Origin of the sequence: Pseudoalteromonas sp. 78C3 (assembly GCF_002836695.1) — a bacterium.
Lineage (GTDB): Bacteria > Pseudomonadota > Gammaproteobacteria > Enterobacterales > Alteromonadaceae > Pseudoalteromonas > Pseudoalteromonas arctica.
The window spans coordinates 1-57,671 of the sequence record NZ_PJAV01000176.1; the positions used below are offsets into that span (position 1 = coordinate 1).

The window sequence follows — 57,671 nt, forward strand, 5'->3', positions numbered from 1 at the left end:
ATTTGATTGAAAAACATACTACTCACCGACATATAAAGTATGGCGGATACCGGAGGTGAGATAGAGGGTTGCAACTTTATTCTTGTGTTCGTTACGACTTTTTATTCAATATTTGAGGATTTAATTATGGCGAAAGGCAGTAGTATTAATGGAAATGGCGGCGGTAAAAATGGTGGCAATAAAAGCTACACAGTTACCGGCCGTGGCGACGTTTCACGAGCCAAGCTCGTAAAAGAAGTAAAGCAAGGTCAACATCCCGACACCCACGTTTATAAACGTGACGGCGTCGAGTATGCGCGAAATAACCCTAATCATGATAAGCCCGATAATATTAATGATTAAGAAAGTTGTAGCTGAAAAGGGATTCAGCTATTTTTATTATGCGTCATAAATTGATAAAAGTGCTTCTTTAATAATGATTTTGAAACACCGATTTTACTAGTCCCCAATTTTATTCCTGCAAAACTTTTGTAGTAAGTATCTTTAATTTTATCTGAAACGACTATACTTAAAGTTTGCGGCTCAATTGATATTAAAAACCTATCAAATAACCGATGGAGATCAACTCTGAGACATAAGCCATTCTGTAACACGTTAGATTGCGCCCCTTTGTAAGGCATAATGTGTGCAGCCTCAAGCAAGGCTTGCTCTTCACTGCCAGATATAGCACATTTTATATAGAAATTATCCAGAATAAGCGCCCGAAATCCCTGCTGACCAACCCTAGTAACCTGACTTCTAGTAACTCTACTCCTGTTATCCTCAGATAAGGCTTCTAAATCCAACTGCTCTTTCTGAATCGGCTTGGCAACTCTATCTTTCTCTTCAAATTCATCTCCCACCTCGTCGTAATCGTACTCTAAGTCTAAAATTTGTGGGTGTTCAAGAAAGGCTTTCCAGTGCTTCTTTTGGCTATCAATTTTATTCATATATCGAATAATAGCTAACGCTTCACATGCGGCAGCAACTGAATTAAAAGAATAATCTCGTTCTTCCCATAACTTTATAATTTGCTTTAAAGGCAGCTTAACAAGTTGCAAGCGGCTATATTTTTTTCTATCAAATGGATTATCAACTTTAATCGGTTTTTGACTTGCATAGTTGTCATACTGAAAGACAGCTTCACTTTTTACTTTATTTTCAAATTCAGTAATATAGTCATGATTTAAATAACTTTCCCAGCCTTGATAGCTATCAACATTTCCATCATTTACATCCTTAAGAGCAAGCACCTCTGCCGCAGCTTCCTTTGTTCCACATAACTCATACCTATGCAGCCAAACCTCTGAGATTTCATCAAGACTAAGTTCATTTACATCTTCTGGATCATAAACATATAGATGAAGTGGTAACTCATCACTTTGGCTATTTAAGTCAGGCTCTTTTTGCTGAAGCTCGTTTACCTCATAAGAATATGTTTGGGACGTTATGAGCGAAGCATCAGTGTCTATTTCGAATGAACTACTCAGATATGAATCAGAGCTCTCCTTAGCTAGTAGATACCGCTCAACATTAAACTTAGGGCCGTAGATTTTCTTTTCAAGCTTTCTGCAAGCTAACTTTCTCTTACTTTTTTTCTTACTTATTTCATAGTTGCTTTTCGCGTCATAAAAATTTAATGAGCTTATGAAGTTACTTAAATTTTCTTTGCTTGATTTATTTACATACTTCTCTCGAAACACTTCTTTCTCAGCTTTACTTAACTTCATCCGGTGTTTTGAAAAAAGCTGAAAAGCGTCCTCCACCCTATTTCCTTTTGAATAGAGCGTTAAAATTCCTTGCTTAACCTTTAAAGAATAATCATCCATAATTTACCTTCAATTTAGTCTAAACAATTCTATTTTAATTAAAATTTAGCATGATCAAAAGCTTATTCCTTAGATCACATTTACCACTATGGTGAAACAAAAACCTTCAACTCAACATCATTATCATGAGCTGTTGCTAACCAGCTATTTAATAATTGAAAAGCTTGTAAGGTTTCGCCATTTGCCTCTGAACCTAACTTTAATTGCCGCTCAAAATGTTTGGCAGAAAAACCATTAGCAACAACAATCCAAATTTCTTTTTTTACTGCTGTTGAGCGTCTTCTTGCAGCAACTGTGCCCCATAACTCATTTAATTTTTCTAACCTTTCCTGCTCATTTTGAGCACTAAACTCTTCACCTTGAAAAACTCTAATTCTTTCAACAATATTTTGTGCGGCTTCAGAAGCTGGCCAAGCTGTATGAAGCCTATTCCAATTAAAAGGCTTCAGTTCAATATCTCCACTAATAAGCATGTCAATGTTTTTTATGGCTTGGGAGCCAACTTCTGCTAGTGCACCAGCCGACGATTTTGGCTTTTTTGTAGCTTTGCCACATTTAACGTGAACAAAAGCCAATTTATTTTTTGACGAAACTATGAAGTCAGCAGGCTCAGTTCCCATATCCGTGTTAATTAACAAATCAGCTTCGGGTATATAAGGAGAAAATGGACCTAATTCGTTTTTAGTTGGGTTATCTAACCCGTTAGCTTTTAATTGATCCACTAAATAAAAAACAGAATGCGGACTAAAGCCATCATCCACTATTTGATGAAAACCCTTTTTATCCTTTCTTTCTTTTTGCCATCCCTTCTCATCTAAATCTTCACCAATAAGTGGTTTAAGCCCAATAACAACATTGGCAAGATTTGAAGCACCTAGTACGAAACTATCAGCCAGAGGAAGTGTTAATTGATAGAACTTACCGTTTGAAAAGCTTATCCCGTTAGCCAAAAGAGCTTTATGTAAGTGCTCGTTGAGAAAGTCAGTTATGTCTTGTTGTTCCCCACCTTCAAGTGAATATAGTATTTCCACTTCTGGTGTAATTTCTAGATAAGGTTCTTCTTTATTAAAGTTGACTAAGATTTTACTTTCCTCAACACCATCAACAAGTAAAGCACCGTTATCATAAATTAAATACAAAAACGAATTATCGAGTGTATATTGTTCCTCAGCTATAAAAATACTAATCGGAGACTCATACTCTGTTAAATCAAAAATCAAGCTGTGAGCTTCAAAGTTTTCATCAACAGATATTGGCTTTGCATATGAATGTATTAAGGCATTCTTTATATTAATATTTGCAGATATGACGCTATCAATATCTGTAAGCCAATCATTAAGATCACCCAAAGTAAACGATGACTCTTTTTGATCTGAGATTCTCCCAGAATCTGCGCCTACATAATAGCTACCTTTCTTTTTATTGAATTGGTCATAGGTATCACAACGCATTGTGGCTAACCGATATGAAGCATTAGCTTGCATGTCAGCCATTTGCTCTAAGTTTCGTCCTTTTACCGCGATGCTTTCAGGACGTTTTCTAGCAGAGCTAATCGATTTACTACTCGCTTCTTTCGTTGAGGCTGATTCACCTAATGACATTACCTTAAGCAGTTTATCTAGAGATACCGCAGAGCCGAGTTTTAAATCTTTCTCACCATTAAATCTGCGACCTCGGCTATCATAAATTGCAACAACGTTGTTCGAGAGCTGTTTATACAATGTTATTTCAAGTGAAGGCTCAAAGAAAAAATGGTCTGTTAAAAAGCGAGACTTATTGAATGCGATTGATATAACACCATGAATACCAGTTTCTGTAGCAAATATTCTCGCGAGTTCACCATCGTTATTACATCGCCAATATAGATGATCAGATAAAAGCTGAACGCTGAATCCCTGCGACTGATTCAAAAAACAAATTGATGCTGTTGGAATATTAAGAGAACTTTCCGGCTCGAAGGTATTGAGGTCAAACTTACTTACAAAACGGTTTCCGTAATAACTCACATCAGGGAACGCTTCTAGGTAACGCTCAATCAACTTATTACTGTCTAGTGATGCTATGAATTTTTTAACTGAATCAGCACTATCTAGTGAACGATCAAATTTTCTGTAGTTTTGCCACATTTGGCTATTTGCATCGCTTTCAATTTCCAAAATTTTAGGTTCAATATCACTATATAAGCGAACTACTCTTCCGATTGTTTGAACTAGTTCCCGACCACTATTAACTGCATAGGCCAAAACCAATAACTTCGCTTCCGGAATATCGACCCCTTCATCCAGTTTTCTCTGGTGAATAATGACTTGGTAATCAGAACCTTTAAGGTTCGCTGGCACGGAAACTTTTACATTATCTCGTTCATCTTTAGAAAATTGCTCGTGTATAGCTAACACCGAAAAGTCATCGTTTAACAAATCGTAAAAGCGATTAATATCTTCAAACTTTTCACACTTGATAATGCACTTTGTGCCCTCATTAGCCTCTAAGAACTGTGTGATTTTACCGCTTAATTCAGCTAAAAAGATTTGTTCAAAAGTTGGCTCTTTCAAAACACCGTCTGCAAGCGCTCTTTTAAAGGTATAAATATAACTAGCGTCTTCGGTAACATCGAATTGATACAAGTCATTCCTGTACGGAGTAGCTGTAATAACAACTTTATGAGCGTCAATACCACGCACCAATGTACTCCATACTGGAGAGGGTTCAGCGTGCCCTTCATCAATAATAATAAGGTCAATATCTTGCTTTAATCGCTCAAGTTGATTGCTATCAAAGGTTTGCAATTTTTGGAATGTAGAAACGTAAACACCATTTTTAGATGTATCGTTCACATCGCTGTAAACAGTCTTACGTTTTATTACCTCGCCTTCAACGCGGTCACTAAAGAACTTGCCATCTATTTCTTTAAAGAGTTGGTCGCAAACGGCACGTCGGTGACATAAAACCAACACCCGTTTTTGGGTTGCTTTGTGAGATACAATACTTATTACACCGGACTTACCCGCACCTGTTGGCAAACTAATCAGACAAGAGTTCGCATTTTCATTTACCGGCTTTTTTATGTAACTAAGCGCCGTTTGAATACTTTCTTTCTGGCAGTGTCTAAGACTTTGCCACAAATCTTGATTAACAGTGAAACCACTAACATTCATTTAAACACCCTTGTTATTGTTTTTATATTCCAATTATTTAAAATCTTAGCAGTGACACCTGTCCTGATTAATCAAGCTCTGCTCTCACAACATCCATAATGATTAAGAATATTTACCTTCACTAAGTGAAATACTCTGTGATGAATAAAAATTGAAAGTACAAATGTCAGTGTTTAGACAGAGGAAAAAATCCATACCGACCAATTTCCAAGTTTTTAGAAAAATGGTAGTAAGTCATTTTTGGTTTCAAATCTTCATCTGGCTCTTTGTTTCAAAAATTTATTATTTTTACTATTTAATAGCCGAATAGATACCTTATAGTTTGGACTTCACAATTGTCTGTGCTTATTTGTTGTAAACGCTTTAATGGCGATATAACTTCGCTAGCTAAAGCTGATACTGTTGACAAAAGAACATTGGCGCTTTTTGGGGAAGGGATCTCCTTTTCTAGTTCCATCTATATGAATCATCCAAATATAATACTATTATTATGTCTATTAAAAGAATATAGCATTAGGACAAATATTCAACTCTAAACCTTTTCTTACCTACTCTGAAGGTTAAAGTGGACTTTCCTAGTTTGTTAGAAACTGTCTAATAAAGCTAGGAAGCCCAAGGATTCAAAAAGCAACATTAGTCGCTAAACATAATTAGAGCAAGGAACGTACTATATGGCTCATGACATCAAACATACTCAACTAACGCGTTTAGGTTATAACTATCAAGATTTAGTCTGTTTAGAGATTCTAATTGATTGGTTCCACAACCCAGACTTTTACCAATGGGTGAGAGTAGAAAGTGACAGTCCAGAATTTTATAGTTTAGACGATGTAGTTGCTCTAACTACCGACAATAAATACGAATTGCTTCAAGTAAAGTTTACTATCGACGCCTCAAGAGAAGATTTGAGCTTAGACTTTGATTGGTTATTAGGTAAAAAAAAGAATGGAACATCTTTAATACAAAAATGGTCAAAAGACGTTGAGTCTCATATAAAACAGAATGATTTATCATTAGCGGCACTAAAAACAAATAGAATACCAGACGAAAGTTTCAAGTCATATTTAAATGGTTATTTGTTGAATAAAAACCTAGTTCCAGAAGAAATTCTTATACTTATAGATGAGCAGTTAGGTGCTCGACAAGTTACATTGCGATTCCTCGAGCACTTTGAGTTTCACCACAGTCTGCCTTGTATTGATAGGTTAGAAAACAAACTGCATGATAGTGTTGTTCCTGACCACACTAATGACGAGGGTTGGTATAGATTTCAAAAGTCAGTTAAGCATTGGGCTACAAGGAAGAACCAGCCAAATGAGAGAGGAAATATCTATATAGATAATGTCCGAGAAATGTTAGATGTAAAATCTTCTAGATCTATCTCTCAATACTTTGAGGTCCCTAAAGGATATATTCCACCATCAGAGCAGTTTCATAATAAAATAGTTACCAAAATATCTAACATTGAAAATTTTGTTATATCAGGTGCCCCAGGAATGGGAAAAAGCACTTATTTATCATTCTTAAACGATCATTTGCTGAAACAAAAATTTCCGACGATACGGCACCATTATTCGTTATCTAGCCAAGATACGATTGATAGAATTTCATTCCCTGTTGCTGCAAATTCACTTATATCACAACTAGATACCTTCTTTCCTAATATTGGAGATAAGCCAGAAGAGTTAGGCTCCTATATAAAATTAGCAAGCCAACAAGCAAAAACGACTGGTAAACCATTAATCATCATTTTAGATGGATTAGATCATGTATGGAGAGAAAGGAGTGATATTTCTCAATTAAATCATCTAGTAAATAAACTTTTACCTATGCCTGAAAATGCGTGTTTAATTTTAGGTACTCAGCCAATTAATGAGTCTCAACTTCCCATCAAAATTTCAACACTTATTGATAGAGACTCTAATTGGCATTCATTGCCACCAATGGGTTTAATGGCTATTAATTCTTGGCTTGTTGAACAGCGGGACTCAGGACAAGTAACTTTACCTAATTATAATAAATCTCAAAACGAAACTGCTTTAGCTGAAATCACACAGGCACTAAAAAACGTGAGTGATGGCTATCCTCTTCATATGCTTTATTCAATGAAGAATTTGATTCGCTCTGGTCAAGTAATTACTGAACATACGATAGAGCAATTACCTAGATGCCCAGACGGAAACATTCATCAATATTATAAAAATTTATGGGTGCAACTATCTCCTACAGCTAAAGAAGTACTATACCTTTTGAGTTGTGTTGATTTTCCTTGGCCTAATTCGCATAGTCTTGGTACCTGTTTCAATAATAGTAGTGACTTTTTAACTGCTTATGAAAGCATTGAACATCTTTTAGATAGTAAAAGAAGCGGTATTTACTCATTTCATAGCAGTATCAATGTATTTCTAAGGAATAGAAGTGAGTACCAAGAAGCTTCAAATAGATTGTTGCCAAGGGTTAAAAGCTGGTTAAGTAAAGAGGCCCCTGAATATTGGGTATGGGGGTGGTTATGGATAATCGAAGCTAAGCTAGGCGACTTCTCTAATCTAATGTCAGGTATATCTAGAGCTTGGCTAAAAGAGTCATTTAGTAAAGGTTATTTAAGTGAGCACATTGAGCATATTTTGGATTATGCCGAAAAGGTGGCACTGGAAAATGATTTATTTGCAAAGTTAGTTGACCTTAGATTAATAAAAATACGACTTTTAAATGGGGTTGAGTTTCAATTATATGAAAATTACTCCACATTTTTGAATTGTATTTTCGAATATACCCCTGATAGTTATGCATTGCTATGGCGTGCTGATCACTTACGACAACTAAAAGACCCTAAAGAAATTGTCGTTGTTACGTCTTCATTGCAAAACAGTGATGATTTAATTGTTGAGGAAGCCATTAATGAGCTAATTAGAAGGCTAATGTTCTATAGCGGAATAAAAGGCAGTCGATATGGAAATAAGTTTCATGAATTAGTAAATGCCGTTATTGATATTCTTATTAGCGTTATTGAACCTAATATGCTCCGAATAACAGGGTTTATTAAAAGGATAAAACCAATTGAAGCACCATTTCGATATATGGTAGACAGTTTAATCTCTAAAGGAAAAGGTTATTGTTTATTTGAACTATCAAAAGAAGCAATCCCTGAATCCTGTATAAAAATTGTTACCGACGCCCTTGTACGCGCCTCAAGCACTGAAGAAATAGAATTAGATGAGCATCACCCCATGTCTAAGATGACAAGGGCATTCACTCTTGGGCGATTGTATTACTACCTTAATCACCAATTAATAGACAAAACTAAAGTATCTAAAGAAGATATTGAACCAATTACATTAGAAAGTATTTCAGAATATTATTTACATGATTTCTTTTTTAAGAACTTGCTAAATTACTTGGTTGAACCATCTGAAGTAGTACTGCCGTTATCAATTGAAATTTCTGATAAGGAGCAACACTTTCAGCAAGCTTTACTAGCATTTAAATATATGGCGATAAGTTTAGGTAATAGTATTAATAGAAAGAAAAAATCTTCACCACTTTCCATTTATCATTTACTTGAAACTACTTTACCTAAACTCGAAGAATACAAATTTTTCGATGTAACAGGTTCAATTATCAGGTCGTTACCATTGATATCAACAGATCTTTACTTATTGCTAAAGAATATTGATTTAGTGTGCCCATTTAATGAAAATATATTTTTAGAAGTAAAAAAATGCAGTTGGTGGAACGGCCATTTATTTTTAAAGAAATCAGCTAAGTTAATTGATGTAGGAGTAATTAGGGAGTTTTCTAAAAATCATTTTAATGAAGCTATTTCTCATTTAGCAAATAGGAAAGATAATACTGCTGAACTATGCAGAGATGCTATAGAAGAAGCTGCGATAGCTTTGGAATTTGACCTTAAAGATCAAGTAATGGAACTTGTTAATCAAACAGCACAACATACCCTCGGTTATGGGCATCGTAAAGATACAACTTTAAGTGAGTTGTACGATGCCATCGAAACGTGCGGGGAAAGTGGTATTGGAGATATTAAAGGTTGGCTTGAACGATTGACTCCATTTACTAATGAGATATTTGAATTTACTGAGCGTGAAATACAGCATATCCCCTCTTGGAGGATTAATTTAATATCTCAACATTATCCTAAAAGACTTGTTGATGAATTTTCATATCATCTTTCAGAACAAAACTGGTTTGTGCTAGATGATATTATGCCAGCTTATTTTAATGTTACTGATTTTAAGGATGAAATTGATTTTTCCTTAATAAGGTGTACATCAAAAGTTGATAGTATTAATGCTTTAGAAGGGAGGGCTACAGTTATTAGTAGTGTAAGAGAAGTACTAAATGAACAAATGAATTTTCTAGGGAGGAAACATCCTTCCTCTAGAGAAACTAAATATAGTGATACAGATAAAGATAAAAACTTATTAGTATTTCCTGATACTTACCCTCCAGAAAAACTAGTATCATTTGCTAAAGCTGTTGATAAATTATCATATAAAGATCATTTCCATTGTTATCAAATGTGGGTTAAATGTTGGGTTCAGCAAGGTAAAGGTCTTGAAGTAATACATAACTTTGATGACATCATTACGAGTAATAGCAAATTACCTTACAGTTTAGATAAAGGACTTGAATTGATTTTCGATTTAAGTAAAAAATTGCAAGGAAAGTCTAAATCGTACAAGTGGGCTGTAAGGTGCTTGCAGATAAATAATTGCTGGGTTCGCTATATGGGAGGTAGCAGAGTTGAATTAATGATTAATAAGTTTGCAAAAATATATTCCAATAGATGGTCAGATCTACTAAAAGACTCACTTCAAGGTGAAAACTTAAAAATCCGCGGTAATGAATCGGTTGTTGTACCGACAGAACGCTTAGTTCAATACCTAATTGCAGCCGGAGAATATGATAAAGCTGTTGAAGTTACTGAAGTCATGGTCTCCAGTATAGAGCAAGAAACAATTCACCTTGCGCTTGAACCTTGTTATTGGACAGAAGAGCCTGTTAAGTTCGATGCTATAGCATATAATTTATTGCTTCAAAATTTCTTCCTTCCTGATAGGGTTATGAGATTGAAGACTGCTAAAGAAATAGCCAATACTCTTACATTTAAAAATGCCGAACACTATAAAAAACTATATTTAAAATATTTGAGTGAGCTACCTTTTGAAACTGAAATTTCAGATTTTTTATCTATTTTGCTATTGGTTGATACTGAAATATTCAAATTTGCTGACTTACAAAGGAATATAAATCACCCCTCATTAACTTCTAACTATATTCTCCAGAAATTAACAGGTAGAACTAGTCGTTTATCCAGTAGTTATTACGAAACTATAGAAAATATAGATAATTATAAAATCCCAGAAAAATTTATAAAGGCCAAGTATAGTTCTTCACCTATGTTTTATAACAATATGGAACGATTAGAGGAAGCCACAGGATACCCATTCACAAAGCATATCTCTCATGAGTGGGAAACCATATCAAAAAGGTGTGCAGTCCCACTTTTTAAAGCTCACAATTACTGTGGAGATCAATTTTCTAATGCCGAACCTATACTAGGTAGCTTTTCATCACAAACTGAGTCTGTAGTACTTTCTGCATATGTTAGAACTTTACTATTTGCTAAAGTTAATTTTCCTTATTTCCAGAAATACATTGAGCGCTTTAATCTCGAAGTTATACCATTGGGTAAGGAGTACTCAAAATTGCTTCATTCCCTCCCACCTGAAGGTTGGCCAAAGCTAGAGGAACTTAACAGAAGTTCAGGATTACCAACACAAGATGATTTAAGAAAAATACTCAAGGAGCTAAGTCATAGTTCAAAAATAATATTACAAGTAAGTGCCCCAGTTAGTAGAGATTATTTAAACGTATCTATTGATTTAGAGGTTCTCTGTGTTGAAATACCTAATAATATTACTTTAACCGCTCAAGAAATTATTGAAGGAAAAACAATAGACATTGACTCTGAAATTGAATGTAATTATTTAGCAGAGCAACTATTTCCGGAAGGATTAAACCGCTGGGAAATAGATTACTTTTTAAGAGGGGTGTTTAATCCTAGTTTCTTAATTGGCGCAGGCTACCCTGCTATGGAGTACAAGGAAAGTAGTATTAATTATTTAGAAGGTGATGTTTGTAATTCTTCATTTATATACTGGCTACATGAATGGTATCCAGCTTATAAACCTGAACTAGGTTCTTGTTTGGGCACTGCATTATTAGCGTCAGAAAAAGTAACTGATGTTTTAAAATCAGGAAGCAATGACGATTTATATTTAGTAGGTAAATTTACAATAATTGATAAAAGTAGGAACTATAGTAGTAATGCGAAAATAAGCAGTATTTATGAAATGTTAAAAATATAATCGAAATATCATTCGAGATGGCATTTCTAAATAAAAGAGCGAACCATTTGAAGTGCCCCAAAATAGTTGTAAATTCCAATTTCTGGTTCGCTTTTTTCTTATTTATGTGTTCACAATTTTAATTGTAGCGTTCACAAACTTAATTGTTGATCGCCAACTAAGTTTTTATACAAAAAAGGTGAGCCACTAGGGCTCACCTTTTTCAATAATTATAGTTTGGGAATAGCGATTGGATTCCCAATCTATAATGAAATTCCCAATCTATAACTTCATTCCCAAACTATAGTAACTTTGATCATCTGTGCTCTTAGTCGCGATAAGTCTCAACCGCTGGGCATGAACATACTAAGTTACGGTCGCCGTATACGTCATCAATACGTGTAACGGTTGGCCAGAACTTGTTTTTAGCCACTGCAGGCACTGGGAATGCAGCGTAAAAACGGTCGTATGCGCGGTCCCATTCGTTACCTAATACGTCGCCTTGTGTATGCGGTGCAAACACTAGCGGGTTGTTTTCGATTGACCATTCGCCAGAGATTACTTTTTCAATTTCGCCTTTAATTGACACCATTGCTTCGATAAAGCGGTCAATCTCACCTTTTGATTCAGACTCAGTTGGCTCAATCATTAATGTGCCAGCTACTGGGAACGACATAGTTGGTGAATGGAAGCCGTAGTCTTGCAAGCGCTTAGCTACGTCCATTTCAGTAATGCCTGATAGCTCTTTAAGCGGGCGTAAGTCAACAATACATTCGTGAGCAACACGGTTGTTACGACCACGGTATAAAATTGGGAAGTGCTTGCTTAGCTCATGCGTTAAGTAGTTAGCATTAACAATTGCCATTTCAGTGGCTTGTTTTAAGCCCTCGCTGCCCATCATGGTGATGTAAGCCCATGAAATAGGTAAAATAGCGGCTGAGCCGTAAGGCGCTGCCGATACCGCACCGTTACCGATGTTAGTACCTGGTACGTTAATTACGCTGTGGTTTGGCATAAACGGCGCAAGGTGTGACTTAACACCAATTGGACCAACACCTGGACCACCGCCACCGTGTGGAATACAAAATGTTTTATGTAAGTTTAAGTGCGATACGTCTGAGCCAATAAAGCCTGGGCTTGTTACGCCAACTTGCGCGTTCATGTTTGCGCCGTCCATGTAAACTTGGCCGCCGTGCTCATGAATAATGTCACAAATTTCGCGAATTGTTTCTTCGTATACGCCGTGCGTAGACGGATATGTAATCATAATACACGATAAGTTTTCAGACACTTCCTCAGCTTTCGCTTTAAGGTCAACCATGTCTACGTTACCGTTTTTGTCGCAGTTAACTACTACAATTTTCATGCTCGCCATTTGCGCTGATGCAGGGTTAGTACCGTGCGCAGAGCTTGGGATTAAACATACATTACGGTGTGCATCGCCGCGTGACTCGTGGTATTTACGAATCGCGATTAAGCCTGCGTATTCACCTTGTGCACCAGAGTTTGGCTGTAGTGATACTGCATCGTAACCGGTAATGTTTACTAGCCAGTCGTGTAGCTCGCCAATCATTATTTGGTAACCTTCTGCTTGATCTAGCGGGCAGAATGGGTGAAGGTTTGCAAACTCAGGCCACGTAATTGGGATCATCTCTGCGGTCGCGTTTAGTTTCATGGTACATGAGCCTAACGAGATCATTGAGTGATTAAGCGATAAGTCTTTGCTTTCTAGTCGCTTAATGTAGCGAAGCATGTCTGTTTCGCTGTGGTAGCTGTTAAAGTTTGGATGCGTTAGTACTTCGTCGTCACGTACTAAACTTGCAGGAATTGACTCGCTGCCATTTGCTTCAACGTCTGCTGCAATAGCGTCAACACTTAGGCCATGGCCTTCGCCTAAAATAACATCGAATAACTCAGCTACATCGGCACGTGTTGTTGTTTCTGATACCGAAATTGAGTACTCGCCTTCGTGGTTTGTTGCAAAGTTTACGCCTTTTGCAATTGCACGTGCTGTTACGTCGTCTTTGCTGTCGCTTACTACTGTTAGCGTATCAAACCAAGTACTGTGCTTAAGTGCAATGCCTTTAGCTTTAAGGCCACTTGCTAAAATATCAGCAAAGCGATGTATACGCTGCGCGATAGTTTTTAAGCCTTGTGGGCCGTGGTACACCGCGTAAAACGCTGCCATGTTGGCAAGTAATACTTGCGCTGTACAAATGTTTGAGTTGGCTTTGTCGCGGCGAATATGTTGTTCGCGCGTTTGCATTGCCATACGTAGTGCGTCGTTGCCTAAACGGTCTTTAGATACACCAATAATACGACCTGGTAATGAACGCTTGTATGCGTCACGTGTTGCAAAAAATGCAGCGTGTGGACCGCCGTAACCCATAGGTACGCCAAAACGTTGAGCCGAACCAAGTACTACGTCTGCGCCTAGTTTACCCGGTGCTTTTAATAGTAATAAACTCATTATGTCGGCAGCAACACAGGCAATGGCCTTTTTGCTTTGTACGCCAGCAATTAGGTCAGTTATGTCTACCACTTCGCCTGATGTAGTTGGGTATTGGAACAATGCGCCAAAAATGTCGTGGTTAACGGCATCTTCTGCTTTACCTACAATTATTTCAAAACCAAACTGCTCGGCACGCGTTGTTACTACGTCGATTGTTTGTGTGTGTACGTCGTCTGCAATAAAAAAGGCATTGGCTTTTTTTGCTTTTGATACGCGTTTTGCAAGGCCCATAGCCTCTGCAGCCGCTGTTGATTCGTCAAGTAGTGATGCACTTGCTAAATCAAGACCGGTTAAATCTAGGGTCATAGTTTGGAAGTTTAATAATGATTCTAAACGCCCTTGAGCAATCTCTGGCTGATACGGTGTGTACGCTGTATACCAACCTGGATTTTCTAGTACGTTACGTAAAATTACGTGCGGTACGTTAGTTGGGTGGTAGCCTTGGCCAATGTACGATTTGAAAACTTTATTTTTGCTGGCTACTGATTTTAGGTAGCTTAGTGTTTCAACTTCAGTACGGCTTTCGCCAACTGTTAGCGGTTGTTCTAGACGAATGCTAGCCGGTACAGTTTGGTCGATCAGCTCTTGCACACTCGATACTTCTAAAGCACTTAGCATATCGCTTACTTGTGCTGGGCTTGGCCCAATATGGCGGCGAATAAAATCTTGCTTTTGCTCTAGTTCTTCAAGAGATTTGGCGTTTGACATGAATCCAGATTCCTATGATCCTAAATGCTAATGGGTAACTAGCATTAATTAAAATATTTGACGATTTAACAGCTCACTCAGTATGGAGTTGTGCGCTGTAAAATCATAAAAGCCCCATTTTTATACATTAAACGGGGCTTTTAGTTATCTTCAAAAAATGATTATTCTTCGTCGATAGTGTGCGAGTAACCTTCAGCGTCTAATAAGTTGTCTAGCTCAGACTCGTCAGATGCTTTAATACGGAATAACCAACCGTCGCCGTAAGCGTCGTTGTTTACTGTTTCAGGTGAGTCTTCAAGTTCTTCGTTAATAGCAACAATTTCGCCACTGATAGGTGCGTAAATGTCTGATGCTGCTTTAACCGACTCTGCTACTGCACAGTCTTCGCCAGCGTCTACTTCGTCGCCAACTTCTGGTAATTCAACAAATACCATGTCGCCAAGAAGTTCTTGTGCATGCTCAGAAATACCAACAGTAAATGTACCGTCGCCTTCACTGCGAACCCACTCGTGTGAAGGTGCGTATTTTAACTCGCTAGGAATGTTGCTCATTTTATTTGTCCTTTGGTTTATATTGGGAGGATACCAATCACAATAATTATTGTGATTGGTATAACCAAATTATTTAAATTATTGATTTACCGTTACGTACAAAGCTAGGCTTTACTACTTTAACGTTTACTAATTTTTTACGCATTTCTACTTGAGCTGTATCGCCTGTTGAACGTGGTACACGTGCAAGGGCTACACTAAAACCAAGTGTTGGTGAAAAAGTACCAGAAGTAATAATACCTATCCCACCGTCAACAATTACTTTAGAACCGCTTCGCAAAACGCCTTTTTCTTCAAACACTAAGCCAACTAGTTTGTCAGTGCTTTTTTCTGCGCGTTGCTTAACAAGTACGTCACGGCCAATAAAGTCGCGATCTTCTGGTTCCCATGCAATGGTCCATGCCATGTTAGCTGCAAGTGGTGATACGCTTTCGTCCATATCTAGGCCGTAAAGGTTCATACCTGCTTCTAAACGTAGCGTGTCGCGTGCACCTAAACCAGCAGGCTTAACACCTGCGTCTAGCAGTTGTTGCCATAAATCGGCTGCTTGGTCGTTCGGTACTACTATTTCGTAACCGTCTTCGCCAGTATAACCCGTTGTGGCAATAAATAAATCACCTACTTGAACACCAAAAAACGGCTTCATGCCTTCAACAGCTGCTTGTTGCTCAGCATTTAAAAGAGTGGCTGTTTTTGCTTTAGCGTTAGGGCCTTGTACTGCAATCATTGCAAACTCAGGGCGCTCTGTAACAGTTACGTCAAAGTCGCTCGATACGTTAGCTAAATGCGCTAGGTCTTTTTCGCGCGTTGCTGAGTTAACAACTAGGCGGTAAAAGGTTTCGCTAAAGAAATAAATAATTAAGTCGTCTATTACACCGCCTTGCTCGTTAAGCATGCCTGTGTAAAGCGCTTTACCTGGTACAGTTAATTTTGCAACGTCGTTAGCTACTAGCTTACGTAAAAATGCTTGTGCTTGAGGCCCTTTAATATCAACAATAGTCATGTGTGATACGTCAAACATACCTGCGTCGGTACGCACGCTATTGTGTTCTTCTATTTGTGAGCCGTAGTTGATTGGCATTTCCCAGCCATGAAAATCAACCATTTTAGCGCCCGCTTCTAGGTGCTTAGCATGTAGTACAGTTTTAGAAGTCATAACATTCCTTCACGTTTAAATTAACCCTGTTTAGGGCGTGGCTTAAATAGACTTTAATTGCTTAATCGCAATTAAAAACAGGTAAACATTGTTATGTTCACCTGTTGTTTGTATTCGTTATGCGGCTTCACTATGCATAAGTGCAAAACCTTGCGCTTGCATGTAGCTTTGCCATTTTTGTAATTCTTGTTGTTTAGCGACTAATACAAAGTGTTGTTCGTCGTTTTTATCAATGGCGGTAATAAATACATCACCACTTTGCGCACCGTAGCATAGTTGCGCGTCAGAAAGGCGCAAACCTGGTGTTAATTTAAAAGCATTTACTAGAGTATCAAACGCGTTGTCGCCACTTAAAATAAAGCTTGCTAGATCGGTGCGTACTACATAATCAATATCAAAACGTAGCTGTTGCTCGTTTATAAGCGCTTGTAGTTGAAGGCTTGCGTTGTGTGGCAATACAAATCTAAAGGCGGTTTCGCTAAAGTAATAAACAGCAAAGCTGTAGTCAGAATTATAGTCGCCATCAAGCGTGCCTTTTAAGCCTAAACCGCTGGCGGTAAGCTTAGTTAAATCAAGGCCTAAAATAGTGCTTAAAAATACACTGGTTTCGGTGCCGCTAAAATCCATTACAACGTGATTGTTGTTAGTTTGCAAAGCGTTAGTAACCGCACTACTTGCGTTGCTGTGGCGGGCAAACATTATTGGGTTAAAAGTCATAACAAACACCTGTGTATTTTCGATTACAAAAGTATATTGCCCACGCCTACCAACAACAAATTGTAATTTTTTATCAATTGATAAATAATACTTATATATATAGCTATATAAATTGTAATTTTAAATATGAAAAACATATCAACAGACGGTTTACGTACTTTTGTAATGGTAGTTGAAATAGGCGGCTTTGCTAAAGCAGGCGATTTACTTGGCTTGTCGCAACCAGCTGTTAGTTTGCAAATAAAGCGCTTAGAAGACGTGCTTGGCTATAAACTATTTAAAAAACAAGGACAGCGCCAAGTATTAAACCAGTACGGCGAGCTATTATTGCCTATGGCAAAACAAATGATGCAACACAACGATGCTATTTTGCAGCAGTTCACTTCAGAAAACATTGCAGGTAAAGTGCGCTTGGGTATTCCGAGCGAGTTTGCTGCGCGTATTTTACCTTCTATTATTGGCGACTTTGTGGCGCTCTACCCTGAGGTGTCGTTAGAAGTTAAGTCGCGTTTAAGTAAACATTTACTTTCGGCTTCTCGCCAAGATCAGTTCGATTTAGTACTTGCGCTAAATGAGCGACTCAACTCTGATAAGTTCCCTATTTTTATGCAAGACGAGTTAGTGTGGGTGGGCGACCTGTCACTTGCGCAAAACGACGTGGTTACCCTAGTTACCGCACCAGAGGGGTGTATTTATCGTCGCCGTGCAATTGATGCATTAAAAAGTGCGGGCATAAAATACCGAATTGTATATAGCAACGCCGATTTAACCGGCCTTATTGCTGCATTAAAAGAAGGCTTAGGTATTACCGTACTTGCTAAAAGCACAGTACCGAGTGAGCTTAACTATCAAGTTCAAACCAAACATTTACCCACTCTTGGTAATATTGGTATTAGTTTAATTAAAAGTTCGGGTGAATCTGATCATGCAGTAGATAAGCTCGCGGAGTTTATAGCGCTACGTTTAGGTTATAGCTAATCAAAACTTTATAACTAGCTAGCTAATTATAGATAATACAAAAGAAACAATTTAGTTAAAAAAGTTGCATAAGTAGGTGCTTTTAGTTCTATTAAACTGAATAATTAAATACTTAATAACATTGATTCGTATTCGTTAACGTGTTCAAATTACGCCAATTAAGATAATTGACATGATTAGGAACACAATGAACCCTAAATTTTTAGTATCTACCCTGGCAACTGCGGTTGCTTTGTCTTTTAGTGCTACTGCAATAGCAAAAGACACCAGCAATAAAGAACAACGCTTTGAACAAATTACCGTTATTGGCTCAGAACAAGCAATTAACGATATTCCTGGTTCGGCTACGTTTATTTCTGATGAAGAACTTCAAAAATTCAAATTTACTGATATTTCTCGCGTTTTAGCGTCTGTTCCGGGCGTGTACGTGCAAGAAGAAGACGGCTACGGCCTTCGTCCTAATATTGGTATGCGCGGCACAGGTACTGGTCGTAACGATAAAATATCAGTAATGGAAGACGGTGTATTAGTTGCACCAGCACCATACTCAGCACCATCTGCTTACTACTTCCCTACTACAGGTCGTATGGAGTCTATTGAAGTATTAAAAGGCGCGGCATCAGTTAAGTATGGCCCGCGTACTACGGGCGGTGTTTTAAACTTACTTTCGCGCAGCTTACCTACTGAGCCAAATAGCTCAAAGGGTATGGTAGATGCAGCCCTTGGTGGTGATGGTTACTACAAAGGTCACGCTTACTTCGGTAAAGAAAAAAACAACACAGCAGGCTTAATTGAAGTATTTACTTACGGCGCAGACGGCTTTAAAGAGCTGCCAGTAGGTAATGACAACACCGGCTTTGAAAAAACAGATTTACTATTAAAGTTTGGCCATACGTTTGGTCAAAACGATGCGCATAATCTTGAGCTAAAAATTAAGTACTCTGACGAAACATCAGACGAAACATACATGGGCTTAACTGACGAAGACTATCAAGAAAGTCCTTACCGTCGTTATGCTGCATCGCAAAACGATCAAATGAATACTCGCCACAACGCATACCAACTTAACTACGCGTACCGTTTTGGTGATGGCTATGAGTTTTTAGCTACGGCTTACTTAAACGATTTTCATCGTAACTGGTATAAAGCCAGCAAAGTAAGCGAAAGCTACCTTGAGCAATACAGTGAATTTGAAGCAAACCCGACAAGCGAAGGTATTGAAGGTATTGGTATTAAAGCTAATAACCGCGATTACCAAGCTAAAGGTATTCAGTCTGAATTACATATTCCTGCAGGCGATCACTATGTAACTGTTGGCGTACGTTACCACGAAGACGAAATGGATCGTTTTCAATGGGAAGACAAATACACACTTAATCAAGACCTAAGCTTAACGCTTACAGAGCAAGGCGTTCCGGGCTCTGACAGCAACCGTGTAGATAGCGCAGAAGCAAGTACATTGTTTATTCAAGACGAGTGGACAATTGATGCATTAGTAGTAAGTGCAGGTCTTCGTTATGAAGACATTACTATTACGCGTGAAGAGTGGTCTAAATCAGTTCCAACACGCAGCAACGGTTTAACTAAAGATGTGTCGAACGACACTGAAATTTTAGTGCCGTCACTAGGTGCTACTTACACGCTTAACGAAAACGTAACGCTACTTGCGGGCATTCAAAAAGGTTATGCACCAGCAGCACCTGGTAATGCTGACCAAGAAGAAGAAGAAAGTGTAAACATTGAGTTTGGCTCTCGCTTTAATATGGATGGCTTTAGCGGTGAAGTAATTGCGTTTTACTCTGACTACAGCAACATGCACGGTAACTGTACTGCAGCGGTTGGTTGTAGCGACGACAACATTGGCGACCAATACAACTACGGTGAAGTAGAAGTAGCGGGCTTTGAATTTAGTGCAGCACGTACGTTTGCAACTGATACAGCTATGTTCCCAGTTAAATTAACGTATACCTACACAGACTCTGAGTTTAAAAACGATTTTGATTCAGAAATTTGGGGCACGGTAGAAAAAGGCGATGCAATGCCTTACGTACCAGAAAACCAAGTAGCGTTATCGTTAGGTGCTGAGTTTTCTGCGTTTGTAGTTAACAGCCAAATACGTTACGTATCTGATGCACACGCTAACTTAACGCAGTCGGGCTTAAACGCAATTGATAGCCGCGTAGTATGGGATTTAGCTGCTAAATACTTAATCGATGAAAATCAAAAAGTATACCTAAGCGTTGATAATTTGTTTGATAAAACATACGTTGCTAACCGTTCAAACGGTGGCATTCAGCCAGGTAAGCCACGTACTGTACAGATGGGCTACACTTATAGCTTTTAAGCTTAAAGCTGGTTAAACGGTTCACTAACAGCGTTAATAATTTTTTATGTAAAAGCACTACACATCTAAATTATTGCCTTGTTATTAAACCGTTTACCTGCGCTTTGTATGAGATAAACGGTTCACTAACAGCGTTAATAGTTTTTTATGTAAAAGCACTACACATCTAAATGATTGCCTTGTTATTAAACCGTTTACCTGCGCTTTGTATAGGAGAAATGGTTCACTAACAGCGTTAATAATTTTTTATGTAAGATCACTGCACACCTAAATTATTGCCTTGTCATTAAACCGTTTACCAAAGCTTACAAAGTTAAGCGTAAATTACAGATACAAAAAAGCCGAGATTGAATTTCAATCTCGGCTTTTTTAATACTTAATTTAAATTAGGTATTATTCATTAGGTATTAGTTATTTGCGTTACGTTGGCGTAATACTTCAAACAAACAAATACCCGTGGCTACCGATACGTTTAAGCTTGAAACAGTACCCGCCATTGGGATTTTAACAAGCATATCGCAATGCTCACGCGTTAAGCGTCGCATGCCCTCGCCTTCGGCGCCCATAACAATCGCCATTGGGCCCGTTAAGCTTGCATCAAATACGTGGTTATCAGTTTCGCCAGCAGTGCCTACAACCCATACGCCTGCATCTTTAATTTCGCGAAGCGTACGTGCAAGGTTAGTCACTTGAATTAGCGGTACTGTTTCGGCTGCGCCACAAGCTACTTTACGTGCTGTGCCGTTAAGCTTGGCAGAGCGATCTTTAGGTACAATTATAGCGTGGACACCTGCAGCGTCTGCACTACGTAGACATGCGCCTAAGTTATGCGGATCGGTAATACCATCAAGCACAAGTAAAAACGGTGTGTCTTCACGAGCGATTATTGCATCAAGATCTTTTTCGTTAAACGTTGGCGCTGCTTTTACGTTGGCAATAATACCTTGATGCTGCTCACCCTTTGATTTGCTATCAAGGGCTTTACGCTGCATAAACTGTACTGAAATACCAAATTTACGTGCTTCATCAATAATCGGAGTTGAGCGTTTGTCGTCACGACCTTTAAGGGCGTAAATTTCTACAAAGCGCTCTGGTTCGCTTTCTAAAATTGCTTCAACAGAGTGAAAGCCAAAAATTAATTCATTACTCACGTATTATCTGCTCCTGGGCTAGTACTTTTACGGGCATTTTTGCCAGCTCTTTTAGGCTTTTTAACTGCCTTCTTCTTCGGCTTTTTCTTTACGGCAGTGTCTGCTGCTTTTTTATCTGCGGGTTTAGTTGCAGACTTATTTGCAGGCTTGCCTTTATCTTTATTTGCTGGCTTTTTTTTACCTTTTGGTTTGTCATCGCTGTGCGACTTTTTACCTGGTACTTTGCCTGCTTTTAATTGCGAACGCACACTTGCTGGCGCATGCTCAGATTTACCTGAACCTTTTTTTGGCGCACGACGACGTGAGTATCTGTCTTGTGCAACATCGCCTTTAAGCGTTAAGTTGATACGGCGATCGTCTAAACTAACCGACGCAACTTTTACTGTTACTTTATCGCCAAGGCGATAAACTTTGTGAGAGTGCTCACCTATTAGGGTGTGTTTTGCAGCATCATGCGCAAAAAACTCGTCGCCTAAATTAGTAACATGAATAAGCCCATCAATTTGTAAATCGTCTAAACGAATAAACAAACCAAAGTTAGTGACCGATGAAATAACACCGTCAAACTCGTCACCTACGTGATCTTGCATAAACTCACATTTAAGCCAGTCGGCTACTTCGCGAGTTGCATCATCGGCGCGGCGCTCTGTGGTAGAACACTGCTCACCAAGTTGATCCACTTCATCATCAGTATAAGCATATTCGCCAGACGTTTGCTGACCTTGTGCTTTTATAACTGCTTTAATAGCACGATGTACTACTAAATCTGGGTAACGACGTATTGGCGATGTAAAGTGCGCGTAAGCCGATAACGCTAAACCAAAGTGACCAATGTTATCTGGCTGATATACAGCTTGTTTCATTGAACGCAGTAGCATAGTTTGAATAAGCTCGGCTTCTGGGCGGTCACCTAGTCGCGCTAATACTTGGGTTATTTCTTTTGGCGTTGGCTCGTCGCTTAATGTGCTTTCGATACCTAACTCGCCTAAAAACTTAGTAAAGTTACCTAGTTTTTCGCTGTCTGGTTCGTCATGCACACGATAAAGCGCGCTTGCTTCGTGCTTTTCAAGAATTTTAGCCGCCGATACGTTGGCTAAAATCATACATTCTTCAATCAGTTTGTGCGCATCGTTACGAATAACAGGCACTATTGATTCTATTTTACGCTGAGCGTTAAATACAAAACGTGTTTCTAGGGTTTCAAACTCAATGGCACCACGGTCTTGGCGTGCTGCTTTAAGTGCCATATACATTTGCTGTAAGTCAGTTAAATGTGGCACTACGGCTGAGTATTCTTCGCGTAGTTTTTCGTCGTTTTGTAAAATGGCATTTACTTTGGTGTAAGTTAAACGTGCATGCGAGTTCATTATCGCTTCGTAAAACTTATAGCCCGAAAGTTTACCCGAGCTCGATACGGTCATTTCGGCAACCATACATAAGCGATCTACTTTTGGATTAAGCGAACATAATCCGTTAGAAAGCACTTTTGGTAGCATCGGAATTACTTGCTCAGGAAAATACACTGAGTTACCACGCAAAATTGCTTCTTTGTTAAGCGGCGTGTTCATTCCTACGTAATGCGATACATCGGCAATGGCAACCCATAAGCGCCAGCCACCCGATTTTTTAGGTTCACAGTATACGGCGTCATCAAAATCGCGAGCGTCTTCGCCATCAATGGTTACAAGTGGTAAGTCACGTAAATCTACGCGGCCTTGTTTGTCAGCGTCTTCAACAAACTCACCTAGGTGAGCAACTTGTGCTTCAACTTCTTCTGGCCATACATGTGGAATATCGTGATTGCGAAGTGCGACTTCAATTTCCATACCTGGGGCTAAATGCTCACCAAGTACATCAATAATTTTACCTACCGCGTTCATGTTGCGGCTTGGATTTTGAGTGATTTTAACCTGCACCATTTGGTTATGGCGGGCACCGTTTTCGTTGCCTGGTAAAATCATTATATCTTGCGTTATGCGCGGGTCTTCAGCTACCACAACGGCAACACCATGCTCTACAAAGTAACGGCCAACAATTGGCGCGCGCTCGTTAGTAAGCACTTTTATAATACGTGCATCGCATTTTGAGCCAGAGCCACGTTTAGTGCCTTTAGCTAGTACAATGTCGCCATGTAACACCATATTCATTTGGTGCTTAGCAATAAACCAATCTTTACTCTCGCCTTCAACTTCTAAAAAGCCAAAACCGTCTCTGTGGCCTATTACTTTGCCTTTGGTTAAACCGGCTTCGTCAATTAGGGCATAGCATTTAAATTTATTAAAATACAGCTGTCCGTCACGCTCCATAGCGCGAAGGCGGCGTTTAAATGCTATTTGGCGTTCGTCATCATTTACTGCTAGTTCTTCACATAATTGCGCGTAGTTAGCAGGTTTTGAACGCTCTTGAAGGTGAGTAAGTATAAACTCACGACTAGGGACTGGGTTTTCGTACTTTTCTTGTTCTCGACTGAGATTTGGATCTTGGTTTGACATTCACTATCTTGTTAGTTGGTTATGTAGGTATTTTAACCCATATAGTTATAATGAGACAGGTAAAAGCGATTAAACTTTTAAGAAAGCACTTTTACCTTGCTGTTTATCTTGCTGTATAGTTTAAAAATCTAGCGCAATGGGGCTTAACGACCCCTTAACTGCAAAGTGTTTAGTCATATCGTAGTAATGCTAAAACCCTTTCGCGCTATTATAACCTGAGCTCTGGCTAATAAATCTATCTCGAGCAGCTATTTTCAGCGCTAACAGCGTTGAATATACTTGCAATAGGCCAGCTATTGACGCGTAAATTCGCCTTGTTTTCACTGAAAATCTCTGGCTAGAGAAAATAAATTTAAATATCAACATGATTCAATACGTTAGTAAATCTCTTAACCAGAGTTCAGGTTATTTATTTTTTTTGTAGGTTTTTCCACAGCAGTTTGCTTATATTATCAATAAAGCTTGGGTCTTCTTCTTTCATTGTAAGCAAAATTTGCTTATTCATTTGTGATTTATTTTGAGCGTAAATCCAGCGGTTTTTGTTAAACTGCTGGGCAAACTCAAGTACACCTGCTTGTAGTTCATCGTTATTTGCAAACACAGCTTCAACTACTTTGTTCTCTAGCAACTGCTGTGCACCAACACGCTCTCCTGACATAGCTAAACGATTAAAGAATGTTTGCGAAATAGTTTTATTAATTATAGGAAACATCGACGGTACAAACGGCACCATTACGTCCACTTCAGGAAAACAAAAGAAGCCTTTATCTGACTTCATAAATCTAAAATCGCACGCACACGCAAGCACCGAACCATTGCCATAGGTATGGCCGTTTAACGCAGCAATAATAGGCATAGGAAAAGTAACTATGCGCTTAAACAAGTCACTTATTTGAATCATAAAGTCAGAAATAGCTGCAGGTAAAATACTTGGATTAGACATCCATTGAAGGTCTATGCCTAATGACCAGTTTTTGTCACTCGAGGACGTTAAAATAACTGACTTAATATTTTGATCTGCTTCAATGTGGTCAAGGTGTAAATTAAACTCAGCCAAAAACGCTGGATTGTGACGGTTTTCAGCGGTATTCATGGTGAGTATAGCGGTGTTATTTTTAGTTGTTAGTTCTATTAGATTTGCCATTAAACCCTCTTTTAACGCTTTTTAAGCTAACTTTAAGCGCTGTTCGTTACTTTTAAATAACATAGTAATACTTTGCTTATAATTTATAAACCCACTATTTAAAGCCATCCTTTTTGTTTAGCTATACGCGCAGCATCTATACGGTTAGTGGCGTTTAGCTTAGCAATAGCGTCTGATAAATAATTACGTGTAGTACCTTCGCTTATAAATAACTGCTTGGCTATGTCGCTTGTTTTAAGGCCGTCGCTTGCAAGTTTAAGTGCTTTGCGTTCTTTATCGGTAAGTGGATCTGCGTCGTCCAATGCATTAATAGCAAGCTCTGGGTCTATCACTTTTTGCCCCTGCATTACTTTTTTAAGCGCATTTATTAGCTCTTCACTGGGTGCTTCTTTTAAAATAAAACCTTTAACACCTGCCGTAAGCGCTCGCCTAATATAACCCGCACGAGAAAATGTAGTCATAATAACCATTTTAATAGCGGGGAACTTAGCGGCTATTTTTTCGCTGAGCTCTATACCATTCATGGTTGGCATTTCTATATCGGTTAAAATTATATCGGGATGTAAATCACTATCAAGCGCCTCAATTGCATTAAGTGCATCTTGCCCGTTACTTGCTTGCCCAATAATCTCAATATTAAAATCGAGTCCTAACAATGCTGCTACTGCGTCGCGCACAAGCGCTTGATCTTCCACTAAATACACTCTGATCATTGTAAATCCTTAGCTGAAATTGGTAGTATTACATTTAAAGTAAAAATATCGCCACAGGTAAATGTTGCACTGCCATTGAGTTGCTCTGCTCGCTCTTTAATACCATTTAGGCCATTGCCCGAATTTAATGTAGAGCACGGTGCACGATCAATAACGGTAATGAGTAGCTGCTGCGCTGTTTGTTCTATATTTATTTCGCAATTTTTTGTGCTGCTATGGCGTAGCAAGTTGGTAACGGCTTCTTTAATTATAAGGCCTGCGATGCCCTCAACTTTAGCGGGTAGAGTATTTAAAACCACATTAAATGAAACGTTAAAGTCTTGTTCTATTAATCTTTGTTTTAACTGTGCTACTTGGCTAACAAGGTTAAGCTGTTTTAAATCACTAACGGCGCTTCTTACATCACTGAGTAACTGCCTTGCCAGATCGGCCACTTGTGCAATTTCGCTATTTGCTTGAGCGTAACGCTCACCTTGGTTTAATTTATTTGCAAGCTCAGCTTTTAAAGCAATAGATGACAGTGAATGGCCTAAAATATCATGCAAGTCGCGGGCTATCCGTTCACGCTCAGCAATTGCTGCTAATTGCTCTAATTGGTTAGCGCTTTCTTGCTCACGTTTTTTGTACAGGCTCTCTCTTTTAGCTGCAATACCGTAACTAAATAAGGCTGCACATAAAATCAAAGCAACGGCTAAAAAGTATTGAACCTTCCCTATATCACCAATATATGCGCTTAATAAAACCGTAGATATAATTGCGAGTGCAGCATAAATTCTTTGATGGTAGTTGTATGCATAGCCTGCTACGTAGGCTGCAAAGCCAAATAAAGTAGGAGTACCTGTGGTGTAAAAAGTAGCGCAAAAACAAATTAATAGCATGGCTACAAACAACTTGGTCACCCCTGCACTTTTGCAGTTTATTGCTTTTACATATAAAAGAATAAAAGCAACATAAAAGGCTAAAGACATCGTTATTTGGTTAGCAGTAAAGCTCGCAAAATTAATTATTAATGGGAGTAAATAAAAGCCTGTAAAAATTAAATGCCCATATTTCCAAAAACCTTTATCACTTTGTTGAGAAAAGGAGTTAAGCGAGCTCATACTAATACCTCAGGCATATTATTTTTACTTATAGGACTATTTTTATTAATAAATATAAATAACATAAAAATGCATGCCAGCATAAAGCAATCTGCGTACGTAATCGTAAAACTTAACGCCTCTAGCACTTCATTAATAGTTAAGCTGATTAAAATTAAAGAATTCATAATTATCCCCTGTTGAGTAAGGTAACTATGCCAGCGTACAAAAATAATAAGAGTGTGAAGTGTCATCAACTTTTATGACATTTGTCATGCGATAAAAAAATTCATCTTAAGAATTTTTAAGCAATGTTAATATGTTCAAAAAGTACAACAAGGAAACTAAATGCAATCTCAGCAGCAAAGTTTAATTTATTTGCACATAGCGGTATTACTTTTTGGCGGAACCGCTCTATTTGCCAAGCTTATTGGTTTAAATGCTTTAGATATTACCGTTTACAGAACTGCAATTGCAGGAATGGCTATTTTAGCCATGCTGTATTTTCAAAAAAAACAAATTAAACTCAACAAACCTAAAGACTACCTTATTGCGTTATTTTTAGGTATTGCGGTGGGTATTCACTGGGTTACCTATTTTGCTGGTATGCAAATGGCCGGTATAACTATTGGAATGCTGGCATTTTTTAGCTATCCCGTAATGACGGTGTTTTTAGAACCCTTATTTAATAAAAGCAGGCCAAAAGCAAAAGATATAATAAGTGCGGCGGTGGTTGTTTTAGGTATTTACCTGTTAGTACCAAGTGCAAATTTAGGCGACGATGTGACCTTAGGTGTAATAACAGGTGTTATATCGGCATTGTTTTTTTCAATCAGAAACATTACCCATAAGCGCTACTTTAGCCAATATGGTGGCCCGCAAACTATGTTTTATCAAACCTTAGTGGCAAGCATTATGCTGTGCGCATTTATAGAAGTGCCGGTATATGAGGTTAGTAATCACGACCTGATTTTAATTGCCATAGCGGGTGTTATTTTTACGGCTACACCGCACTCGTTATTTGCAGCAAGTTTAAAGCATTTATCAGCGGCAACTGCGGGGTTAATTTCTTGCTTACAACCACTTTATGGCACCATACTGGCTATAGTAATTATTCATGAACGTCCTACTGTTATGACGTTAGTTGGTGGAGCACTTATTGTTAGTGCCGCTTGTTTTGAAACGTGGTCAATCACTAAAAAGGCTCGACAATGAAAGTATTTGCACACCGTGGTGCCAGTGGGGATTTTCCTGAAAACACCAAAAGCGCTATTTTAGAAGCGTTAAAAGTAGGTGTTGATGGTATTGAAGTAGATATTCAAAGTTCCTTAGATGATTACATGGTAATACACGACTCATGGCTCGATAGAACCACCAGCGGTAAAGGTAGGGTGAGTAACTTTACGGCACATGAACTCTCTAAACTTGATGCTGGAAATGGTGAAAAAATTCCCACTCTTCAGCAGCTGTTTGATTGGAATAATAATAAATCTTTATTAAATATTGAGCTTAAACATACGTTTGAACTAGAAAGGTTTGTGTCTCAACTAGAACAAAACATTGAAGCTAACAAAATATCGAAAGCGAATATTTTAGTATCATCGTTTGATCATCATCAACTACAGTGGCTTAAAAGCAAGCTACCATGGCTTAAAATAGGCGCCCTTACTTCTTCTATTCCAATTAACTATGCAAAGTTTGCAAGTGATTTAAACGCTTATAGCGTACATGCAGATAAAACCTTTATAAATAAGGCTTTTGCCGATGATGCAAAAAAAAGAGGCTTAAAGATTTATGCTTATACGGTCGATAGAGAACAAGATATAGCGCTAATGCTTGAGTATGGCATAGACGGAATTTTTACAAATTACCCAGCGCGAACCAAAGCTTACTTGTTATCGTTACAAAAAAGCTAACTTACACCTCCCTAACTAAAATAAGAATCGTAGGGCTTAAGCATAATGAGTAGTTTTATGAAAATTTATAACTATATAGAGCAAACATTCTTTTTTACGTTAACCCGTAAAATAGTCGGTAACTTAAGTTTTGTATTATTGTTCCAAGCAATTACGTTATTTTGGCTGCATCAGAGTTTAAGCGAACAACAGCAAAGTACAGGGCTATTTTGGCTGCTTACGCTTGTGATTATATCTGGTTTTATTTTTACTCTTTTTTATATGCGTTTTTTAATTGTTCGCCCTGTTACTGCTATGCGCGATACTTTGATAAAAATAAACCAACAAGATGCAAATTTAGCAGCAAAACTTCCCCACTTTTCGTATGACGAATTTAAAGATTTAAGTTCACAATACAATATATTTACTGCCCATTTAAGTGAGTTACTCAGCACAACATATAACAGTGCTCAAGCTAGTGCACACAGTAATATACAAGTCACTGAATCGATGAAAAATACTGAGCAATCAAGTGAGCAACAAATACAGTTAAGCCACAGTATTATTAATGCCAGTATGCAAATAACCCAAAGCTTACAAAACATAGTAAATAATACAGATAGCGTGCATAACGTTAATAATGAACACCTTAACTTTGTAAAACTATCTGCATCAGAGCTCGCTGCTTTAGTAAAGCAGGTTAAACTTATTACTAATATGCTAGGTAGCTTTTCAAATACAATTGCGGGACTGAAAGAGAACAGTGAAAACATTCGTAGTATTTTAAAAATGGTTGAAGAGTTTTCTGATCAAACTAATTTGTTAGCCCTTAACGCCGCAATAGAAGCAGCTAGAGCGGGTGAAGCTGGCAGAGGATTTGCCGTAGTTGCAGACGAAGTACGCACACTTTCAATAAAGGTAAGTGGCGCAACTAGGCAAATAAGCGACTTTATAAATCAGATGAATGATTTGGTAAACGAGACAAATAAAGAGTCAGAGCAATTAATGATTCACTCCAATAATGCACAAAGCTCAATTAGTGCAACCTGTGAGGGTTTTACAAAAATGCTTAGTGAGTTTGAGCACAACCAACAACAACTACAACAAATAGCCAGTGCTGTACATATGCTTGAGGGCACTCAAACTAATACTCACCAATCGGTAGAGCAAATAGTAGCTTTAGGTGAGCAAGCTAAACAGCAAATAGATACGGCATTAGCCGATAGCGAGCAATCTCAACAGTTAAGCTTACAGACCCAACAACAGTTAAAGCGCTTCGTGCGCTAAGAAGCGTTTTCGGGCTCAGAGAAATATGATAAATTACGCAGCTATTAATTTAAGTGTGTGAAGTGTGTGAGCAACCCTACCCCAGACTATGAAAAATTAGCCCTACAAATAAAAACCTGGGGGCAAGAGCTTGGTTTTAGCGAAGTAGGTATTACTGATATTGACCTATCTAAGCACGAAGCCCAATTGCAACGCTGGCTTGATGCTGGCTACCACGGCTCGATGGATTATATGGCTGCTCACGGCATGAAACGCGCTCGCCCTGCTGAATTAGTACCAGGTACACAGCGTGTTATATCCGTAAAAATGAATTATCTCCCTCCCGATGCTGGCTTTGCAAAAACCTTAAAAAATAAAGAAAAAGCATACATAAGTCGTTATGCACTGGGTCGTGATTACCATAAATTAATGCGTAATCGTTTAAAAAAACTTGGCCAAAAAATAGAGCAAGAAATTGGCGAATATGGCTTTAGGCCCTTTGTAGATTCAGCCCCGGTACTTGAGCGTCAACTTGCAGAAAAAGCCGGTTTAGGGTGGCGTGGTAAGCATTCGTTATTGATTAATCAAGAAGCAGGATCGTGGTTTTTTTTAGGCGAGCTATTTATTGATTTACCTCTACCAATAGATGCAGAGAATACGTTTGAAGGCTGCGGAAAATGTGTTGCTTGTATCACTCTTTGCCCAACAGGTGCAATTGTAGAGCCTTACGTTGTTGATGCACGTAAATGCATATCGTACTTAACGATAGAACACCAAGGCCCCATACCCGAACAATACCGAACTTTATTAGGCAACCGTATCTATGGTTGTGATGATTGCCAGTTGGTATGCCCTTGGAATCGTTATGGACAAATAACGGATGAAAATGACTTTCATCCCCGTACTCAATTAAAAAATAAAGATTTACTTGAGCTATTTGCTTGGGATGAGCCTACATTTTTAAAAAATACCGAAGGCAGCCCTATTCGCCGCATAGGTCACGAACGTTGGTTACGTAATATAGCGGTCGGTTTAGGTAATGCAGAGTTTAGCCCGGCTATTATTCATGCCTTACAAGATAAAAGCCAAATATGCAGCGAGCTTGTTTTAGAACATATTGAATGGGCGCTTGCTCAACAAAACGATAAACAACGATTACAAATTCGTAAAACGGCTAGGTTAATCAGAATCGTAGAAAAAGGCTTACCCAGAGATGCATAATGCAGTTGGAGTAAGCCTTAAAGTAACATTATTTGATTAAGTATATTTAGCTCTTTAAAAGCAATGACAGGTCTTGCTCAATTTCAGCAAAAGCTGCTTTTACCTTTTTAACAGACTCCTCTCTGGCCACTGAGTTTTGGATAGTTTCATCTACTTTTTTATAAATAAACACCTCCTGATCTTCATCTAATCCCATTGATGGGATACGTTCTTCGAGCTCTTCTTGTAACTGTTTAAACACTTTTTCGTTGTTTTGACGGTTGTCATTCAATAAGCTAATTAAGCCATGAAACTTACTGTGAACTGTACTTGCTACGGCATTAAGTTTTGCTTGTTGTGATTCAAGCATTTTCTTAGTCATGATGGCGCGTAGCTGCTGCTCGGTAACACTGACAATAAAACATACGTGGTCGCGTATACGCCCGTGCTTATCTGGATCGTGATCAGGCATATTTAAAATAAGTAAGCTAATCAATTCATAGTTAACTAAAATTCGATGCGAAAATTCATGTAAACGCCCTTTATTTTTAAGCATTTCAAATAGCTCCACCACAATAGGTGAACACACGCCACTTAATGCAAAGTGACTAATTTCATCGTTCTCTCTAAACTCAATATTACTTTGCAAATCAAAAGATTGTAGGCAATCTATAAGCGCTTTACCTAGCTCTTGAGGGTCGTTAATAAAACCTATGTTTTCAACGTAGTTAACTATCTGCCCCATTTCACTGCTGTTAGCCATGGCATTAAATGCAGTTGATGTAGCATCTTCAACTTGCTTTTCAAGGCTTTGTTTTTCAACAAGTACTTGGTTTAAATTTTTAAGCTTTGACTTAAGTTCATCATGGCCAAAGGGTTTTACAATATAGTCTTCTGCACCAACCGAGTAGCCTTCCATGCGCTCTTCAACTGTGCCACGAGCAGACACAAACATAACAATAATGTGTGCTGTATTTGGGTTTGCTTTAAGTGCCTTACATACTTCATAGCCGTTCATTTGCGGCATACTTACGTCGAGCAATATAACCTGAGGCATATAGCCTTCAACCATGTTTAAACACTCAGGACCACTTGTTGCTACTTGTAATTCAAAATCAAGCTCCTCTAAAATTTCCTCAATAATTTCAAGGTTAAAGGGTTCGTCATCAACGGCAAGTATTTTAGTTAAGGCCATAATTTATCATCCATTCAAATTCTCAAAAAAGTTACTTGGTATGCTAACTAGCAATTAATTACTGTGTTGTATTAATTGATCTTCAGCCAAATGATCATCTAGATTTATTTCTAATGGCACCTGTATAGATATAGTTGCACCACCATTTTCGTTGTTACGTGCAGTGATCTCACCTTGATGTAAAGACACAAACTCTCTACACAATGCAAGGCCCAATCCGGTACCACCGGCACCGCTATTTGTTTTGCTGCTTTGTACAAACTTAGTAAAAATATGTTCCAGCTCATCTTCTGGTATACCGACCCCATTATCGGTAACCTCTATAGTAGCAAGCTTATTATCTGACTCTAAATTTACCCGTATTTTACTTTTGGGCTCGCTAAATTTAAGTGCATTACCTAATACGTTTCTAAGCAACTGATTTATTTGCTCTTCATCACATTGCGCAATTACAGGTAATGGCTGCGCGGTGAATACAACCTCAATTTCTTTTTCCATTGCCGTACCAGATACATCATCAATACTTGTTTTTATAATGTTCGATAAATTATATGGACGAGGATTAAATGGAAACTTACCCACATCTAGCTTAGATAGGTCGAGTAAATTATTTAGTAACGACAGTAAACGCTCACCACTACTCTCTATTCGCGATAGGTATTTAATGAGTTTCTCTTTTGCAAAATCTCCAGTTTCTAGTTTGCTTAAACCAAAACGTGAAAAGCTTAAAATAGAGTGCATAGGTGTTCGAAGTTCATGCGACATGTTTGCTAAAAATTCTGATTTACTTAAGTTTGCAGCCTCAGCGACGTTTTTAGCGTGCTCGAGTTGTGAAGTACGCGCTCTTACTTGCTCTTCAAGGATATCTTTTGCTTCAAGTAGTAAATCTTCTTTTTGCTTGAGGTGAGTTACATTTTTAAATATTACGGCAAGTGCTATTTCGCCATGGTGATCTATCTCATTAAAAGATCCCACTAACGGTATATAGCCCCCTGCAGTTTTAGATAAACGTAAGTCGCAGCTAAATTGGCGATTACTATTTAATGTCGAAATTTTATTTTTAATACCTAACGTTGAATCATCATCTAAAAAGCTAAATACTGATTTACCTTCTAGTTCGTTAAACGGTAAGTTAAATAGTTTTAAACAAGCATCATTAGCTTCTATCACTCTACCGCATTTCTCAAACAACATAATTGCATCGGGCGTATGCTTATAAATAACCTGAAGTAGGCTGTCTTTTTCAATCAGGGCATCAACTGTATCTTGTAGCCTTTCGACGAGTTCTGCGTTATGGCGTTTTAATAGCTCTGTTTGCCACAGTTTATGTATTGATTGTAATAATGAGCTGTCGTTCAATGGCTTAATAAGTACGTCTTCTACACCTTGACGAATAGCTTCAATCATTGAAACTTGATCGGGACGTGAGGTAAATAATAAGCAACGGCAATGTGGTTGCATTATTTTTAAGTTTGAAAAAATTTCTAAACCGGTTCCGTCATCTAAAACAAAATCACTTATCAGTATATCGATTTGCTTTTCTTTCGTAATTTCTAAAGCTTCTGCAGAGGTGGTTGCTGTATGGGTCTCGATATGAGCACCTATCAAGCTGTTTTTCATTTTTTCGAGGCGCTCAGGAACATGATCGACGAGTAAAATAGCGGGTAATTGCAAAATATGATTAGAGCCTAATTCTAGTAAGCTCTCTAAAAGAGAAGTAATTTCTTTATTAGAAAAAAACGGGTAGATCACGGTTGCGTCAGGCGCAACATGATTTAGCTCACTAAACGCAGTTAGTTGCTCACCACTTTGTGCTTTTGGAGCAAGCAGCATAAAACGCTCTTGCGCTACTTGGCTAACAAGCGGTTTTATAGAATCAACAGGCACACCATGGGCAACAACAACTAAGTCGTAGTCGCCTATATTGGTATACATGTCTAGCATGCTGAAATGAATTAATTCGACTTCACATCCTATTAATTCTAAAAGCACTTTCACACGCATTGCGATGACGCTGCTACTATCAACAATTAATATTTTTCGAATCATCAAGCTACACTTCAAATTAATAAACTTAATATGTTAATAGCGTAGACTATTTTTATTTAATTGGCATAAACCCTTCGTCTTATTTTGTAAAAAAATATTACAACATTATGAAAAATAATTTATTCCAGATGTTTTCCAAAAATAGTAAGGCTATACGCCTTATCATCCATTATGGCAACGCTTGGCAACTCACCCCATATTGCAAAATCAAAATGCTTAAACAATTTAACACTCGGTAAGTTATGACTAAAAATAAAGCCGAGTAATACTTTAATATTTAATTGCTTAGCTTGTGTTTGAGCAAATATCATTAGCTTTTTACCAAGCCCTTTACCTTGCGCTTTACTGGTAATGTAAATGCTCATTTCTACTGTGCCGTCGTAAGCTGGGCGCCCATAAAACGATTTATAACTTACCCAAGCAAGTACTTGGTTATTTTCGCAGTAAACGTAAATAGGCCTTTTATCGTTGTGGCTATTAAACCAGTCACGCTTTTCGTCAACGCTCACTTCTTGCGTATCTGCAGTTACCATTCGCCCTGCAATAGTTTCGTTGTAAATGGCTACAATTTCATTAAGATCATTAATAGTTGCTAAACGGATTGTCATAGGTCATTAGAGGGTTGATCAATTTGTTCCATATTAGCGTATGATTATCCAATCAAACAATCGTAAAGTTTAGGTAATGTAATGCTTAAAATAATTATAATAGGTTTAACGGCTTTACTTATTAATGCTCCCCTTCAAGCTCAAACACCATCAATCATAAATAAAACCTCTACACAGGACTGCCAAGATTTTACCAATGTAGATATACGAAAGCTTCGCTCAAAAGAATCTATTAACTTGTGCCAATTTAAAAATAAACCTTTGTTAATAGTAAACACGGCAAGTAATTGTGGTTTTACATATCAATTTAAAGGCCTTGAAGCCCTATATCAACAATACAAAGAGCAAGGTTTAGTCGTATTAGGGTTCCCCTCTGATGACTTTTTTCAAGAAGAAGACAATGAAAAAGAAACAGCGAAAGTATGCTTTGTAAATTATGGTGTAACTTTTCCCATGTTTGCCACCAGCAAAGTTCGTGGTAGCGAAGCAAATCCAATTTTTAAATATTTGAATGAGCAAACTAGCTCTCCAAATTGGAACTTTTATAAATACTTAGTGTCTGCTGATCGTAAAACAGTTTTACGGTTTAACAGCAAAGTGGCACCTAATTCAGAGCAAATGATTACTGCAATTGAAACTGCGTTTTCTGATAAATAAGTTTATACTGGTACAATTAGTTGAAACTAACTAGAATGATATTTCAATTCGGTTAAAAAAAACACCACACTATACTCGGGAGATTTTATGACAGTAGCAAGCGCACGACATATACTTGTAGACAGTGAAGCACAATGCTTAGACTTAAAAACAAAAATTGAGCAAGGCGAAGACTTTGCTGAACTAGCAAAAGCACATTCTAATTGTCCTTCAGGTCAGGATGGCGGTGCTCTTGGTGAGTTTGGCCCTGGTATGATGGTTCCAGAGTTTGATAAAGTTGTGTTTTCTGCGCCAATTAATCAAGTACAAGGCCCTGTGCAAACTCAATTTGGTTATCATTTACTTGAAGTTACTAGCCGTTCAGAATAAATTTAACAGTACTGTAAGTAACATTTGATAAAAGCCGCTTATGCGGCTTTTTTATGGAGTAATTATGCAATTAATTGGTTCTGTACCTTCACCTTACGTGCGCCGCATTAGAATTTGGGCACAACAAAACAGCTGCAAACTAGAGCTTGTAAGTCTCGATATATTTTCTGAGCAAGATCGCCCTACTATGGCCAGTAAAAATCCAGCTCGAAAAATCCCAATACTGGTAGATGGCGACTTAACTCTTAGTGACTCTAATTCTATATTGCGTTATTTACTTGAAAAAACAGGTCAGCCAAAACTAACTTGGCCTCAAGAGCACTTACTTACGACTATAAATGCTTGTAACGATTCGTTAGTAGAAATGGTGTTATGTAAACGTTCTGGATTTGACACCAAAAGCGATAAATTATTTTTTAATCTGCAAAACGAACGTATTGAACAAACATTAAGCTTTTTAAATACCCATTTAAGCGATGAAGAATTTAAAAGCTGTGAATACCTCAACATCAGTTTATACTGCCTGCTTGATTGGATTTGCTTTCGCGAATTAGCTGACTTTAGTCAGCATTCAGCGCTTGTTGCTTTTCATAAGCAATATGACGAGCGCCAAGCAGCAATAGACACCAATCCTCGTCACTAATTTAAAAGGGTAAACACATGAGCGATATCGAAATTGAATCACAACTAGTTAACTTCGTAGAAAAAGTACGTGTTAGCGAAGTAATTTGGGCACTTGGTGCAGAAGATAATGGCTTTGTAGTGTGCGATTCTAACCAATTTGACGAAACTGACGTACTACTGCTTTGGGAAAGTGAAGCAGCAGCTAAAGCACAGTGTAAAGAAGAGTGGAAAGATTACAGCCCAGTAGAAATCAATCTTGATGAGTTTTTAGATGCATGGGTTGAAGACTTAAACGAAGACAACGCACTTGTTGGCATTAACTGGAATGATGACCAAGTATGCACAGAAATTGAGCCTACAGGTTTAGCTCGTGCATTGAGTGAATAATACTTTATACGCTTTACGTTAAAAGCGAATAAAACCCGACTAGCATCTACTGCTAGTTGGGTATAAAATAAAACACATCATTATTTTCAAGGTATTACGTTGAAAACCCATCTTGGTCGCCGACCCTTTTCAGCCATGGAACTGCACACTCTTTATAATGGATATATATACGGTGATTTTAAAGTTGCACGAGAGCAACCAAAACACTGGCATTTTTGGCTCCCTTTAATTGCATATTATAGCGGTGCTTATAGCGATGAGATTGGTTACTTAACGCTTGATGATCTGTCCCTTGAAAAAAACGTCTTATGTTTTAATTTTCATACCCACGGTAAAATAAAACCTCGTCTAGTTCCTGTACATCAAGCACTTATAAATGCTGGATTTAATGAATATATAACGTTCATCAAATCGCAAAACCAACACCGATTAATGTTCGACTTACCGGCTAAAACTGGCAGGTACAGTGAAAAAGTCCGCATTTGGTTTTCAGGGGAAGGTGAGCGAGCCGGTTACCTGCAAAAATGTGATATACCAAACGTAGATCAACTCGGCATGAAAACAGCAATAAGCAGTCTTCGTCTTAACTTTGAGCAACAAATGCGTATATACGCCCTGCAAGCTAACTCTAAAGACACATTTAATTATTTAATGGGCTTTAACGAGTATCCACAGGATGTGTTTAGCGATACCCACTTATTAAATACCGTTGTCCAACAAATACGTATTATTAACTCACACCTGCATTGGCAGCGTTTTATAACACGCGAAAGCCACTGACAAACTTTGTTACTATTTCCCCTTAAAGTCACCGTTATAATCAATTACTCTATTTAAAAAAACTGTTAGGATATCTAACCCCCTAATTATATGAGCATAAAAAAGCCTATTTAGGGTAGTTTCTAACAACAACAATCTAGGGATCACTATGTTTCTTAAAAGCCTCTTAACAGTGAGCGTTGCTTTAGCAATGGGTGCTGCAAACGCTAACGAATTCGTTATTGAAAAACTCGCAAAACCAAGTTCACAACAGGTGTCGTTAACACTCGACCCTAGCCAAGATACATTCACAGGGATGACTGAGATTTCCCTAGAAGTACTAAAACCAACAAAATACATTGAGTTAAATGGCGTAGCTTACGCTGTTAAAATGGCGCAACTGCTTGGTGATGAAAACTGTGATTTAAACAATGAAATGCTTAAAACAGGTAAAGTAAAATTTAGCTGTGATGAGCAAATTCAACCAGGTAAATACACACTTAAAGTTGATTTTTCAGCGCCATATAACCGTCAAAGTGTTGGTTTATACAAAACATTAGACCAAGGCACTCCTTACTTATTTACTCAATTTGAAATGAGTGATGCACGCCGTGCATTTCCTGTTTTTGATGAGCCAAGTTACAAAATTCCATTTCAGTTAACGATTACTGCGCCTACATCACAAAAAGTATATTCAAATACGCCAGAGTTAAAAACAACAGTTAATGGCGATATGACCACACACTTTTTTGATAAAACACCGCCAATCCCTTCATACCTAGTAGCGATGGCTGTTGGCCCGTTTGAAGAATTAGAAATTAAAGGCATGCCAATTCCTGGTCGTGTAATTACCCCTCAAGGTAAAATTCACTTAGCCCAATACGCAAAAGAAAATATGCCAAAAGTACTGGGCGCACTTGAAGCATATTTTGGTATCCCTTACGTTTACAAAAAATTAGACTCAGTAGCGGTACCAGAGTTTCCATTTGGCGCAATGGAAAACTCAGGCTTAGTGACCTACAGAGAAGATATTTTATTGGTTGATTTAGCTGCCGCAACACGCAGTAAAAAACAACGTAATGTATCAATTATTGCTCACGAACTTGCTCACCAATGGTACGGTAACTTAGTAACCATGAAATGGTGGAACGACTTATGGTTAAACGAAGCGTTTGCTAGCTGGATGGCTGCAAAAATTACTAAGCAGCTTAACCCTGAGTTTGAATCGCACTTAGACCTGCCACAAAACAACGTAATGGCACTTGATGCACGCCTAAGCACCAAGCCTATTCGTAAGCCAATTAAAACCGAAGCCGACATTATGGACGGTTTAGGTCTTGCTTACAGTAAAGGCAGCTCAGTACTTGCTATGGTTGAAAACTGGATTGGCGAAGATGCATTCCAAAAAGGTATTCAAAGCTACTTAAAAGAGTTTTCATATAAAAACGCAGAAGCGGCCGACCTATGGGAAGCACTTGGTAAAGCATCAAATAAAGACGTAGCGAGTGTTTTAAAATCGTTTATTGAACAGTCTTCTTTCCCACTAGTTAAAGTAACTCAACAAGGTAGCAAAGTAACTATTTCACAAAGCCGCTTTGTAAATGCAGGCGTTGATGCGCCAGAGCAGTTATGGAATGTACCGGTTGCAATTAAATATGGTGCTGGCGATAAAGTAAAAACAGCAAATGTATTACTTAATAAACAAAGCCAAACGCTAGACTTAGACTTTGAGCCAGAATGGATTTATCCTGACCAAGGTGCACTAGGCTACTACCGCTGGGTAATGGATGACGCACAATTTAGCGCACTTGTTAAAAAGGCGCCAAGCGTACTGAGTGACCGTGAACGCCTAGCGTTGTTATCGGCTACTGATGCACTACTTGACGCTGGTGTTATATCTGCTGCTAAGTTAATGCAAACACTTGAAGTGTTCGTAAGCGATAGCCATCCTCGCGTAGCAAATACCGCACTAGGTTACTTAGTATCGCAACAACGTACTTTTAAAGACGATAGCAATAAAGACCTATGGCCTGAATTTATTCGCGGTGCAGTAACGCCTGCAGCTAAAAAATATGGTTTAGAAGCTAAAGCGGGAGAAGACGGAGCTATTGCACAACTTCGTGCGGCCGTTGTATCACGCTTAGGTTTTGATGGTGAAGATCAAAACGTAATCAGTAAAGCGAAAGAACAAACACAAGTTTATTTAAATGATCCACAAAAAGTAGACCCTTACTTAGCCGGTACGTACTTAACTCTTGCTGCTTTTCATGGTGACAAAGCGCTGCTTGATCAATTCATGACAACGTTTAAAACAACGAAAGATCCACAAGTACGCACTAACATGCTTGCTGCAATGGGCTTTTTTGGCAAACCTGAATTACAAAAAGCGGTATTAGCTTATAGCTTAACGGATGAAGTAACTGCATCTGACATGCGTACTATTTTGTCAGGTCAAAGTTATACAGATGAGCGCCAAGCGTTATTTATTGACTGGGTTTACAGTAACTACGATAAAGTAACAGCAAGCTTACCGCCTTTCTTTATTCCTAACTTACCGTACTTTACAACGGCGAGTTGTAATGCAGAAAGCTTAGCTAAAACAAAGACCTTTTTTAACGAAAAAGTAGCTGATGTAGCAGGCTACGCGCGTACATTAAGTAAGCTTGAAGAAAGCACAAACGATTGTATCGCGCTTAAAACACGTGAACTAGAATCGGTTAATAGCTTCTTAAAAAGTAAGTAACCCTTAGGTTTATTAAGCTATAAAAACACAAAAGCCGCTGAATATAAATTCAGCGGCTTTTTACGTTTATATTTACGTTTATATTTTTGCTTTATTTAATTACCAATAATCATCGTAAGTTTAGCTATAAAATCTTTGGCTGCTTGCTCAGAATTTATTTTAAACGCAACACCGTAGTGAATAGGCTGAGCACTTTTAAAAATACGCGTAGGAAAGCGTGTCATCTCGCTGCTATGAAAGTAGCCTTGCGCACGCGTTACGCCATCAATATCACTAAAATCATCGCTAAATACTTCAAATGCGGGCCGAATTACTATTTTACCCTTGCCGCTTTCGCTGTGGGTATAAAATGCTTCTTTAGAGTTTACTAACATGTACTCTGCAATATTTTTAATCTTAAAATTACTTCTGCACTGTAATTTAATGAGCTGTTCTGTCAGCTCGTCTGCACTATAAGCCACGTGTAATCCCTATTAGTTAATTTGCGTATTAGATTAACGCATACACACAATAAAATCTGAATTTATTTGTCTGCTTTACTGCGTTATATCACATACAAAAGCGAGTTTTTCATTGTTGTAACTCATTCTTGTTATATTTATTTCGCAGTAGGTGCTTAAATTAAGCCATTGCGATACTTCATTACTTCCATCAAGTTTACGCTGATAAACGCGGTTTTTAATAGCATAAGCGATAGTTGCATCATCTTTCAAAATAAAATCTTGAACTTGAGCAGGTAACCTTAGTAGGTCTTCAACTTGTTTATCTTGTGGATTAAAACTCGCTAAAATATGTTGCTCGTTTTTAGTGTAACTAAATAAAAATGCAGCCGTAGAGTTGTTATAAATAAGCGTTCGGCCAATATTACTGGCAGCTATTTTCCCCTTAGCTTGTGCAACAGAAGTATATTGAAGAGTATGAGGCTTTCCTAAAATAAACATCACTAAATCATTTTGAACACCCCATGCATGGTACCCAACAGGTTCAATCCAATCAAAAATACGACTTGGCGCATCTTCGCTTTTGAGTGGGTATTGCCACAGTTTTTGCTTACCATCTGCCTCTACAACAATCGCTGATACTGCATCACCACTTGGCATAACCGTTGGTGAATATTCGCTTACGGGAGAGTTACTGATATTAATAACTTTTTTTGATGTTAAATCGTAATAAGCAATATCGGTTTGGCTTTGCTCACCTGCAATCACCTCATGAGTAAAGTATAAACCTGTACTTGTTAAGTGCGGTTGGTTGTTATAACTGTTTTTATCACTCACTATACTAACTTGCACCCCATAAGGCGTATTTAAATCAGCAAGTAATACTTGGCTTTTTGGCATGCTAGCCTGCGCCATAATTGGGCTAATCGCTGCTATAGAAAATATCCCAAGTAATGGTTTAATAAGTTTCATGCTTTCTCTCGTTTTAATTTTAAGCACCTCATGATAACGTTATTTGCTGATGACGTCACTTGAGCTAAGTCAGTCAACTCTTAAGATACCCAAACGGCTTAAAATAATGTTAAGTTTAGTCTGGTTATAAAACCTGGTCCTAAAAAAGAGAATTAACATGTCAGCTAAAAATCCTATTATTGCGATTACGGGTTCGTCTGGTGCGGGTACAACCACCACAACCAATGCAATTAAACATATTTTCCGTAGCCTTAATATTGAAGCGGCTTTTATCGAAGGAGATAGCTTTCATCGTTACACTCGCCCTGAAATGGATAAAAAAGTACGTGAAGCACAACAAGAAAATAAACACATTAGTTACTTTGGCCGAGAAGCAAATGACTTTGGTGCTTTAGAAGCGTTGTTTGAAAACTATAGTGAAACAGGCCAAGGTAAGTTACGCCGATACTTACACACCTTTGATGAAGCCGTCCCATACAATCAATTACCGGGTACATTTACTCCTTGGCAAGACCTTGATAGTAATACTGATATATTGTTTTATGAAGGGTTACACGGCGGCGTAGTTGATCAAGATGTAGACGTTGCAAAGCATGTCGATTTATTAATAGGCATGGTTCCAATTATTAACCTTGAGTGGATTCAAAAATTAATACGCGACACATCCGAACGAGGCCATTCTCGCGAAGCGGTTATGGGCTCTATTGTGCGCAGTATGGATGACTATATAAATCATATTACCCCGCAGTTTTCTCGTACCCATATTAATTTTCAACGAGTGCCTACTGTTGATACCTCAAATCCATTTAGCGCCAAAGATATTCCATCACTCGATGAAAGCTTTGTAGTTATTCGCTTTAGGGGTATTGATGATGTTGATTTTCCTTATTATTTACGGATGATCGAAGGCAGTTTTATGTCTCGTATAAATACACTTGTAGTACCAGGCGGTAAAATGGGCTTGGCTATGGAGCTTGTACTTACCCCATTAATTAAAGATATTATTTTGAAAAAGCGTGCACTGGAAAACCTAGCACCACTCGATTTACCTATTTGATTACCGACTCTTTTTTGTTAAAGCTAACTCACGTACACTGCTGATTTTGCTCAAGGTGAGATCAGCATGTCACAACAATTAAAAATTATTGTCGGTTCTAAAAATCCTGTAAAAATAAATGCCGCTAAACATATTTTTACTATGTATTTTCCAGAATGTATCATTGACTGTGAAGGTGTGAATGCTCCCTCAGGCGTGCCCGATCAGCCTATTGGCGAAGACGAAACACGTATTGGCGCGCAAAACCGTGTTAATTATTGCAAAAAGCACCACCAAGCTCACTATTACGTTGCAATGGAAGGCGGTGCAGAGCAATTTAGCTATGGTGCAGCAACCTTTGCTTACGTTGTTATTGATAATGCCTTAAATCAAGTTGTAGGGCGTAGCAGCAACCTTCCTCTACCCCAAGAACTTTATAATGCATTACTTAAAGGTGAAGAACTTGGCGATGTAATGGACAAAGCATTTAATACCACCAACGTTAAACAAAAAGGTGGCGCTATTGGTCTACTTACCAACAATCATGCCACGCGCGAAAGTACCTATACACAAGCACTCACTTTAGCTATGGCGCCTTTTTTACACCCTGAGCTATACAGCCAAACAAATTAATTTAGGAAGTTTAATGAAGTACAACTATGTATTGTTTGATGCAGACGAAACCTTATTTAGGTTTGATATTTTAGCGGGCATGACTCGCATGTTTAAAGCTTACAACGTAGATTTTAGCCAAGACGATTATATTCATTATCAAAAAACCAATAAGCAGCTGTGGGTTGATTATCAAAATGGCACTATTAGCGCAGATTACTTACAAGTAACACGCTTTAATGAGTGGGCTTCAAAACTTAATGTGCCAGCAAAAGAGCTAAACGATGCTTTTTTAGATTCTATGGCGCAAATTTGCGAGCCATTACCTGGTGCTATTGAGCTTTTAAATAAACTTAAGCCAAATGCTAGATTAGGTATTATTACTAACGGATTTGCCCGCTTACAAATCGTACGCCTTGAGCATACTGGCTTAAAAGATATGTTTGAATGGTTAGTTATATCTGAACTTGTAGGTATAGCAAAACCGAATAAAGCGATTTTCGAGCACACATTTGAGCTAATGGGTAACCCAGATAAAAGCGAGATACTTATGGTGGGTGATACTGCTGCAAGTGACATACTTGGCGGCAACAATGTTGGTATTGATACTTGCTGGTTACAGCACCCTGGTGAGCAATTAGCCGACGGAATAAAGCCAACCTATACCGTAGCTAGTTTAAATCAGTTACAAGCTCTTTTGGAGCTATAATAAAGTATAGAGCTATTAAATTTCACACAAAAAAAATGACGCTAATTAGCGTCATTTTTTATAACTGTTTTTCGAGCTGCTCTTTTACTGCTTTTAGGCTGGAGCTAACTCAAGACCGGGTGCAGGCATCGTCACAGGCGTTTCAAATGTTGCCCACTCCCATGCTGACTCTGTAGCCATAATTTTACGAAGTAATTTATTATTTAAATCATGACCCGATTTAAATGCAGTTACTTTACCTAAAAGATTATGGCCTGTCATAAACATGTCACCAACACAGTCTAATATCTTGTGCTTAACAAACTCGTCGCTATAACGTAAACCGTTAGGATTTAAAACTTTGAACTCATCAAGTACCACAGCACTATCCATGCTACCACCTAGCGCTAGGTTGTTTGCATGCATGTATTCAATATCTTTCATAAATCCAAAAGTACGCGCACGGCTAATTTCTTCAATAAAGCTTTGCGTTGTTATATCCAACCCAATACGTTGGCGACTTTCATTGATAGCTGGGTGGTTAAATGCAATCTCAAAGTCGATATGAAAACCATCATATGGTTCAACTTCAGCCCACTTATCACCTTCTTCAATGCGTACTTTTTCTTTAATACGGATAAAGCGTTTAGCAACGTTTTGCTCTTCAATTCCGCCTTTTTGTAACAGATATATGAATGGTAATGCACTACCATCCATAATCGGTACTTCTGAGCTATCTAATTCTACAATTAGATTATCAATTCCCATTGCAGCAACGGCTGCAATAAGATGCTCAGTAGTCGATAAGCGAACACCATCTTTGTTAATTAAACAGGTACACAACTGCGTATCACCAACGGCTTCAGGTGTTGTTTCAAAATCAACAACCGGATCAAGGTCGACACGACGAAATACAATCCCAGTATTTGCGCTCGCAGGTCGGAGAGTTATTGTGACCTTCTCACCTTTATGAAGTCCAATTCCTATGGCTTTGACTACTTCTGCAATCGTACGCTGTTTAATCATAGGTATGCTCACTTTTAAATCAGTTACAGTTATATGGCGGATTTTAACATAAATCCTTTTGTCTTTCAATATTTGTACATATTTCAAACAAAAGTATTATTAAATGTTAATCAGCCTGCTTACGTAAAAAAGCGGGGATATCAAAATAATCACCACCTTCTGATTTATCCGCTTTTTTACTATTTTGTGCTGAAGAGCTTGATGCACTGCTTGAACTAGTTGTAGGCGCTTTTTCTTTGCTTTGCGTTTGCGCTTTAGCAGTGTTTTCTTCAGTGTTTGTATCTTGGCTTGCAAAGCTTGGTACGTACATACTGCTCATTTGGTTTGATGTGCTTGCAACATCAGAACCTGATGCTTTTTTAAAGCCGTTATCAACAATACCAAACTGTGGACGACGATCGCCGCCTAAGCCAGTTGCAACAACCGTTACACGTAGCTCATCAGTCATTTCTGGGTCGATTACCGCACCAACAACAACCGTTGCGTTTTCTGACGCAAGTGCTTTAACGTGATTACCAACAATTTCAAATTCTTCAATCGCAATGTCCATACCTGCGGTGATATTAACTAAGATACCTTTAGCACCTGTTAAATCAACGTCTTCTAGTAGTGGGCTTGAGATAGCCGCTTCTGCTGCTTCTTGTGCACGATCAGGACCTGACGCGGACGCCGTTCCCATCATTGCAGTACCCATTGCAGACATTACAGTTCTAACATCGGCGAAATCCACGTTAATTAAACCAGAACGTGTAATTAGCTCTGCTATACCTTGTACCGCACCAAATAATACGTCATTAGCTTTAGCGAAGGCATCTAGAAGTGTAGTCCCTTTTCCTAAAACTTTAAGCAATTTATTGTTCGGAATTGTAATAAGTGAATCTACAATTTCTGACAATTCGTTAATACCTTGTTCAGCGGCTGCTGCACGTTTTTTACCTTCAAAATCAAAAGGACGTGTTACAACTGCAACGGTTAAAATACCGAGTTCTTTAGCAATTTTAGCAACTACCGGTGCTGCACCAGTACCTGTACCGCCGCCCATACCGGCTGCAATAAATACCATATCGGCGCCTTCAAGGCTGGCACGAATTGTATCTGCATCTTCTTCAGCCGACTTACGGCCTACTTCAGGGTTTGCGCCCGCACCCAACCCAGAGGTTATTTGCGTGCCTAGCTGAACTGTAATATCGGCAGCAGAGTTACGTAATGCTTGCGCATCCGTATTAGCGGCTATAAAACGCACGCCTTCTATTTGTTGTTTAACCATGTGCTCAACAGCGTTACCGCCACCACCGCCCACGCCGATTACTTTTATTACAGCTTCTTCGCTGTGTTGTTCCATTATATCAAACATGTTTACTCTCCGACTTGAGTCTTAAAACTCGCCTTGGAACCATTTAGTAATGCGGTTCCACCAATTATTGTTATCCTCTGCTTTCGACTTTTGTGCATTCATCGATTGCATGGTACGCCCGTATTGTAACAAACCAACAGCGGTTGCGTACGAAGGATCATCTACATAGTCTGTCAAACCAACCATCCCGATTGGCTTGCCTATTCTTACTGGCATTTGGAAGATGTCTTCTGCCACCTCCATCGCGCCAGTCATTTTAGCAGTTCCGCCTGTAATAACGAGACCTGCCGCAATTTGGTCTTCTAAGCCTGAACGACGAATTTCTTCCATCGCAAGCTCAAATAATTCTCTAAAACGAGGCTCTACCACCTCAGATAATGTATGGCGCGACATTAACCTTGCTGGTCGTCCGCCTACACTTGGTACTTCAATTGTGTCTTCGCTACTTGCCATTTGGCTACTAGCACATGCGTATTGTACTTTGAGTGACTCGGCATGTGATATAGGTGTGCGAAATATTTTTGCAATATCACCAGTAACTTGGTTACCCGCCACTGGAATAACCGCAGAGTGACGAAGTGCGCCATTAATATAAATGGTGATATCCATAGTGCCGCCACCAATATCAAGTACTGCAACACCTAGCTCTTTTTCGTCATCTGTTAGTACAGAATAACATGACGCTAATGCAGTAAAGATAAGTTGATCGACTTCAAGACCACAGCGCTCTACGCATTTCTCGATATTTTTTGCCATATCGTTTGAGCACGTAATAATGTGTGCACGCGCTTCCATACGAACACCACTCATACCAAGTGGGTTTTTAATGCCCTCTTGCATGTCGATACTGTATTCTTGCGGCAATGCATGCAGCATTTTACGCTCTGCCGAAATAGGCACAGAACGCGCAATATGAATTACATTTTCAATGTCTTCGTCAGTGACTTCAGTGTTATTAATTGCCACCACGCCACTTTCATTTTGACACTGTATATGTTTGCCAGAAATACCCAAATACACAGAGCTAATACGACAATCAGCCATTAACTCGGCTTCGTCTATTGCTCGGCGAATAGACTCAGACACTAAGTTTAAATCGTTAACGCCGCCTTTATCCATACCATGAGATACTTGGCTGCCCACACCAACAATGCTGAGCTTGTTATCTGCGGTGATTTCACCTACCGTGGCAACCACTTTCGAGGTGCCAACGTCTAACCCTATTACTAGGTTTCTTTCTGCTGACTTAGTCATGCCTTACTCTTATTTTGTAATTGTTCTTCTTGCACTGGCTTAAAGCTGACTGCAAGGCCGGTATCATACCGTAAATCTATTGTATCTACTTGTGCATCTGCACGTTGTTCCATTCGTGGATAAACGTCTATAAAACGTTGTACACGCTTGGCTTTATCTTTACGCCCTAAATTTAAGCGTATTCCGTTATCTAGCCATAATTGCCACGAAAAACGCTCCGACAATGCCAAACTTGTTAACGTTAAGCCGTTAACTTTTAGCATTTCATCAAATTGCTTAAAAGCAATCCACGCTTCTTCTTCGCTGCCTTCTGGGCCGTATAACTGCGGTAAGTCATCATCTAACTTATCGCTGCTGGCTTGAAATGCTTGACCACTTTGGTTGAGCAATAAGTCGCTATTCCAATGTGCTACTACTTCATGTTCAACAACATATACTTGTATAGTATCAGGCCATTGTTTACGTACCGAAGCGGTAGCAACCCAGGGTAAGTCTTGAACTAGCTGCTGCACATGCTTAACATCGAGTTCAAAAAAACTACTTAAATCGGCTTTTTTAATCGCTTTTATAATTGCCGTTTCATCTGTGTATTTAGGCTGCCCTTGCACTGTAAGGTGCTTAATTTGAGCATCTTTGTTTTCAACTAACCAATCCGATACACCTGTTGTAATTTGCACTAAGCCAATTACAACTATCAGAAAAAAGCTCACACCAAAAATCAGAGACCAATTAAGTTTCAGTTTGATTTCTTGAGCTTTTTCTAAAAGGGGATGCATATTAAAGCGTTTGCTCTAAAATGCGAACAACTAATTGTTCAAAAGTTGCCCCATTCGCTTTTGCCGCCATTGGCACTAACGACTTTTCAGTCATGCCTGGTACTGTATTTACTTCAAGGAGATAAAAGTTACCTTGCTCGTCTTGCATCGCATCAACACGGCCCCAACCACTTGCGCCCACTAAATCAAATGCATCTAGCGATATAGCTTGTAAGTACTTAGTATCTTGCTCTGATAAATCTGCAGGGCAATGATACTGCGTTGTATTTGATTGATACTTAGCTTGGTAATCGTAAAAACCATTAGGTGTCGTCATCTCAATGACTGGTTGTACTTCATCGCCAAGCACTGTAACTGTGAATTCACGTCCCGTGATCCACTGCTCTACAAGCACTTGATTATCAAACTTAAATGCATTAGCTAGTGCGTCTTCAAGTTCTTGTGCTGTACTTGCTTGCGCCATACCTATGCTTGAGCCTTCGTGCGATGGCTTAACCATTACCTTTTTAAACTCACCCATAATAGCTGCAGCATCAAAGCCTTTTTTAGCGTCAACTACGGTATAAGGTGCAGTGCTTAAACCCGCTGATTTAAATAAGTGCTTACAACGTACTTTATCCATAGCAAGTGCTGAACCCAGTACATTACTGCCCGTGTAAGGCAGGTTCATAAATTCAAGCGCACCTTGTACAGTTCCGTCTTCGCCACCACGACCATGCAAAGCAATAAAAACGCGCTCTACATTTAATTCTTTTAACTCCCACAAAGAACGACTTTGCGGGTCAAATGCAATTGCATCAATGCCACTATTTTGCAGCGCATTTAAAACAGCCTGACCCGATCGTAAAGACACTTCACGTTCTGCTGAGTTACCACCTAGCAGTACCGCTACTTTACCAAATTGTGTGTTTACCTGAGTCATACTTCACCTTGCTTAAGTTTTTCTATCGACATACCCGTCGCAGCTAATGTTTTAACTAACTGACCTATATTACCAGCGCCTTGGGTTAATACTAAATCATTATTTTGTAAATTTGCGGCCAAAACGCCTGCAAGCTCTGCATTTGTTGCTACATGCAGCGGCTCTTTGCCACGTTGACGAAGGCTACGGCATAAGCTTTTGCTGTCTGCGCCAACAATAGGATCTTCACCAGCGCTATACACATCAAGCAGTAGCAACTGATCTACATCAGCAAGTACTTTTACAAAATCTTCGTATAAGTCGCGTGTACGAGAAAATCTATGAGGTTGATATACCATTACTAAACGCTTATCAGGCCAACCTTCACGTACTGCTGCAATTGTTGCTGCAACTTCTGAAGGATGATGCCCGTAATCATCAACTAACATCACATTGCCACGCTCGTTTTCAAATTCACCATAGTGTTGAAAACGACGACCAATACCTTCAAACTTCTGCAGCGCTTCTAAAATTGCATGATTCGCAATGTTTTGATCTTTTGCCACAGCAATTGCAGCGGTTGCATTAAGTGCGTTATGTCTACCTGGCATATTCAACGTGGCAGTTAAACACTCACCTTGCTTGTTAGTTACTGTAAATGTGCATGTATTAGCTGATTGGCTAAAATCGCTCATGCGGTAATCAGCATCCTTCGATTCACCATACGTGATAACTGGGCGACCAAAACGCGGAATAAGCTCAGCAGCAACTTCAGAGTCAATACATACAACGGCTAAACCATAAAACGGCAAGTTATGAATAAAATCCACATATGTGTCTTTCATCTTTTCAAGACTGCCACCGTAAGTATCCATGTGATCTTCTTCGATATTTGTGATCACCGAGACCATTGGCTGTAAGTGTAAAAACGACGCGTCGCTTTCATCAGCTTCTGCAATTAAGAAATCACTTTTGCCTACTTTTGCGTTACTACCTGCGCTATTTAACAAGCCACCAATAATAAAGGTTGGATCAAGCCCTGCTTGTCCATAAATACTCGCAATTAAGCTTGTTGTCGTTGTTTTACCATGCGTACCCGCAATTGCTATACCGTGGCGAAAACGCATTAATTCAGCCAACATTTCTGCGCGGCGAACAACAGGAACTCTTGCGGCTTTAGCTGCAATAATTTCAGGGTTTGTTTCATCAATCGCACTTGAAACAACGACTACATTGGCATCTTTCACGTTATTTTCATGATGGCCTATAAATACTTCTGCACCGGCTTTAATTAAACGATCTGTCATAGCGCTGTGGGCAATGTCAGAACCTGTAATACGGTAGCCTTCAAAAGCGAGTACTTCAGCAATACCGCCCATACCTGCTCCACCAATACCAATAAAGTGGATGGTTTCTATTCGGCGCATTGCAGGGCGTGTGTGTTTTTCTTGTACTGACGTTTCTTTCACTTATTTTCTCTTATTTGTTACTTGCTCACAGTGCGTTGCTACGCTTGCTGTGGCATCTAAAATGGCTTGTTTTTTTGCATTTGTAGCCATTTCAGTTATTAATGAAGGTTGGGCTAAATACGGGCTTAGTAGTTCAACAATTGATTGTTTATTAAACTGCCCTTGTGGCATTAATAATGCGCCATTAGCCATCACTAAATATTGTGCGTTAGCTGTTTGATGGTCGTCCACGGCATGTGGAAACGGAACAAAAACGGCCATTTTACCTGCCGCTGCAATTTCGCTTACAGTTAACGCACCAGCACGGCAAACAACAATGTCGGCCCAGCTATACGCTGCGTCCATATCATCAATAAATTCAGCTATTTTTGTATTACTGCCTGTAAAAGCATGCATTTTATAAGCGGCTTCTACGGTAGTTAAATGACCCTTACCTGTTTGATGCCATACACTTATTGGAGCTGTATTATTTAGTACTTTAAATGCTTCTGGTAATGTTTGATTAAGCACTTGCGCACCAAGCGAGCCGCCCACTACTAAAATATTAATAGGGCTTGATACGTCGCGTTTGGCTATATTCATAACGCTTTGGCGAACTGGGTTACCTACTAGCTCGGCTTGACCCTGTGCAAAAGCACTTGGAAATGCAGCTAATACTCGTGTAGCCACCTTAGCTAGCAGTTTATTGCTCATACCCGCTACAGCGTTTTGCTCGTGAATAACCAGCGGGATACCTAAACTTTTTGCGGCAATTCCCGTTGGACCCGTAACATAACCGCCCATTGCAAGTACTACATCAGGACGCTGTTCTTTCAATACCTTACGCGCCTGCAATACTGCATTAATTACCATGAATGGGGCTTTAATAAGACGCTTTAATCCGTTACCACGGACACCTTTAACGTTAATAAAATCAATATCTATATTGTGCTTAGGTACAACGCTCGCTTCCATTCGATCTGGTGTGCCGATCCAGCTAACTTGCCAGCCCTGCTGTTTTAAATAATCGGCCACTGCAATACCGGGAAAAATGTGTCCGCCAGTTCCACCAGCCACTACTACTAATTTTTTACTCATCGCTTACCTCCGCGTGAGGTGGCTTGTTTGGTTGCCATTTTGGTTTCAAAATCTACGCGTAATAAAATACCCGTGGCAATCGTCATAATTAATAAGCTTGAGCCGCCATAAGAAATAAACGGCAGGGTTAAACCCTTCGTCGGTAAAATACCCGCGCTCGCACCTACATTCACCATGGTTTGAAATGCAAACCAAATACCAATGGCAAATGAAAAGTAGCCTTCGTATTCCTTGCCGCACTTAAGGGCTTGTTGGCCTATTAATAAGGCTCTAAATACTAAAGTAGCTAATACCGTTAAAATACTTACAACGCCTATTAAGCCAAGTTCTTCACCTATAACGGCAAAAATAAAATCGTTATGTGCTTCAGGTAAATATTGTAGTTTTTGTACACTGTTACCTAAGCCTTGGCCAAACCAACCACCCTGGCTATATGCCATTAGCGATTGCACCAACTGATAACCCTTGCCAAAAGGATCATCCCAAGGGTCTAAAAAGCCAACAACACGTGCCATACGATATGGTTCAACAATAATAAGTAATACAACCAGACCAACGCCCGTTAAAATAAGTACAAAAAACTGCCATAACTTAGCACCAGCTAAAAACAATAAACCAACCGTTGTTACAAACATAACAACCACTGTGCCTAAATCTGGCTGCAGCAGAATAAGCAGTGCATACACTGCAAATACAGCAATTGGCTTTGCAAAGCCTTTAATATTTTCTTGTACTTCTTCGCGTTTTCTTACCAAATAACCCGCAATATAACTAAAAAAGTACAACTTAGCGGCCTCTGCCACCTGAAAACCAACAGGTCCAATAGGTATCCATCGTTTAGCGCCGTTTACTTCACGCCCAATAATCAACACCGCTATTAATAGCACCATGCCTAGTATTAATAGATAAGGGTTTGATCGTTTCCACCACTCCATTGGCACACAAACGCTTATCCAAAAAAGCACAAAAGCCATTGCCAAAAACATGCTGTGGCGAATGGTAATATGGTACGGGTCATCAAATAACCGCTCTGCGGTAGGCATTGATGCGCTGGTCACCATGATAAAACCAACACCAATGAGCATTATTACGCAGTACAATAGCGGTACATCGTATAACTGCGCCGAAGGCTTAGGTGTTAATGCGTCTCTTATATCGGCAAAAGCAATCATAACGCCTCTGCCATTACACACTGAACAAAGTCATCACCGCGTTGCATATAATTGTTATACATATCAATGCTGGCACATGCGGGTGCTAATAAAACAATATTGCCTGTACTACTAAGTACTTTGGCCAAAGTAACGGCTTCTTCCATATTGTTAGTTAAATAACTCTTATTGGTAATCGCAGCTAAGTCACTTGCATCTTTACCAAAACAAATTAATGCTTTTACATGCTGTTCTATGTAGGGTTTAAGCGCATTTAAATCAGCGCCTTTGGCATCGCCACCAGCAATAACAATCAAATTTTCACCGTCACTAGCTAAACTATCTATTGCAGCAATGGTCGCTCCAACATTAGTTGCCTTTGAATCGTTAAAATACTTTACACCGTTAAGCTCAGCTACAAATTGGCAACGATGAGCTAACCCATTAAATTGACCTAATGCATTTTTATATTGCTCTTTGCTTACTTCAAACGGACTTAAGAGCGCCATTACTGCAAGCGTATTTAAATAATTGTGCTTACCCACTACCGCAAGTGTATCAACAGGTAAAAAGGCATCGCCTTTAACCATAAAGTGAGTTTCGCCATTGTGCTGCGCTAAATGGTAATCACCTTGTTGAGCACCAAAGCTAATTAGAGGAGCCGTACCGCGCTCAACTGGATGTGTTTGACTATCGTCTGCGTTGACAACAATAAGCTCTGCGAAATTATAAATACTTAGCTTTGAGTCTATATAAGCTTGGTAACTGTCGTAGCGGTCAAGGTGATCTTCAGACACATTTAATACCGTTGCACTTACTGGTTTTAAACTCGTTGTGGTATCTAACTGAAAACTCGATAACTCAAGCACATACACATCAAAATCATCATTGAGTAAATCAAGTACCGCTGTGCCAATATTCCCACCCAAAGCAACTTTATAACCGGCTTCTTTTAACACTTCATAAGCGAGCGTAACCACGGTTGATTTACCGTTAGAGCCCGTTACTGCAACAACAGGTTTTGTATTAATGCGTGCAAATAACTCAACGTCGCCAATCACTTCAACACCTGCGTTAATTGCATCTGCAACAGCTGGTATTTTTAAGCTAAGCCCAGGGCTTATAATAATCATATCGCTTGAACAAAGCTCTGCGTCATCCAAATTACCAAAGTGGGTATCTAGAGTTGGCGCGTGCTCTTTTAACCAATCAATCCCCGGCGGGGTTACTCGGCTATCAACGACCTTTGGTGTGAGGCCATGAGATAATAGAAAACGCACAATGCCCAGACCGGTTACACCGAGTCCGAGCACTGTTATTTGTTTGTTTTTTATCTCGTTTAAATACTGCATTTATCGAATCTTTAAAGTAGCTAAGCCAGCAAGCACTAGCACAACAGAAATAATCCAAAAGCGCACAATAACGCGAGGCTCTGGCCAACCTTTTAATTCATAATGATGATGAATTGGCGCCATTCTAAAAATGCGTTGTCCGCGTAATTTATACGACCCCACTTGTAATATGACCGATAGTGCTTCCATTACAAATACACCGCCCATAATAATAAGCAGTAACTCTTGGCGTACTAAAACAGCAATAATACCTAATGCGCCACCAAGTGCTAATGAGCCAACATCGCCCATAAATACTTGTGCTGGGTAAGTGTTAAACCATAAAAAGCCAAGCCCTGCGCCCACAATGGCAGTACATACAACCACAAGCTCACTCGCCAGCGGTAAATGTGGAATATGTAAGTAAGCCGAAAAGTTAATATTACCTGTTAAGTAAGCAATAATTGCCAATGCCGAAGCCACTAAAATAATTGGCACAATCGCCAAGCCATCTAAACCATCGGTCAGGTTTACCGCGTTTGATGTACCTACTATGGCAAAATACGTAAGCACGATATAAAACAAACCTAATTGCGGTAACACGTCTTTAAAAAATGGAACAACAAGTGATGTTTCAGATGCTTGTGCACTGGTAAAATACAAAGCAGTAGCTACAACTAATGCAATGACCGACTGCCAAAAGTACTTCCACTTAGCAATTAAGCCTTTTGGATCTTTACGAATAACTTTACGGTAATCATCAACAAAGCCAACAATACCTAAAGAGCCAATTACAAACAGTGTTGCCCATACGTATTTATTTGATAAATCGGCCCAAAGTAGCGTGCTGGTAAAAATGGCCGCTAAAATAAGTAAGCCACCCATAGTCGGTGTACCCGACTTAGACAAATGCGATTGCGGACCGTCGTCTCGAACTGTTTGGCCTATTTGCATACGTTGCAAACCACGAATTAACTTAGGTCCTAAATAAAGAGACATAATTAGCGCAGTTAAAATACCTAAAATGGCACGTAGCGTTAAATACGAAAAAACATGAAAACCACTAAAATACTGTGTTAAATACTCTGCCAGCCAAACTAACATTATGATACTCCATTGATGGCTTGTTGCTGGCCATTAACTAAATCGGTTACTAATAATTCCATGCGAGAACTGCGCGATCCTTTCACTACTATTGTTGTTTTAGTATTCACTTTATTAATACTTTCTTGAATTTTTTGCTGCATCTGTTCGCGGCTCGAAAAGTGGCGATTAGGTAGTTCAAACACATCACTTGCGTATTTACTTAATACACCTAATGTAAATAACTCATCAATCCCTTGCTCAAGTGCATACTCGCCAACTTCTTGATGGTACTTACGTGCATCTTCACCTAGCTCACCCATATCTCCGAGTGCTAAAATGCGGTGACCTTGCATATCACTTAACAAGTCAATCGCAGCCTTTACAGACTTAACATTGGCATTATAGGTATCATCAACCACGGTGAGTAAATCAGACACTTCAATTAAATTAACGCGCCCTTTTACATCCCCCATTGTGGCAAGTGCATTGGCTATTTCTTCAAGGGTTACATTAAATTCACTGGTCAGTGCAGCAGCGATAAGTGCATTACTAATATTGTGCTTACCCGGAAGTGCCAAAGTAACAGGGACCTGCTTATCTTTAGTACAAAGTGTAAAGCTTGCGCGAGCGTTGGCATCAAGCGTGATGTTCTCTGCCCAAATATCTAGTTTTTCAGTTGTAGAAAAACGTTTAACATTACGCCCTTCAAGCTTATCTAACCAATATTGGCTAAATTCACTATCGCAGTTAACAATCGCAACGCCGTCATCTTTAAGGCCATCAAAAATCTCACCTTTAGCTTTTGCGACGCCCATTAAACTACCAAAACCTTCTAAGTGGGCTGCTGCAACATTACATACAACGGCTACATCTGGTTTTGTCATTGCAGTGGTGTAAGCAATTTCACCTAAGTGATTTGCACCCAGTTCAATAACCGCAAAACGATGTTGAGGCTCTAAGCGCAATAACGTAAGTGGGACGCCAATATCGTTATTAAAATTACCTTTAGTAGCTAATACATCACCGTGAACCGACAAAATTGCCGCACACATTTCCTTTACGGTGGTTTTGCCTACACTCCCTGTAATTGCTATTGTTTTAGGCGCCACTTGCGCCATAACAGCGGTGCCAATTGCACCTAGTGCAATACGTGTATCGCTTACTATAAATTGTGGAATATCTACATCAACTTTGTGCTGAACAATAACGCCAATAGCGCCTTTTTGTTTAGCCTCAGCTATAAATTTATGCCCATCAAAATTTGGCCCTTTCAGTGCTAAAAACACTTCGCCATCGCACACTGTGCGAGTATCAGTATTTATATTAAGCACGTGTTGATTATCACCTTGATAATCGGTTGTTAGCACATTAGCTAACCAATCAAAATCCATTGGGATCATTGTGTTATCCCTCTTACTGCTTTTTTTAGTTGTTCTTGTACATACCGGCGATCGCAAAAGTCGATTCGCTTATCGCCTATAATTTGATAATCTTCGTGGCCTTTACCTGCAATCAAAATAACGTCATCAGCTGTAGCATTTTCTATAGCAAAACTAATTGCAGTTGCTCTATCAGCCTCTAAATGTGCATTTTGAGGATGGGTTAAACCACCTGCTACATCTGCAATAATGTCATCAGGATTTTCTGAGCGAGGATTATCACTGGTAATAATAACTTTATTAGCGTTTTGCTCTGCAGCTTGCGCCATTAATGCGCGTTTACCTTTATCTCTGTCACCACCGCAACCAAATACACAACTTACACCACCTGGCACATGCAGCTGCAATGCTTGTAATGCAAGTGCAAGTGCATCGGGTGTATGTGCGTAATCAACAACACACGTCGGCATGCCTGCTTGGCTAAATGCTTG

At 39.0% G+C, this 57,671-nt stretch carries 45 protein-coding genes (1 of these 45 running past the window's edge); 17 read left to right on the forward strand and 28 right to left on the reverse strand.

What is annotated here, in order from left to right; translation table 11 throughout:
• Positions 1-126: 126 nt before the first annotated feature.
• Positions 127-342: a DUF3892 domain-containing protein gene (locus CXF76_RS19780; protein WP_101164439.1), complete on the forward strand. Its 216-nt coding sequence runs from the start codon at positions 127-129 to the stop codon at positions 340-342.
• Between the two features lie 23 nt (positions 343-365).
• Here the strand turns inward: CXF76_RS19780 and CXF76_RS19785 are convergent, their stop codons facing one another.
• Both CXF76_RS19785 and CXF76_RS19790 read right to left on the reverse strand, forming a co-directional pair.
• The gene (locus CXF76_RS19785) at positions 366-1,808 is read right to left on the reverse strand and encodes an HNH endonuclease (protein WP_101164440.1); all 1,443 of its coding nucleotides are present in this window, start codon (positions 1,806-1,808) and stop codon (positions 366-368) included.
• An 86-nt stretch (positions 1,809-1,894) separates the two neighbouring features.
• Complete coding sequence (locus CXF76_RS19790; protein ID WP_101164441.1) at positions 1,895-4,963, reverse strand: DEAD/DEAH box helicase; 3,069 nt, start codon at positions 4,961-4,963, stop codon at positions 1,895-1,897.
• 671 nt (positions 4,964-5,634) lie between these two features.
• Between CXF76_RS19790 and CXF76_RS19795 the strand changes: the two genes are divergently transcribed.
• Positions 5,635-11,352 carry an ATP-binding protein gene (locus tag CXF76_RS19795; protein WP_101164442.1) on the forward strand — a complete coding sequence of 1,906 codons (5,718 nt, stop codon included), beginning with the start codon at positions 5,635-5,637 and terminating at the stop codon, positions 11,350-11,352.
• 307 nt (positions 11,353-11,659) lie between these two features.
• On the opposite strand, the gene gcvP is transcribed toward CXF76_RS19795, so the two are convergent.
• The 4 genes from gcvP to CXF76_RS19815 all read right to left on the reverse strand — a co-directional run bounded on the left by gcvP (position 11,660) and on the right by CXF76_RS19815 (position 16,975).
• Entirely contained in the window at positions 11,660-14,551 is a 2,892-nt protein-coding gene (gene gcvP / locus CXF76_RS19800) for an aminomethyl-transferring glycine dehydrogenase (protein ID WP_101164443.1), read from the reverse strand.
• A 161-nt stretch (positions 14,552-14,712) separates the two neighbouring features.
• On the reverse strand, positions 14,713-15,102 hold the full coding sequence (gene gcvH, locus CXF76_RS19805) for a glycine cleavage system protein GcvH (RefSeq protein ID WP_024590231.1): 390 nt from the start codon (positions 15,100-15,102) through the stop codon (positions 14,713-14,715).
• A gap of 73 nt (positions 15,103-15,175) precedes the next feature.
• A complete protein-coding gene (gcvT, locus tag CXF76_RS19810; protein ID WP_007579945.1) occupies positions 15,176-16,258 on the reverse strand; it encodes a glycine cleavage system aminomethyltransferase GcvT in 1,083 nt (360 codons plus the stop codon).
• Between the two features lie 117 nt (positions 16,259-16,375).
• Positions 16,376-16,975, reverse strand: coding sequence for a hypothetical protein (locus CXF76_RS19815; protein WP_002958026.1), 600 nt, complete (start codon positions 16,973-16,975; stop codon positions 16,376-16,378).
• Between the two features lie 126 nt (positions 16,976-17,101).
• Here CXF76_RS19815 and CXF76_RS19820 point away from each other — a divergent pair, with 126 nt between their 5' ends.
• Positions 17,102-17,953: a LysR family transcriptional regulator gene (locus CXF76_RS19820; protein ID WP_007579940.1), complete on the forward strand. Its 852-nt coding sequence runs from the start codon at positions 17,102-17,104 to the stop codon at positions 17,951-17,953.
• Between the two features lie 187 nt (positions 17,954-18,140).
• On the forward strand, positions 18,141-20,297 hold the full coding sequence (locus tag CXF76_RS19825; protein ID WP_101164444.1) for a TonB-dependent receptor family protein: 2,157 nt from the start codon (positions 18,141-18,143) through the stop codon (positions 20,295-20,297).
• Positions 20,298-20,704: 407 nt separating this feature from the next.
• Here CXF76_RS19825 and rlmB read toward each other — a convergent pair whose 3' ends face one another.
• The 5 genes from rlmB to CXF76_RS19850 form a co-directional block, all read right to left on the reverse strand.
• Positions 20,705-21,448 carry a 23S rRNA (guanosine(2251)-2'-O)-methyltransferase RlmB gene (gene rlmB, locus CXF76_RS19830; RefSeq protein ID WP_007378377.1) on the reverse strand — a complete coding sequence of 248 codons (744 nt, stop codon included), beginning with the start codon at positions 21,446-21,448 and terminating at the stop codon, positions 20,705-20,707.
• Positions 21,445-23,940 carry a ribonuclease R gene (gene rnr, locus CXF76_RS19835; RefSeq protein ID WP_101164445.1) on the reverse strand — a complete coding sequence of 832 codons (2,496 nt, stop codon included), beginning with the start codon at positions 23,938-23,940 and terminating at the stop codon, positions 21,445-21,447. The genes rlmB and rnr overlap by 4 nt, the downstream gene beginning before the upstream one ends.
• A 409-nt stretch (positions 23,941-24,349) precedes the next feature.
• A complete protein-coding gene (locus CXF76_RS19840; protein ID WP_101164446.1) occupies positions 24,350-25,084 on the reverse strand; it encodes an enoyl-CoA hydratase/isomerase family protein in 735 nt (244 codons plus the stop codon).
• Between the two features lie 98 nt (positions 25,085-25,182).
• Positions 25,183-25,797, reverse strand: a complete 615-nt coding sequence (locus CXF76_RS19845) for a response regulator transcription factor (RefSeq protein WP_058154167.1) — start codon at positions 25,795-25,797, stop codon at positions 25,183-25,185.
• On the reverse strand, positions 25,794-26,897 hold the full coding sequence (locus CXF76_RS19850; RefSeq protein WP_101164447.1) for a sensor histidine kinase: 1,104 nt from the start codon (positions 26,895-26,897) through the stop codon (positions 25,794-25,796). Before CXF76_RS19850 ends, CXF76_RS19845 begins: the two co-directional genes overlap by 4 nt.
• A 327-nt stretch (positions 26,898-27,224) precedes the next feature.
• Between CXF76_RS19850 and CXF76_RS19855 the strand changes: the two genes are divergently transcribed.
• From CXF76_RS19855 to queG, 4 genes are all read left to right on the forward strand, one after another.
• Positions 27,225-28,091, forward strand: coding sequence for a DMT family transporter (locus CXF76_RS19855; RefSeq protein WP_101164448.1), 867 nt, complete (start codon positions 27,225-27,227; stop codon positions 28,089-28,091).
• Positions 28,088-28,792 (forward strand): glycerophosphodiester phosphodiesterase, encoded by a 705-nt coding sequence (locus CXF76_RS19860; protein ID WP_101164449.1) that lies wholly within the window; start codon positions 28,088-28,090, stop codon positions 28,790-28,792. The genes CXF76_RS19855 and CXF76_RS19860 overlap by 4 nt, the downstream gene beginning before the upstream one ends.
• Before the next feature lie 45 nt (positions 28,793-28,837).
• Entirely contained in the window at positions 28,838-30,058 is a 1,221-nt protein-coding gene (locus CXF76_RS19865; RefSeq protein WP_024609135.1) for a methyl-accepting chemotaxis protein, read from the forward strand.
• A 66-nt stretch (positions 30,059-30,124) separates the two neighbouring features.
• Positions 30,125-31,258, forward strand: coding sequence for a tRNA epoxyqueuosine(34) reductase QueG (queG, locus tag CXF76_RS19870; protein WP_007579922.1), 1,134 nt, complete (start codon positions 30,125-30,127; stop codon positions 31,256-31,258).
• 46 nt (positions 31,259-31,304) lie between these two features.
• On the opposite strand, the gene CXF76_RS19875 is transcribed toward queG, so the two are convergent.
• From CXF76_RS19875 to CXF76_RS19885, 3 genes are all read right to left on the reverse strand, one after another.
• A complete protein-coding gene (locus CXF76_RS19875; protein WP_010554312.1) occupies positions 31,305-32,432 on the reverse strand; it encodes a response regulator in 1,128 nt (375 codons plus the stop codon).
• A 54-nt stretch (positions 32,433-32,486) separates the two neighbouring features.
• Positions 32,487-34,481, reverse strand: a complete 1,995-nt coding sequence (locus CXF76_RS19880) for a hybrid sensor histidine kinase/response regulator (protein WP_101164450.1) — start codon at positions 34,479-34,481, stop codon at positions 32,487-32,489.
• A gap of 119 nt (positions 34,482-34,600) precedes the next feature.
• Positions 34,601-35,089, reverse strand: a complete 489-nt coding sequence (locus CXF76_RS19885; protein ID WP_007579917.1) for a GNAT family N-acetyltransferase — start codon at positions 35,087-35,089, stop codon at positions 34,601-34,603.
• A gap of 81 nt (positions 35,090-35,170) precedes the next feature.
• Between CXF76_RS19885 and CXF76_RS19890 the strand changes: the two genes are divergently transcribed.
• The 6 genes from CXF76_RS19890 to CXF76_RS19915 all read left to right on the forward strand — a co-directional run bounded on the left by CXF76_RS19890 (position 35,171) and on the right by CXF76_RS19915 (position 40,628).
• Positions 35,171-35,746 carry a glutathione peroxidase gene (locus CXF76_RS19890; RefSeq protein WP_024590220.1) on the forward strand — a complete coding sequence of 192 codons (576 nt, stop codon included), beginning with the start codon at positions 35,171-35,173 and terminating at the stop codon, positions 35,744-35,746.
• A gap of 87 nt (positions 35,747-35,833) precedes the next feature.
• Positions 35,834-36,115, forward strand: a complete 282-nt coding sequence (locus CXF76_RS19895; RefSeq protein ID WP_002958009.1) for a peptidylprolyl isomerase — start codon at positions 35,834-35,836, stop codon at positions 36,113-36,115.
• 64 nt (positions 36,116-36,179) lie between these two features.
• Positions 36,180-36,758, forward strand: a complete 579-nt coding sequence (locus tag CXF76_RS19900; protein ID WP_007579913.1) for a glutathione S-transferase family protein — start codon at positions 36,180-36,182, stop codon at positions 36,756-36,758.
• Positions 36,759-36,775: 17 nt separating this feature from the next.
• The gene (locus CXF76_RS19905; protein ID WP_101164451.1) at positions 36,776-37,126 is read left to right on the forward strand and encodes a DUF2750 domain-containing protein; all 351 of its coding nucleotides are present in this window, start codon (positions 36,776-36,778) and stop codon (positions 37,124-37,126) included.
• A 99-nt stretch (positions 37,127-37,225) separates the two neighbouring features.
• Positions 37,226-37,906, forward strand: a complete 681-nt coding sequence (locus tag CXF76_RS19910; protein ID WP_101164452.1) for a hypothetical protein — start codon at positions 37,226-37,228, stop codon at positions 37,904-37,906.
• A gap of 148 nt (positions 37,907-38,054) precedes the next feature.
• Positions 38,055-40,628: a M1 family metallopeptidase gene (locus tag CXF76_RS19915; RefSeq protein WP_101164453.1), complete on the forward strand. Its 2,574-nt coding sequence runs from the start codon at positions 38,055-38,057 to the stop codon at positions 40,626-40,628.
• 95 nt (positions 40,629-40,723) lie between these two features.
• On the opposite strand, the gene CXF76_RS19920 is transcribed toward CXF76_RS19915, so the two are convergent.
• Together CXF76_RS19920 and CXF76_RS19925 are read right to left on the reverse strand one after the other, a co-directional pair.
• The gene (locus tag CXF76_RS19920; RefSeq protein WP_007579906.1) at positions 40,724-41,089 is read right to left on the reverse strand and encodes a hypothetical protein; all 366 of its coding nucleotides are present in this window, start codon (positions 41,087-41,089) and stop codon (positions 40,724-40,726) included.
• A gap of 75 nt (positions 41,090-41,164) precedes the next feature.
• The gene (locus CXF76_RS19925; RefSeq protein ID WP_101164454.1) at positions 41,165-42,040 is read right to left on the reverse strand and encodes a hypothetical protein; all 876 of its coding nucleotides are present in this window, start codon (positions 42,038-42,040) and stop codon (positions 41,165-41,167) included.
• Positions 42,041-42,197: 157 nt separating this feature from the next.
• On the opposite strand from CXF76_RS19925, the gene CXF76_RS19930 reads away from it, so the two are divergent.
• The 3 genes from CXF76_RS19930 (at position 42,198) to yjjG (ending at position 44,397) form a co-directional block, all read left to right on the forward strand.
• Positions 42,198-43,097 (forward strand): phosphoribulokinase, encoded by a 900-nt coding sequence (locus tag CXF76_RS19930; RefSeq protein ID WP_007579904.1) that lies wholly within the window; start codon positions 42,198-42,200, stop codon positions 43,095-43,097.
• 66 nt (positions 43,098-43,163) lie between these two features.
• Positions 43,164-43,709 carry an inosine/xanthosine triphosphatase gene (gene yjjX, locus CXF76_RS19935; RefSeq protein WP_101164455.1) on the forward strand — a complete coding sequence of 182 codons (546 nt, stop codon included), beginning with the start codon at positions 43,164-43,166 and terminating at the stop codon, positions 43,707-43,709.
• A 13-nt stretch (positions 43,710-43,722) separates the two neighbouring features.
• Complete coding sequence (gene yjjG / locus CXF76_RS19940; protein WP_101164456.1) at positions 43,723-44,397, forward strand: pyrimidine 5'-nucleotidase; 675 nt, start codon at positions 43,723-43,725, stop codon at positions 44,395-44,397.
• 93 nt (positions 44,398-44,490) lie between these two features.
• On the opposite strand, the gene lpxC is transcribed toward yjjG, so the two are convergent.
• From lpxC to murE, 12 genes are all read right to left on the reverse strand, one after another.
• On the reverse strand, positions 44,491-45,402 hold the full coding sequence (gene lpxC / locus CXF76_RS19945; RefSeq protein ID WP_007582940.1) for a UDP-3-O-acyl-N-acetylglucosamine deacetylase: 912 nt from the start codon (positions 45,400-45,402) through the stop codon (positions 44,491-44,493).
• Positions 45,403-45,508: 106 nt separating this feature from the next.
• Positions 45,509-46,756, reverse strand: coding sequence for a cell division protein FtsZ (ftsZ, locus tag CXF76_RS19950; RefSeq protein WP_101164457.1), 1,248 nt, complete (start codon positions 46,754-46,756; stop codon positions 45,509-45,511).
• Positions 46,757-46,777: 21 nt separating this feature from the next.
• Entirely contained in the window at positions 46,778-48,010 is a 1,233-nt protein-coding gene (gene ftsA, locus CXF76_RS19955; protein WP_007582937.1) for a cell division protein FtsA, read from the reverse strand.
• Complete coding sequence (locus tag CXF76_RS19960) at positions 48,007-48,786, reverse strand: cell division protein FtsQ/DivIB (protein WP_007582934.1); 780 nt, start codon at positions 48,784-48,786, stop codon at positions 48,007-48,009. The genes ftsA and CXF76_RS19960 overlap by 4 nt, the downstream gene beginning before the upstream one ends.
• Position 48,787: 1 nt before the next feature.
• Positions 48,788-49,708, reverse strand: a complete 921-nt coding sequence (locus tag CXF76_RS19965; RefSeq protein ID WP_024592944.1) for a D-alanine--D-alanine ligase — start codon at positions 49,706-49,708, stop codon at positions 48,788-48,790.
• Entirely contained in the window at positions 49,705-51,156 is a 1,452-nt protein-coding gene (gene murC, locus CXF76_RS19970; protein ID WP_002957994.1) for a UDP-N-acetylmuramate--L-alanine ligase, read from the reverse strand. The genes CXF76_RS19965 and murC overlap by 4 nt, the downstream gene beginning before the upstream one ends.
• On the reverse strand, positions 51,157-52,233 hold the full coding sequence (gene murG, locus CXF76_RS19975) for an undecaprenyldiphospho-muramoylpentapeptide beta-N-acetylglucosaminyltransferase (protein WP_101164458.1): 1,077 nt from the start codon (positions 52,231-52,233) through the stop codon (positions 51,157-51,159).
• Positions 52,230-53,405 (reverse strand): cell division protein FtsW, encoded by a 1,176-nt coding sequence (ftsW, locus tag CXF76_RS19980; RefSeq protein ID WP_007582927.1) that lies wholly within the window; start codon positions 53,403-53,405, stop codon positions 52,230-52,232. Before ftsW ends, murG begins: the two co-directional genes overlap by 4 nt.
• A complete protein-coding gene (gene murD / locus CXF76_RS19985) occupies positions 53,402-54,736 on the reverse strand; it encodes a UDP-N-acetylmuramoyl-L-alanine--D-glutamate ligase (RefSeq protein WP_101164459.1) in 1,335 nt (444 codons plus the stop codon). Before murD ends, ftsW begins: the two co-directional genes overlap by 4 nt.
• Positions 54,737-55,819, reverse strand: coding sequence for a phospho-N-acetylmuramoyl-pentapeptide-transferase (mraY, locus tag CXF76_RS19990; protein WP_007582922.1), 1,083 nt, complete (start codon positions 55,817-55,819; stop codon positions 54,737-54,739).
• Positions 55,819-57,201 carry a UDP-N-acetylmuramoyl-tripeptide--D-alanyl-D-alanine ligase gene (locus tag CXF76_RS19995; RefSeq protein ID WP_007582921.1) on the reverse strand — a complete coding sequence of 461 codons (1,383 nt, stop codon included), beginning with the start codon at positions 57,199-57,201 and terminating at the stop codon, positions 55,819-55,821. Before CXF76_RS19995 ends, mraY begins: the two co-directional genes overlap by 1 nt.
• Positions 57,198-57,671, reverse strand: the 3' portion of a protein-coding gene (gene murE, locus CXF76_RS20000) for a UDP-N-acetylmuramoyl-L-alanyl-D-glutamate--2,6-diaminopimelate ligase (protein ID WP_101164460.1). Its footprint extends 1,005 nt past the window's final position; the window shows 474 of its 1,479 coding nt (coding positions 1,006-1,479); its start codon lies off the right edge, out of view; it ends in the stop codon at positions 57,198-57,200. Before murE ends, CXF76_RS19995 begins: the two co-directional genes overlap by 4 nt.

Bases quoted from the DNA above. Each gene is read 5' to 3' on its own strand.
- CXF76_RS19785 (WP_101164440.1), bottom strand. From the start codon at position 1,808: ATGGATGATTATTCTTTAAAGGTTAAGCAAGGAATTTTAACGCTCTAT.
- CXF76_RS19820 (WP_007579940.1), top strand. From the start codon at position 17,102: ATGAAAAACATATCAACAGACGGTTTACGTACTTTTGTAATGGTAGTT.
- yjjG (WP_101164456.1), top strand. From the start codon at position 43,723: ATGAAGTACAACTATGTATTGTTTGATGCAGACGAAACCTTATTTAGG.
- mraY (WP_007582922.1), bottom strand. From the start codon at position 55,819: ATGTTAGTTTGGCTGGCAGAGTATTTAACACAGTATTTTAGTGGTTTT.
- ftsA (WP_007582937.1), bottom strand. From the start codon at position 48,010: ATGACTAAGTCAGCAGAAAGAAACCTAGTAATAGGGTTAGACGTTGGC.
- ftsZ (WP_101164457.1), bottom strand. From the start codon at position 46,756: ATGTTTGATATAATGGAACAACACAGCGAAGAAGCTGTAATAAAAGTA.
- CXF76_RS19965 (WP_024592944.1), bottom strand. From the start codon at position 49,708: ATGACTCAGGTAAACACACAATTTGGTAAAGTAGCGGTACTGCTAGGT.
- CXF76_RS19915 (WP_101164453.1), top strand. From the start codon at position 38,055: ATGTTTCTTAAAAGCCTCTTAACAGTGAGCGTTGCTTTAGCAATGGGT.
- CXF76_RS19860 (WP_101164449.1), top strand. From the start codon at position 28,088: ATGAAAGTATTTGCACACCGTGGTGCCAGTGGGGATTTTCCTGAAAAC.
- murG (WP_101164458.1), bottom strand. From the start codon at position 52,233: ATGAGTAAAAAATTAGTAGTAGTGGCTGGTGGAACTGGCGGACACATT.
- CXF76_RS19855 (WP_101164448.1), top strand. From the start codon at position 27,225: ATGCAATCTCAGCAGCAAAGTTTAATTTATTTGCACATAGCGGTATTA.
- CXF76_RS19880 (WP_101164450.1), bottom strand. From the start codon at position 34,481: ATGATTCGAAAAATATTAATTGTTGATAGTAGCAGCGTCATCGCAATG.
- CXF76_RS19795 (WP_101164442.1), top strand. From the start codon at position 5,635: ATGGCTCATGACATCAAACATACTCAACTAACGCGTTTAGGTTATAAC.
- CXF76_RS19825 (WP_101164444.1), top strand. From the start codon at position 18,141: ATGAACCCTAAATTTTTAGTATCTACCCTGGCAACTGCGGTTGCTTTG.
- CXF76_RS19895 (WP_002958009.1), top strand. From the start codon at position 35,834: ATGACAGTAGCAAGCGCACGACATATACTTGTAGACAGTGAAGCACAA.
- CXF76_RS19995 (WP_007582921.1), bottom strand. From the start codon at position 57,201: ATGATCCCAATGGATTTTGATTGGTTAGCTAATGTGCTAACAACCGAT.
- CXF76_RS19865 (WP_024609135.1), top strand. From the start codon at position 28,838: ATGAGTAGTTTTATGAAAATTTATAACTATATAGAGCAAACATTCTTT.
- CXF76_RS19845 (WP_058154167.1), bottom strand. From the start codon at position 25,797: ATGATCAGAGTGTATTTAGTGGAAGATCAAGCGCTTGTGCGCGACGCA.
- lpxC (WP_007582940.1), bottom strand. From the start codon at position 45,402: ATGATTAAACAGCGTACGATTGCAGAAGTAGTCAAAGCCATAGGAATT.
- CXF76_RS19890 (WP_024590220.1), top strand. From the start codon at position 35,171: ATGCTTAAAATAATTATAATAGGTTTAACGGCTTTACTTATTAATGCT.
- gcvH (WP_024590231.1), bottom strand. From the start codon at position 15,102: ATGAGCAACATTCCTAGCGAGTTAAAATACGCACCTTCACACGAGTGG.
- CXF76_RS19960 (WP_007582934.1), bottom strand. From the start codon at position 48,786: ATGCATCCCCTTTTAGAAAAAGCTCAAGAAATCAAACTGAAACTTAAT.
- CXF76_RS19840 (WP_101164446.1), bottom strand. From the start codon at position 25,084: ATGGCAAATCTAATAGAACTAACAACTAAAAATAACACCGCTATACTC.
- gcvP (WP_101164443.1), bottom strand. From the start codon at position 14,551: ATGTCAAACGCCAAATCTCTTGAAGAACTAGAGCAAAAGCAAGATTTT.
- CXF76_RS19815 (WP_002958026.1), bottom strand. From the start codon at position 16,975: ATGACTTTTAACCCAATAATGTTTGCCCGCCACAGCAACGCAAGTAGT.
- gcvT (WP_007579945.1), bottom strand. From the start codon at position 16,258: ATGACTTCTAAAACTGTACTACATGCTAAGCACCTAGAAGCGGGCGCT.
- CXF76_RS19900 (WP_007579913.1), top strand. From the start codon at position 36,180: ATGCAATTAATTGGTTCTGTACCTTCACCTTACGTGCGCCGCATTAGA.
- CXF76_RS19930 (WP_007579904.1), top strand. From the start codon at position 42,198: ATGTCAGCTAAAAATCCTATTATTGCGATTACGGGTTCGTCTGGTGCG.
- murD (WP_101164459.1), bottom strand. From the start codon at position 54,736: ATGCAGTATTTAAACGAGATAAAAAACAAACAAATAACAGTGCTCGGA.
- CXF76_RS19875 (WP_010554312.1), bottom strand. From the start codon at position 32,432: ATGGCCTTAACTAAAATACTTGCCGTTGATGACGAACCCTTTAACCTT.
- CXF76_RS19850 (WP_101164447.1), bottom strand. From the start codon at position 26,897: ATGAGCTCGCTTAACTCCTTTTCTCAACAAAGTGATAAAGGTTTTTGG.
- CXF76_RS19780 (WP_101164439.1), top strand. From the start codon at position 127: ATGGCGAAAGGCAGTAGTATTAATGGAAATGGCGGCGGTAAAAATGGT.
- CXF76_RS19790 (WP_101164441.1), bottom strand. From the start codon at position 4,963: ATGAATGTTAGTGGTTTCACTGTTAATCAAGATTTGTGGCAAAGTCTT.
- CXF76_RS19925 (WP_101164454.1), bottom strand. From the start codon at position 42,040: ATGAAACTTATTAAACCATTACTTGGGATATTTTCTATAGCAGCGATT.
- CXF76_RS19905 (WP_101164451.1), top strand. From the start codon at position 36,776: ATGAGCGATATCGAAATTGAATCACAACTAGTTAACTTCGTAGAAAAA.
- ftsW (WP_007582927.1), bottom strand. From the start codon at position 53,405: ATGATTGCTTTTGCCGATATAAGAGACGCATTAACACCTAAGCCTTCG.
- rnr (WP_101164445.1), bottom strand. From the start codon at position 23,940: ATGTCAAACCAAGATCCAAATCTCAGTCGAGAACAAGAAAAGTACGAA.
- yjjX (WP_101164455.1), top strand. From the start codon at position 43,164: ATGTCACAACAATTAAAAATTATTGTCGGTTCTAAAAATCCTGTAAAA.
- CXF76_RS19885 (WP_007579917.1), bottom strand. From the start codon at position 35,089: ATGACAATCCGTTTAGCAACTATTAATGATCTTAATGAAATTGTAGCC.